This window comes from Virgibacillus sp. NKC19-16 (genome assembly GCF_021560035.1).
Classification (GTDB): Bacteria; Bacillota; Bacilli; order Bacillales; family Amphibacillaceae; genus Virgibacillus_L; species Virgibacillus_L salidurans.
In genome coordinates this window covers 346,029-402,955 of record NZ_CP074373.1, presented here as the reverse complement: position 1 = coordinate 402,955, position 56,927 = coordinate 346,029, and the positions used below count along the sequence as shown (strand labels likewise).

At 38.9% G+C, this 56,927-nt stretch carries 62 protein-coding genes, 1 pseudogene and 1 riboswitch (2 of these 64 cut by a window edge); of the genes and pseudogenes, 29 read left to right on the top strand and 34 right to left on the bottom strand.

Annotated features, from left to right (window positions below; genetic code table 11):
• From KFZ58_RS02210 to KFZ58_RS02190, 5 genes are all read right to left on the bottom strand, one after another.
• On the bottom strand, positions 1-683 hold the 5' portion of the coding sequence (locus KFZ58_RS02210) for a class I SAM-dependent rRNA methyltransferase (RefSeq protein ID WP_235793240.1). It extends 514 nt beyond the left edge of the window; the window shows 683 of its 1,197 coding nt (coding positions 1-683); its start codon is at positions 681-683; its stop codon lies beyond the left edge, outside the window.
• 15 nt (positions 684-698) lie between these two features.
• Positions 699-1,586: a zinc metalloprotease HtpX gene (gene htpX, locus KFZ58_RS02205; RefSeq protein WP_235793239.1), complete on the bottom strand. Its 888-nt coding sequence runs from the start codon at positions 1,584-1,586 to the stop codon at positions 699-701.
• A 12-nt stretch (positions 1,587-1,598) separates the two neighbouring features.
• The gene (locus KFZ58_RS02200) at positions 1,599-2,147 is read right to left on the bottom strand and encodes a LemA family protein (RefSeq protein WP_235793238.1); all 549 of its coding nucleotides are present in this window, start codon (positions 2,145-2,147) and stop codon (positions 1,599-1,601) included.
• 133 nt (positions 2,148-2,280) lie between these two features.
• The gene (locus KFZ58_RS02195; RefSeq protein WP_370642396.1) at positions 2,281-2,805 is read right to left on the bottom strand and encodes a hypothetical protein; all 525 of its coding nucleotides are present in this window, start codon (positions 2,803-2,805) and stop codon (positions 2,281-2,283) included.
• Positions 2,806-2,887: 82 nt separating this feature from the next.
• On the bottom strand, positions 2,888-3,181 hold the full coding sequence (locus KFZ58_RS02190) for a DUF3219 family protein (RefSeq protein ID WP_235793237.1): 294 nt from the start codon (positions 3,179-3,181) through the stop codon (positions 2,888-2,890).
• Between the two features lie 417 nt (positions 3,182-3,598).
• Here KFZ58_RS02190 and KFZ58_RS02185 point away from each other — a divergent pair, with 417 nt between their 5' ends.
• Positions 3,599-4,555, top strand: coding sequence for an alpha/beta fold hydrolase (locus KFZ58_RS02185; protein WP_235793236.1), 957 nt, complete (start codon positions 3,599-3,601; stop codon positions 4,553-4,555).
• A gap of 63 nt (positions 4,556-4,618) precedes the next feature.
• On the opposite strand, the gene KFZ58_RS02180 is transcribed toward KFZ58_RS02185, so the two are convergent.
• Together KFZ58_RS02180 and KFZ58_RS02175 are read right to left on the bottom strand one after the other, a co-directional pair.
• On the bottom strand, positions 4,619-5,869 hold the full coding sequence (locus KFZ58_RS02180) for an MFS transporter (protein WP_235793235.1): 1,251 nt from the start codon (positions 5,867-5,869) through the stop codon (positions 4,619-4,621).
• Positions 5,866-6,336 carry an ArsR/SmtB family transcription factor gene (locus KFZ58_RS02175; protein WP_235793234.1) on the bottom strand — a complete coding sequence of 157 codons (471 nt, stop codon included), beginning with the start codon at positions 6,334-6,336 and terminating at the stop codon, positions 5,866-5,868. Before KFZ58_RS02175 ends, KFZ58_RS02180 begins: the two co-directional genes overlap by 4 nt.
• Positions 6,337-6,565: 229 nt before the next feature.
• Here KFZ58_RS02175 and KFZ58_RS02170 point away from each other — a divergent pair, with 229 nt between their 5' ends.
• A complete protein-coding gene (locus KFZ58_RS02170; protein ID WP_235793233.1) occupies positions 6,566-7,012 on the top strand; it encodes a YaiI/YqxD family protein in 447 nt (148 codons plus the stop codon).
• A gap of 61 nt (positions 7,013-7,073) precedes the next feature.
• On the opposite strand, the gene KFZ58_RS02165 is transcribed toward KFZ58_RS02170, so the two are convergent.
• Entirely contained in the window at positions 7,074-7,238 is a 165-nt protein-coding gene (locus tag KFZ58_RS02165; protein WP_235793232.1) for a hypothetical protein, read from the bottom strand.
• A gap of 132 nt (positions 7,239-7,370) precedes the next feature.
• On the opposite strand from KFZ58_RS02165, the gene KFZ58_RS02160 reads away from it, so the two are divergent.
• Together KFZ58_RS02160 and KFZ58_RS02155 are read left to right on the top strand one after the other, a co-directional pair.
• Positions 7,371-7,943 (top strand): TetR/AcrR family transcriptional regulator, encoded by a 573-nt coding sequence (locus tag KFZ58_RS02160; RefSeq protein WP_235793231.1) that lies wholly within the window; start codon positions 7,371-7,373, stop codon positions 7,941-7,943.
• An 88-nt stretch (positions 7,944-8,031) separates the two neighbouring features.
• Positions 8,032-10,146 carry an MMPL family transporter gene (locus tag KFZ58_RS02155; RefSeq protein ID WP_235793230.1) on the top strand — a complete coding sequence of 705 codons (2,115 nt, stop codon included), beginning with the start codon at positions 8,032-8,034 and terminating at the stop codon, positions 10,144-10,146.
• A 96-nt stretch (positions 10,147-10,242) separates the two neighbouring features.
• Here KFZ58_RS02155 and KFZ58_RS02150 read toward each other — a convergent pair whose 3' ends face one another.
• The 3 genes from KFZ58_RS02150 to KFZ58_RS02140 form a co-directional block, all read right to left on the bottom strand.
• Complete coding sequence (locus tag KFZ58_RS02150) at positions 10,243-11,430, bottom strand: M20 family metallopeptidase (RefSeq protein ID WP_235793229.1); 1,188 nt, start codon at positions 11,428-11,430, stop codon at positions 10,243-10,245.
• A 56-nt stretch (positions 11,431-11,486) separates the two neighbouring features.
• Positions 11,487-11,957 carry an acyl-CoA thioesterase gene (locus KFZ58_RS02145; RefSeq protein ID WP_235793228.1) on the bottom strand — a complete coding sequence of 157 codons (471 nt, stop codon included), beginning with the start codon at positions 11,955-11,957 and terminating at the stop codon, positions 11,487-11,489.
• Positions 11,958-12,078: 121 nt separating this feature from the next.
• Positions 12,079-12,265: riboswitch (cobalamin riboswitch) on the bottom strand.
• An 84-nt stretch (positions 12,266-12,349) separates the two neighbouring features.
• Entirely contained in the window at positions 12,350-13,252 is a 903-nt protein-coding gene (locus KFZ58_RS02140; RefSeq protein WP_235793227.1) for a macrolide 2'-phosphotransferase, read from the bottom strand.
• Positions 13,253-13,444: 192 nt separating this feature from the next.
• Between KFZ58_RS02140 and KFZ58_RS02135 the strand changes: the two genes are divergently transcribed.
• From KFZ58_RS02135 to KFZ58_RS02110, 6 genes are all read left to right on the top strand, one after another.
• On the top strand, positions 13,445-14,044 hold the full coding sequence (locus KFZ58_RS02135; RefSeq protein WP_235793226.1) for a hypothetical protein: 600 nt from the start codon (positions 13,445-13,447) through the stop codon (positions 14,042-14,044).
• 19 nt (positions 14,045-14,063) lie between these two features.
• Complete coding sequence (locus KFZ58_RS02130; protein ID WP_235793225.1) at positions 14,064-14,756, top strand: response regulator transcription factor; 693 nt, start codon at positions 14,064-14,066, stop codon at positions 14,754-14,756.
• 85 nt (positions 14,757-14,841) lie between these two features.
• Positions 14,842-15,759, top strand: a complete 918-nt coding sequence (locus tag KFZ58_RS02125) for an ATP-binding cassette domain-containing protein (protein WP_235793224.1) — start codon at positions 14,842-14,844, stop codon at positions 15,757-15,759.
• Positions 15,752-16,516, top strand: coding sequence for an ABC transporter permease (locus KFZ58_RS02120; RefSeq protein WP_235793223.1), 765 nt, complete (start codon positions 15,752-15,754; stop codon positions 16,514-16,516). The genes KFZ58_RS02125 and KFZ58_RS02120 overlap by 8 nt, the downstream gene beginning before the upstream one ends.
• A gap of 24 nt (positions 16,517-16,540) precedes the next feature.
• Positions 16,541-17,443: a sensor histidine kinase gene (locus tag KFZ58_RS02115; RefSeq protein ID WP_235793222.1), complete on the top strand. Its 903-nt coding sequence runs from the start codon at positions 16,541-16,543 to the stop codon at positions 17,441-17,443.
• Positions 17,444-17,782: 339 nt separating this feature from the next.
• Positions 17,783-19,360 carry a Vga family ABC-F type ribosomal protection protein gene (locus tag KFZ58_RS02110; RefSeq protein ID WP_235793221.1) on the top strand — a complete coding sequence of 526 codons (1,578 nt, stop codon included), beginning with the start codon at positions 17,783-17,785 and terminating at the stop codon, positions 19,358-19,360.
• 98 nt (positions 19,361-19,458) lie between these two features.
• On the opposite strand, the gene KFZ58_RS02105 is transcribed toward KFZ58_RS02110, so the two are convergent.
• The 4 genes from KFZ58_RS02105 to KFZ58_RS02090 form a co-directional block, all read right to left on the bottom strand.
• Positions 19,459-19,836, bottom strand: a complete 378-nt coding sequence (locus KFZ58_RS02105; protein WP_235793220.1) for a DUF1801 domain-containing protein — start codon at positions 19,834-19,836, stop codon at positions 19,459-19,461.
• A 53-nt stretch (positions 19,837-19,889) separates the two neighbouring features.
• On the bottom strand, positions 19,890-20,324 hold the full coding sequence (locus KFZ58_RS02100) for a VOC family protein (RefSeq protein WP_255695015.1): 435 nt from the start codon (positions 20,322-20,324) through the stop codon (positions 19,890-19,892).
• Between the two features lie 229 nt (positions 20,325-20,553).
• Positions 20,554-21,192, bottom strand: coding sequence for an HD domain-containing protein (locus tag KFZ58_RS02095; RefSeq protein WP_235794636.1), 639 nt, complete (start codon positions 21,190-21,192; stop codon positions 20,554-20,556).
• A gap of 103 nt (positions 21,193-21,295) precedes the next feature.
• Positions 21,296-21,940 carry an NAD(P)-dependent oxidoreductase gene (locus KFZ58_RS02090; protein WP_235793219.1) on the bottom strand — a complete coding sequence of 215 codons (645 nt, stop codon included), beginning with the start codon at positions 21,938-21,940 and terminating at the stop codon, positions 21,296-21,298.
• Between the two features lie 161 nt (positions 21,941-22,101).
• Between KFZ58_RS02090 and KFZ58_RS02085 the strand changes: the two genes are divergently transcribed.
• Positions 22,102-23,034 (top strand): aldo/keto reductase, encoded by a 933-nt coding sequence (locus KFZ58_RS02085; RefSeq protein ID WP_235793218.1) that lies wholly within the window; start codon positions 22,102-22,104, stop codon positions 23,032-23,034.
• Between the two features lie 136 nt (positions 23,035-23,170).
• Here the strand turns inward: KFZ58_RS02085 and KFZ58_RS02080 are convergent, their stop codons facing one another.
• On the bottom strand, positions 23,171-23,599 hold the full coding sequence (locus tag KFZ58_RS02080) for a MarR family winged helix-turn-helix transcriptional regulator (protein WP_235793217.1): 429 nt from the start codon (positions 23,597-23,599) through the stop codon (positions 23,171-23,173).
• 166 nt (positions 23,600-23,765) lie between these two features.
• Here KFZ58_RS02080 and KFZ58_RS02075 point away from each other — a divergent pair, with 166 nt between their 5' ends.
• From KFZ58_RS02075 to KFZ58_RS02065, 3 genes are all read left to right on the top strand, one after another.
• Entirely contained in the window at positions 23,766-24,200 is a 435-nt protein-coding gene (locus tag KFZ58_RS02075) for a universal stress protein (protein WP_235793216.1), read from the top strand.
• Positions 24,201-24,636: 436 nt separating this feature from the next.
• Positions 24,637-25,080 carry a MarR family winged helix-turn-helix transcriptional regulator gene (locus tag KFZ58_RS02070; protein ID WP_235793215.1) on the top strand — a complete coding sequence of 148 codons (444 nt, stop codon included), beginning with the start codon at positions 24,637-24,639 and terminating at the stop codon, positions 25,078-25,080.
• Complete coding sequence (locus KFZ58_RS02065; RefSeq protein WP_235794635.1) at positions 25,074-25,679, top strand: alpha/beta hydrolase; 606 nt, start codon at positions 25,074-25,076, stop codon at positions 25,677-25,679. The genes KFZ58_RS02070 and KFZ58_RS02065 overlap by 7 nt, the downstream gene beginning before the upstream one ends.
• Before the next feature lie 109 nt (positions 25,680-25,788).
• Here KFZ58_RS02065 and KFZ58_RS02060 read toward each other — a convergent pair whose 3' ends face one another.
• Complete coding sequence (locus KFZ58_RS02060; RefSeq protein WP_235793214.1) at positions 25,789-26,640, bottom strand: VOC family protein; 852 nt, start codon at positions 26,638-26,640, stop codon at positions 25,789-25,791.
• A gap of 175 nt (positions 26,641-26,815) precedes the next feature.
• Here KFZ58_RS02060 and KFZ58_RS02055 point away from each other — a divergent pair, with 175 nt between their 5' ends.
• Complete coding sequence (locus KFZ58_RS02055) at positions 26,816-27,583, top strand: DUF3891 family protein (protein WP_235793213.1); 768 nt, start codon at positions 26,816-26,818, stop codon at positions 27,581-27,583.
• Positions 27,584-27,629: 46 nt separating this feature from the next.
• Here the strand turns inward: KFZ58_RS02055 and KFZ58_RS02050 are convergent, their stop codons facing one another.
• Positions 27,630-29,042 (bottom strand): glycoside hydrolase family 18 protein, encoded by a 1,413-nt coding sequence (locus KFZ58_RS02050; RefSeq protein WP_235793212.1) that lies wholly within the window; start codon positions 29,040-29,042, stop codon positions 27,630-27,632.
• A 279-nt stretch (positions 29,043-29,321) separates the two neighbouring features.
• Here KFZ58_RS02050 and KFZ58_RS02045 point away from each other — a divergent pair, with 279 nt between their 5' ends.
• The 3 genes from KFZ58_RS02045 to KFZ58_RS02035 all read left to right on the top strand — a co-directional run bounded on the left by KFZ58_RS02045 (position 29,322) and on the right by KFZ58_RS02035 (position 32,325).
• Positions 29,322-30,071 carry a helix-turn-helix domain-containing protein gene (locus KFZ58_RS02045; protein ID WP_235793211.1) on the top strand — a complete coding sequence of 250 codons (750 nt, stop codon included), beginning with the start codon at positions 29,322-29,324 and terminating at the stop codon, positions 30,069-30,071.
• Position 30,072: 1 nt separating this feature from the next.
• Positions 30,073-30,573, top strand: a complete 501-nt coding sequence (locus KFZ58_RS02040; protein WP_235793210.1) for a toxin-antitoxin system TumE family protein — start codon at positions 30,073-30,075, stop codon at positions 30,571-30,573.
• 135 nt (positions 30,574-30,708) lie between these two features.
• Positions 30,709-32,325: a catalase gene (locus tag KFZ58_RS02035; protein WP_235793209.1), complete on the top strand. Its 1,617-nt coding sequence runs from the start codon at positions 30,709-30,711 to the stop codon at positions 32,323-32,325.
• A 44-nt stretch (positions 32,326-32,369) separates the two neighbouring features.
• Here KFZ58_RS02035 and KFZ58_RS02030 read toward each other — a convergent pair whose 3' ends face one another.
• Positions 32,370-32,804, bottom strand: a complete 435-nt coding sequence (locus tag KFZ58_RS02030; protein ID WP_235793208.1) for an SRPBCC family protein — start codon at positions 32,802-32,804, stop codon at positions 32,370-32,372.
• Positions 32,805-32,982: 178 nt separating this feature from the next.
• Here KFZ58_RS02030 and KFZ58_RS02025 point away from each other — a divergent pair, with 178 nt between their 5' ends.
• The 4 genes from KFZ58_RS02025 (at position 32,983) to KFZ58_RS02010 (ending at position 36,000) form a co-directional block, all read left to right on the top strand.
• Positions 32,983-33,351, top strand: coding sequence for a GntR family transcriptional regulator (locus KFZ58_RS02025; RefSeq protein WP_370642486.1), 369 nt, complete (start codon positions 32,983-32,985; stop codon positions 33,349-33,351).
• Complete coding sequence (locus KFZ58_RS02020) at positions 33,348-34,220, top strand: ATP-binding cassette domain-containing protein (RefSeq protein ID WP_235793206.1); 873 nt, start codon at positions 33,348-33,350, stop codon at positions 34,218-34,220. The genes KFZ58_RS02025 and KFZ58_RS02020 overlap by 4 nt, the downstream gene beginning before the upstream one ends.
• A 1-nt stretch (position 34,221) precedes the next feature.
• Entirely contained in the window at positions 34,222-35,019 is a 798-nt protein-coding gene (locus tag KFZ58_RS02015; RefSeq protein WP_235793205.1) for a hypothetical protein, read from the top strand.
• Positions 35,020-35,157: 138 nt separating this feature from the next.
• Positions 35,158-36,000: an aldo/keto reductase gene (locus KFZ58_RS02010; protein ID WP_235793204.1), complete on the top strand. Its 843-nt coding sequence runs from the start codon at positions 35,158-35,160 to the stop codon at positions 35,998-36,000.
• Between the two features lie 62 nt (positions 36,001-36,062).
• On the opposite strand, the gene KFZ58_RS02005 is transcribed toward KFZ58_RS02010, so the two are convergent.
• A complete protein-coding gene (locus KFZ58_RS02005) occupies positions 36,063-36,773 on the bottom strand; it encodes an EcsC family protein (protein ID WP_235793203.1) in 711 nt (236 codons plus the stop codon).
• A 220-nt stretch (positions 36,774-36,993) separates the two neighbouring features.
• Here KFZ58_RS02005 and KFZ58_RS02000 point away from each other — a divergent pair, with 220 nt between their 5' ends.
• A complete protein-coding gene (locus tag KFZ58_RS02000; RefSeq protein WP_235793202.1) occupies positions 36,994-37,980 on the top strand; it encodes an acrylyl-CoA reductase family protein in 987 nt (328 codons plus the stop codon).
• 82 nt (positions 37,981-38,062) lie between these two features.
• Here KFZ58_RS02000 and KFZ58_RS01995 read toward each other — a convergent pair whose 3' ends face one another.
• From KFZ58_RS01995 to KFZ58_RS01970, 6 genes are all read right to left on the bottom strand, one after another.
• Positions 38,063-39,802, bottom strand: coding sequence for an ABC transporter ATP-binding protein (locus tag KFZ58_RS01995; RefSeq protein WP_304956811.1), 1,740 nt, complete (start codon positions 39,800-39,802; stop codon positions 38,063-38,065).
• A gap of 32 nt (positions 39,803-39,834) precedes the next feature.
• Positions 39,835-40,299, bottom strand: a complete 465-nt coding sequence (locus KFZ58_RS01990) for a nucleoside deaminase (RefSeq protein WP_235793200.1) — start codon at positions 40,297-40,299, stop codon at positions 39,835-39,837.
• Between the two features lie 285 nt (positions 40,300-40,584).
• Positions 40,585-42,183, bottom strand: coding sequence for an ABC transporter permease (locus tag KFZ58_RS01985; RefSeq protein ID WP_235793199.1), 1,599 nt, complete (start codon positions 42,181-42,183; stop codon positions 40,585-40,587).
• Positions 42,183-43,097, bottom strand: coding sequence for an ABC transporter ATP-binding protein (locus KFZ58_RS01980; protein WP_235793198.1), 915 nt, complete (start codon positions 43,095-43,097; stop codon positions 42,183-42,185). Before KFZ58_RS01980 ends, KFZ58_RS01985 begins: the two co-directional genes overlap by 1 nt.
• Positions 43,094-43,741: a TetR/AcrR family transcriptional regulator gene (locus tag KFZ58_RS01975; RefSeq protein WP_370642394.1), complete on the bottom strand. Its 648-nt coding sequence runs from the start codon at positions 43,739-43,741 to the stop codon at positions 43,094-43,096. Before KFZ58_RS01975 ends, KFZ58_RS01980 begins: the two co-directional genes overlap by 4 nt.
• A gap of 176 nt (positions 43,742-43,917) precedes the next feature.
• Positions 43,918-44,511 carry a lysophospholipid acyltransferase family protein gene (locus tag KFZ58_RS01970; RefSeq protein ID WP_235793197.1) on the bottom strand — a complete coding sequence of 198 codons (594 nt, stop codon included), beginning with the start codon at positions 44,509-44,511 and terminating at the stop codon, positions 43,918-43,920.
• 329 nt (positions 44,512-44,840) lie between these two features.
• Here KFZ58_RS01970 and KFZ58_RS01965 point away from each other — a divergent pair, with 329 nt between their 5' ends.
• Together KFZ58_RS01965 and KFZ58_RS01960 are read left to right on the top strand one after the other, a co-directional pair.
• Positions 44,841-45,413: an REP-associated tyrosine transposase gene (locus KFZ58_RS01965; RefSeq protein WP_235793196.1), complete on the top strand. Its 573-nt coding sequence runs from the start codon at positions 44,841-44,843 to the stop codon at positions 45,411-45,413.
• A gap of 82 nt (positions 45,414-45,495) precedes the next feature.
• Positions 45,496-46,098 carry a Uma2 family endonuclease gene (locus KFZ58_RS01960; RefSeq protein ID WP_235793195.1) on the top strand — a complete coding sequence of 201 codons (603 nt, stop codon included), beginning with the start codon at positions 45,496-45,498 and terminating at the stop codon, positions 46,096-46,098.
• 32 nt (positions 46,099-46,130) lie between these two features.
• On the opposite strand, the gene KFZ58_RS01955 is transcribed toward KFZ58_RS01960, so the two are convergent.
• Positions 46,131-46,820 carry an RluA family pseudouridine synthase gene (locus tag KFZ58_RS01955; RefSeq protein ID WP_235793194.1) on the bottom strand — a complete coding sequence of 230 codons (690 nt, stop codon included), beginning with the start codon at positions 46,818-46,820 and terminating at the stop codon, positions 46,131-46,133.
• A gap of 173 nt (positions 46,821-46,993) precedes the next feature.
• Between KFZ58_RS01955 and KFZ58_RS19280 the strand changes: the two genes are divergently transcribed.
• Together KFZ58_RS19280 and KFZ58_RS19275 are read left to right on the top strand one after the other, a co-directional pair.
• Positions 46,994-47,269: a GntR family transcriptional regulator gene (locus tag KFZ58_RS19280; protein WP_370642393.1), complete on the top strand. Its 276-nt coding sequence runs from the start codon at positions 46,994-46,996 to the stop codon at positions 47,267-47,269.
• Positions 47,270-47,274: 5 nt separating this feature from the next.
• Complete coding sequence (locus KFZ58_RS19275; RefSeq protein ID WP_370642392.1) at positions 47,275-47,661, top strand: GntR family transcriptional regulator; 387 nt, start codon at positions 47,275-47,277, stop codon at positions 47,659-47,661.
• A gap of 39 nt (positions 47,662-47,700) precedes the next feature.
• On the opposite strand, the gene brnQ is transcribed toward KFZ58_RS19275, so the two are convergent.
• Positions 47,701-49,056, bottom strand: a complete 1,356-nt coding sequence (brnQ, locus tag KFZ58_RS01945; RefSeq protein ID WP_235793193.1) for a branched-chain amino acid transport system II carrier protein — start codon at positions 49,054-49,056, stop codon at positions 47,701-47,703.
• Positions 49,057-49,291: 235 nt separating this feature from the next.
• Between brnQ and KFZ58_RS01940 the strand changes: the two genes are divergently transcribed.
• Both KFZ58_RS01940 and KFZ58_RS01935 read left to right on the top strand, forming a co-directional pair.
• On the top strand, positions 49,292-50,458 hold the full coding sequence (locus KFZ58_RS01940; protein ID WP_235793192.1) for a pyridoxal phosphate-dependent aminotransferase: 1,167 nt from the start codon (positions 49,292-49,294) through the stop codon (positions 50,456-50,458).
• Positions 50,459-50,635: 177 nt separating this feature from the next.
• Positions 50,636-51,271: a LysE family translocator gene (locus KFZ58_RS01935; protein ID WP_235794633.1), complete on the top strand. Its 636-nt coding sequence runs from the start codon at positions 50,636-50,638 to the stop codon at positions 51,269-51,271.
• 152 nt (positions 51,272-51,423) lie between these two features.
• Here KFZ58_RS01935 and KFZ58_RS01930 read toward each other — a convergent pair.
• From KFZ58_RS01930 to cydD, 6 genes and pseudogenes are all read right to left on the bottom strand, one after another.
• Positions 51,424-51,557: pseudogene (locus tag KFZ58_RS01930) on the bottom strand (DUF817 domain-containing protein); the annotation flags it as partial.
• A gap of 25 nt (positions 51,558-51,582) precedes the next feature.
• Positions 51,583-51,801 (bottom strand): helix-turn-helix domain-containing protein, encoded by a 219-nt coding sequence (locus KFZ58_RS01925; protein ID WP_235793191.1) that lies wholly within the window; start codon positions 51,799-51,801, stop codon positions 51,583-51,585.
• A gap of 10 nt (positions 51,802-51,811) precedes the next feature.
• Positions 51,812-52,294 carry a DUF2975 domain-containing protein gene (locus KFZ58_RS01920; RefSeq protein WP_235793190.1) on the bottom strand — a complete coding sequence of 161 codons (483 nt, stop codon included), beginning with the start codon at positions 52,292-52,294 and terminating at the stop codon, positions 51,812-51,814.
• 456 nt (positions 52,295-52,750) lie between these two features.
• The gene (locus KFZ58_RS01915) at positions 52,751-54,142 is read right to left on the bottom strand and encodes a vWA domain-containing protein (RefSeq protein ID WP_235793189.1); all 1,392 of its coding nucleotides are present in this window, start codon (positions 54,140-54,142) and stop codon (positions 52,751-52,753) included.
• A 135-nt stretch (positions 54,143-54,277) separates the two neighbouring features.
• Complete coding sequence (cydC, locus tag KFZ58_RS01910; protein ID WP_235793188.1) at positions 54,278-55,990, bottom strand: thiol reductant ABC exporter subunit CydC; 1,713 nt, start codon at positions 55,988-55,990, stop codon at positions 54,278-54,280.
• Positions 55,987-56,927, bottom strand: the 3' portion of a protein-coding gene (gene cydD, locus KFZ58_RS01905) for a thiol reductant ABC exporter subunit CydD (protein ID WP_235793187.1). The gene runs 793 nt beyond the window's last position; only the last 941 of its 1,734 coding nucleotides appear in the window; the start codon falls outside the window, past its right edge — the gene reads right to left on this strand; the stop codon is at positions 55,987-55,989. Before cydD ends, cydC begins: the two co-directional genes overlap by 4 nt.

The window sequence follows — 56,927 nt, the reverse complement described above, 5'->3', positions numbered from 1 at the left end:
GTGTTAAGGACCTTTTTTCCATCAGCATACTTTATGCTTATTGCTTCTCTCACATCACGCTGGTCAAGGAAAATTCCTACCATCGCACCATCATTTAAGTGAACTGCATAATTCATGCCATTTTCTTTTACAATAACAGGAAATTCACCACGCATGCCTTTTACAAAATCATCATCGTTAATATACTTTCCTTTTGTATCAAAGCGTTTCTTCTCGTAAATGGCCTGGTATTTTATAAGTTCATCTAACACACGAATGACCTGATCCTTGAAAGTATAGATTCCCTCACTGTACCAATTAATCAAATAATATCCAGCAAAGCAATCAATCGTCAGACCACCGATCCCATCGCCTTCTCCATTAAAAACACGGAATGCATTAGTACTTTCATCCTCATAGAAAGCTTGTCTCTTGTTTATTGCTTCTGAGATTTTCGTTTTAAAAAAGGGAAAATCTATTCTTTCGCCTTTTTTATGTGTTAACACCCAGCCGATGCCTTTATTCTGTTTTCCATAATAGCCTTTTGCAACGAACTGGTTATTATCGCCGACTAAATGCACAATGCTTCCTTCACGTTCTAGCACATCCGGATTCAAAATCGCATCTTTGCTGATTAAAGGATATTTATTTTTATATTGTGTTATATATTTCGGCTTCACTTTTAATTCAATTGGTACATTCATATTTTCATCCTTTGGCTACATATTTTGCAATTGTTCGATACGACTTTCCATGGGAGGATGGGTTGACCATAAGGCACTTTTTTTCTTACGTTTCTTTTTAAATGGGTAGGAAATATACATGGATGCGGTGGCTTCTTTTGCATCTTTTACATCATTTGGATCTTGACTGATTTTCCTTAAAGCTTTAATGAGCCCCTTGGGATTACGGGTCAATTCTACTGCGGACGCGTCTGCTAAATATTCACGATTTCTCGAGACAGCGAGCTTTACAAATTGAGCAGCAAGCGGAGCAAGAATGACTAAAAGAATTGCCAGAATCATTATGATCGGGTTGTTCTTATTATTGCCACCTCTCCTGCCACCTCCAAAAAGCATCATACGCGAACCAATATTCGCGACAAGGACAATGACACCAACAAGGGCCACACTAATCGTCATCAGACGAATGTCATAATTACGAATATGTGCGATTTCGTGAGCAGCGACTCCTGACAATTCTTCGCGGTTCAGTCTATCGAGTAGACCAGTCGTGAAAGCAACTGCTCCTTTTTCCGGTTTTATTCCTGTAGCAAAGGCATTCGGGGCCGGGTCATTCACAATATAAACCTTTGGCATTGGTATACGCGCAGCCAAAGATAGCTCTTCAACCACCCCAAAGAGCTGTGGATGATCCTCCCTTTGAATTTCTTTTGACCCGGACATATTCAGGACTTGTGAGCCGGCTGTCTTCAATGTGATCGGTATATAGATCGCAAGCACAATTAGCGTGATAACAATCCCTGATACCCAATCATTATTAAATAAATAGCCGATTGCCCAGCCAACTACTAAAACGAGCACACTGAACAGGACAACAAGCAATATCGTTTTCCGTTTATTATCTCTAATTTGTTGGTACAGCATAATATTCCCCCATTAGAAACTCACGTCTGGTACTTCTCTTTCTTCTTCCGGTATAGATAAGAGATCCTCTTGTTTAAAATTAAACATACTTGCCATTATATTGGTTGGAAATGATTGTAACTTAATGTTATAGTCAGCTACCGTTTTATTGTACAGTTGGCGAGAATAGGCGACCTTGTTTTCTGTTGTCGTTAACTGTTCTTGCAGATTTAGAAAGTTCTCATTCGCTTTTAGATCCGGATACGATTCCGACAAGGCAAAAATAGATTTTAATGCCCCCTCTATTTGGTTATCTGCATCTATTCTTTCCTGTGGCGAACCATTAACCAATTGGCTTCGTGCTTCCACAACCCCCTCTAGGGTTTCTCGTTCATGTTCAGCATAACCTTTAACCGTATTCACCAGATTTGGGATCAAATCGTGACGTCTCTTTAATTGAACATCAATCTGACTCCAGGCTTCTTGTACCCAGTTTCGGTATTTTACCAAGCCATTATAAGATGTCATAAGAAATATTGCTATAATAGCAATAATCGCGATCACAATGATTGTCAGTACCATGCGTTACATCCTCCTTCTTCACAGCGTGTTTTCCGTTTAGTATAACATAAGTATGCTTGCTAAATGCACTAATAGATAAGCCGGATGCGGAACTGAAGTCCGAATCCGGCTTTTATCCCAATACTATAGAGAATTAAAAATATCCCTTATCAGGATCTTCCGTATGATATTGCTGTGGGAAAAGGAATTGCTCCATATATGGCGAGGAAATATCATAAAGCAAAAAGTCCGCCCCCATCTCAATCATGCATACTCTTGCTTCTTCAACCGTTCTTTTTCGTGTCACGATATCATGAAACAGATTTATCGATAACATATTCATCTCTTCTTTATCACAAATGGCAGTGACTTCCCCCTTCGTTCGATCAGGGTAGCAGCTGCCGTCATAATAGGCAATTGCATCAAAAGCATCCAGCGGGGCCCTATAATTAATGGTTTGTTCTAGAAAATCCGGATGTGGTGTCGGAAAGTTATGTGGTACCGCGTCCCGATGGACAATGGTTTTCTTCCAAGGATAATTATCATACCAAATTAATCTGCTTGCGATAGCTTCTTGTGGTAATCCGTATTTATTTATTATTTTCTTAGCACCTTCTCGCTGTTGCTCGGACCAATTTGCTATTATTTTCTCGACAAACATATGAAATTCATGATTCATTCTTATTCCTCCCAAAATACAAATCTTTAGTAGTATATGGGAGTGCCTAGCATCTGGTGCCCAGCTAAAATCCGTTGACAAATTATACTTTCTCGATTAACTCCAGCTTGAAATCTCCAACGGCTCCTTCCTCAGACAGATTCGTAATTGATGTGGAATACTTATAAATGGTTGCGGAGAATTCGGGTATTCTTCCTGGTACCTGAACAGTAAAATCGTTCTTATAAAGTAGCGTGGTTACATCATGAGATTCGTCGCTTCTTACTTTAAAATCAAAACCTATTTTAAGCAGGTCTTTCCCTTCTTTCGTAACCGTTTCTTCATGGTAGTTCTCTGCGTTGATTGTTAAATCATTAATGATTACTTTTTGATTCATATGCTCATCCCCTTTCTTAAGTTATTGTAAAATATAACCCAATCACTAGCATTTCAGCCATAATAACTTACTTTTAAGCATTGGAAAAGAAATAAAGCTTCTCATAATATGATAGCGCATTCCTTTTTATTTAGGCTCTTTTCTAAAAGATTGTTTTTTTTGACACAAAAGATATCAAAGACGACGTCAACTATCTTAATTTCAATTTACGTCCGGAGCGGAATTCAACAAGCACTTACGTCGTCTTTTATATCAACTGCGAAGATTTAAAAACAACAATACTTACGAAAAGAGCCTTTATTTAGGTTCTCCTCACATTTTTAAAATTCTTAAACTATACCCTGAATATATATCGTAATATGTTATAATTGGTAGTGGGAAAATTAAAAATTTAAATTACAAGGAAGATCAACTGCGATGATCAAAATGAAGAAAATATCCATATTAATTGTTTTATCTATCATTGCACTTCTGGTTTTCATAATCATTGGATCATGGATCTATAACAAATTCGCAACTGCTAAAGAGATTAAAAACACGCCTCATCCAGGGCAAATGGTAACAGTTAACGGGCACGACATGCATGTATATACACAAGGAAAAAGTGATACAACCATTGTTTTCATGGCAGGAGGTGGAACAAGTTCGCCCACACTTGATTTCAAACCCCTTTGGTCTGAGCTGCTGCCGAAATACCGAATTGCGGTTGTTGAAAAGGCAGGATATGGATGGAGCGAAATTGCTGACGTCCCAAGGGATATCGATTTTATCCTGGAGGAGACGCGTTCAGCATTAGATCTTGCTGGTGAAAAACCACCATACGTATTGGCGCCTCATTCGATGTCAGGCATCGAGGCTATTCATTGGGCACAAAAATATCCCGAAGAAGTTGAAGCTATTATTGGACTTGATCCGGCTATTCCAGGAAGCTATCAAGCCATGGAAGTCCCTTCTTCCTCTATACAGTCAGTCGCAGGTTTTGCAGCTCGAACCGGATTACTGCGACTATTCCCTAATGTTGCAAATGGGTCAGCGGCCATACAGTCAGAACAATTATCGTCCAAGGATGAAGATATATATCGAAGTATTTTTTACAGAAGAACACTAACTTCAAATATGCAAGAAGAGGTAAAACAGATACAAACGAACGCATCCAAGGTTGGCGATGAAGGTCTTCCTGCCGAAACACCGATGTATTTTTTCATATCTGATGGAACAGATGTCGGAATAGAAAATTGGCGTGAAATGCTTTCTGATTACACAGAGCAAGTTGAGAATGGAAGCTATTTATACATAGATGCAGGTCATTATATTCATGTTTGGGAACCCGAGCTCATTGCAGAAGAAATTGATCATTTTCTAGGTGGAATATAAAAAATAGGGTTGATTAAGAAAACTGTGTATTAATCAACCCCTTCCTATATACTTAATCAAACATCAAGCTTCTTCCACCCGTTTCACAGGAAACAACTCCGCCTCATCGATTTTAGGAAGCTTTCGCAGCACGGAACTGCTTAGCCAGCTAAAGCTAAAGATGAACATTGCTATTCCGCATATAAAGACTGGTACAACTGGAGTAAACATCTCACCAATGACACCTCCAGCAAGCGCACCAAAAGGAGTACCGATTGATGATGCACTTGCTAATACGGTGATTACCCGCCCAATGAACACCGTTTCTACTTGTTGCTGAATGGCAGAAAATACCAATATGTTAATAATTCCAATGGAGATTGTTCCCACGCTAAAAAGTATAAGTGATGGGATCAGTGGAAGAAGAGATGCACCCACCCACAGTAAACCGGTACCACAAAAACTAATAATTATTAGCCGTCCAAATCCAATTTCTTTCACTTTCGGCGTAACAATCGTTCCAATCATTACCCCAAGTGACATGGCCGCCATATAAAAGCCATATGCTGCTTCACTACCATCGCCTTTAATGAGCGAAAAAGCAGGCAAATTTGTTGTCATTACTCCTATTGCAAAGTTTATGAATACAATGGATACGATCATCTTTGGGATAAGCGAATTTCGTATATAGCCAATCCCTGCTTTTAGATCACTTTTGTATACATCCAGTACATTGTCAAATTGTTTATCTTTAGTGGCTTCAGGCTGTTGAAAACTAAATAAGGTATAAGCAAGAGCGGACAATAACATGCAAATAGCCGTAATTAAAATCGCTTGAACAGATCCTATGAATGCAACAAGAATTCCCGCAACAGCAACAAATACAACATCCATTGCCTCACGGACAGTGTGTAAATAAGAATTGGCTTGAATGACATTGTCTTTCCCAACGATGATAGGAAGAATAGTCGATTCAATAGGATAGGTGAATTGAGAAAGGAGGGAAATCGCAAACAATAGCAAAATGACATAATAGACGTTAAGGCCAATGGTCATATAACACAATGGAATCGTAAACAGCAACGCTGCTTTCAAAAAACCGCAGATGACTAACCCATTTTTATACTTGAAATAATTTGCTAAAGGCGCGACAAGAAACCCCATCGAGGTCGCAAGTGAAACAGCAAAAAATGCAAAGCCTGAATAGAGGACGCTTCCGCTTAAATGCAGAACAAGCAGCATCCCGGATACAGCATAAACGCCGCCACCAATACCGTTAATAAATACACCAGACAATAATATCAGGAAATTCCGTTCGAAAAAGAATGCTTTCATTCTCCCCGCTCCTCATCTTCATATTCTTTAATACGGAAATCAACCTCATACGCCTTTTGTTCGGCTGTCTCTTTGTAAGACAAATGCGCGTACTTAAAAAACAGTTCCTGGACTTCTTCGTTTAATTCTTTTAGCAATTTGTCAGATAGATACATATGTGATTGGCTGCCGCCAACATGGTTAGCAGGAGCTTCCTTTTCCGTGTTTTTATACACCATTGCCTTTGCCCGGTAATATTTTTCAACGATCCCTTTTTCTGTTTTCACATGATCAATTTCTAAAATGTCATGCTTATAAAGTTGCTGAATATGATAATAGATCGTTCCAGGGTTCTTCCCTACCTTATCGGCTGTCTGTTTTGGCGTCATTGGCTCTTCATACAAAAGTGCAATAATGCGTGACCGTAGTGGATCAGAAATGACTTTTTGCTGTTTTAAATTAATTTCCATTGTTTCTCGTTTATCCATCTTGATATCACCTCTATTTGGGAATAATTTGCATTTACAATTCAATTTAATTTTCCAAATTAATTATTTAAATTTATTATACAATTTATTTTATTAAATCGCAACATTTTTTAATAATTACCATCCATTGGGTTTCAAATCTATTACATACCTTTTATCGCTTTTGCCGTTTTTATTTGATAAAATCAACTTATACTACCAACTTACATAAGAAAAATAGGTGAATTCAATGAAAATTTACGTTGACGCAGATGCTAGTCCAGTGAAAGATATTGTCGTTTCAATAGCTCAAGATGCAGGGATCCCTGTCGTGCTTGTTAAAAGCTTTGCGCATTTTTCTCACGATGAGGAGGAAGATGGAGTGGAAACGGTGTATGTTGATACTGGAGCCGAGGCTGCGGATTATAAAATTATGAAACTTGCCCAAAAAGACGATATTATCATTACACAGGACTACGGCCTTGCGTCACTTGGATTAGCAAAAGGATGCACCGTACTTCATCATAAAGGCTTCACGTATACAAATGAAAATATCGACCACCTCTTACAAACACGCTACATTAGCTCCATGGCAAGAAAAAGCGGAAAACGAACAAAAGGTCCAAAGCCATTTACAGCAGAGGACCGGGAAAAATTCAGTAAGCTTTTTAGAAATACAATTGATCAAATGAACTAAATTTAATAATTCTATATTCCAATTTCAGTTTATCAGCAAGAAACCTTTTAAACATCCTTATTCACTGGACTTTTTTCATTGCGCGTCTTTCCGCATACGTTACACATTTGAAACAAACAGGAACCTTTTCACCCTCATCATTAATATACGTGCGTGGTTTCACTGCCTTATTATTACAAATATAGCATTTTTCCATACCCAAAATTCTCTTCAACCAGTTAGCCATTTATGGATCCCCCTAACTTTAAAAAACGAACATGTTCATGAACAGCCACAATTTCATTATAATATACCAAGAAGACCAAACAAATTCATGGATCAAAAAGCATTCCTTTATTATAAAACGTGAGGTGAGTATATGGCACGCGAGCGAAAATTTACCAAGGAAGAATTATATCAAACAACAAAAGAAGCCCTGCTTGAGTACAGCTATGCCGGGTTTACCTTTCGTATAGTAGCGGAACGGTTACATATTGCACGAGGTACTTTATATAAATACTATGAGAACAAAGACGAGCTAATTACCGATTATATGGTGGAAGAGATGAATCATTTCCTTAACGAATTACAAAAAATAAATACATATAAAAATTTCGAGGATCAGTTTGATTACCTTTTATATATTATTTTCAAGGACAGGGAAATCCATCAAATTAGGGAGATGGCATATCAGATTCCAACAGAGATTAATGAGAAAGTCAAAGCAAATAAAGCGCGTTTAGATAAACAGCATCAGACGATGTATGCCACCCTACAACATTTTGTTCAGTTAGGGAAGACAGAAAACCTTCTAAACCCAACACTACCGGATAGCCTGATTTTAGGTTTTATTTTCCAAACGGTTGATATTCCAAACCATGCCAGCATACCTTATTCCCAGTGGGTATCCTCCATTAAAACGATGCTAACACATGGGATATTTACAAATTAGTATTTGACACTACCGTCACTTTCAATGATAATATCAAGGTGACAGTTACGTCACTTTGAAAATTTATAAAGATGAAAGGAATTGAAATATGAAAAATGTCTTACAATCAGTCACGGATCGTGTTAGTACGAAAAGAGGCATGTGGATTACGCTGGGCATTTGGGCACTTATTACCGTTCTATTAGCAACGTTTGCCCCTAGTGCGCAGGATTATCAGGTCTCCAGTATTGAAACACTGCCTGAAGATGCACAATCAGTTGTAGCGAGTGAAAAAGTAGATACATACGTTGAAGACAGTAATAATTTACCAGCTCTACTAGTCTTCGAATCAACTGAAAGTGAAATAGAGATATCCGAGCTGACCGATCTGTTTAATGCTATTGACGCAGAAAATATTACTGGAATTGAAGAAGTTATTCCACTGGGAGAATTGCCTCCTCAAGCTACAGAAGGTTTTTTCTCAGAGAATGAGTCAACAGCACTAATACCACTCCATTTAAACAACACGCTAGATACACCAGAGATAAAAGATACGCTAAATCAAATTCAACATTTAACGGATCAACATACAGATTTGAATTTATATGTGACAGGGCCTGCTGGAATTGCTACAGATACCAATGATCTCTTTTCCAGAGCAGACCTTGTTCTAATTATGTCAACAGTAGGAATCATACTTGTTTTATTAGTCGTCATATACCGCTCACCGCTTCTAGCTTTAATACCTTTGGTAGCGGCAGGTGTTGTATATCTAATCGTGGCACAGCTATTGGGGTTATTAGGAAAAGCAGGCCTCTTGATGAGTACCCAGTCCATATCCATTATGACGATCTTGTTGTTTGCGGCCGTTGTTGATTATTCACTATTCGTATTCTCACGTTTTCGGGAAGAATTGAAAACCCATGAAAATAAGCATGATGCGATGAAGATAGCTATGCGCGGAACCGGATTACCGGTCTTCTATTCAAGTGGAACGGTGCTGGCAGCTATGCTTATTTTAATTTTCGCTTCACTGGGCGATTATCAAAATTTTGCTCCCATTTTTGGAACAACACTTGTTGTCATTATGCTGGCATCCGTGACACTTGTTCCTGCCCTATTTACGTTTTTTGGAAGAAAGTCATTTTGGCCATTGATTCCACGTGTTGGGCAAAGCCCTGTAAAAACAAATTCCTTTTGGAGCAAGGTAGGCAGATTTGTTACAAAAAAACCGATCGTATCTGTTTCAATCATTGGCCTCTTCATCCTTGTATCGGCTAGCAACAGTTTAAATCTGGATTATGAATTTAATATTTTAAAATCTTTCCCTGAGAATATGCCCTCCAGAGAAGGATACGAAATAGTGGAAGAAAACTTCGAGGCAGGCAGTCTAGCACCCACCACTGTATTGTTTGAAGGAAAGGAAGCTGTCAGCGAGGACGAACAAGAAGTATTAATGAAAAATCTATCTGAACAGCCACTTGTCAGCAGTGTTCGAGTCGACCAAATGATGGACGATGAGACAGTCATTTCATACAGCATGACATTCGAAGAAAACCCATATGAGGCGCAGACCATGGACGCTTTAGAAACCATTCGAAATGATTCAGATGCCATTGTCGAAGCAAGTAATTTGAATGGTGATCTATTCTTTGCTGGTGAAACAGCTACATCTGTAGATGATCGGTCGCTCAATAACCGCGATTTGATCCTCATCATCGTACTGGAGACAATATTAATCTTTGCAATGCTGATTTTCCTAACCAGATCGTTTAAAATGCCACTGTACATGATGGGTACAATTTTAGTATCTTTTGCTGCTGCATTAGGTTTAGGCATGTTTCTAACAAGTCTTTTCTTTGATATCGATACAATAAGCAACAGGGTTCCGGTCTATGCCTTTATCTTCCTCGTAGCGCTTGGGATTGATTATAATATCATGCTTGTTTCGAGATTTATGGAGGAAAGGGAAAAGTATCCTATTAAAAAGGCGGTGGAAATTGCGGTTGCAAATACAGGTGGGGTTATTTCCTCAGCCGGCATTATTCTAGCAGCAACATTTGCCGTATTGATGACACAGCCTATTCAGCTATTGTTTGTATTCGGATTTATTGTGGCTGTCGGTATTCTAATAGATACCTTCTTAATTCGAGGTGTACTGCTTCCAGGATTGCTAGTCTTGTTTGAAAAAGATAAATCACGCGATTCTGTGAAAAGTGAATAAAGAACTAAAGCGCCCATCCGCAAAAACGGATGGGCGCTTTAGTTCGACAAATTTCGGGGCGTGACAGGCACTGTTCGGGGAACGCAAACTCCTAAATTATTCCAATGTATAATAATCGCACACAACCTGTCCTACTGCTTTTGCAGCAACCAGGAGTGCGTCTTCGTCAATATCAAATTTGGGATGGTGATTAAAGTACGGATCTTCTACCCCTTTTGGTTTACAGCCAATAAAGAAGAACGTGCTTGGAATCTTATCTGCATAGTATGCGAAGTCCTCTGAACCTGAGAATTTTGGATATTCTTTAACTTCCTTAATGTCAGGGTCGTCCATAATTTCCAAACTAGATTTGACAACTTCTGTAGCTTCAGGATCATTATATAAGACTGGATAATCGTCTTTGTATGTGAGCTCGCACTCCACACCAAATTCTTCTTCAATTCCAGCAACAATACGGTGAAGCTCTTTATCAATCCGTTCTTGTGTTTCACTATTCATATATCGGATGTCCCCCTCAAGCTCAATACGATCTTTGATTACGTTGAAGCTTCCTTTTCCGTCAAATGAACCAATCGTAACAACGCCCATTTCAAAAGGATTTAAGCGACGGCTAATGATCGTTTGAGCTGCCGTAACAAAATGGGATCCCGCGACAATCGCATCGTTTGCCATATGCGGGGAAGACCCATGTCCGCCCTTCCCTTGAATCGCCAGTTTAAAATAAGATCTCCCGGCCATTGTATACCCGCTTCTGTATCCGACTGTTCCAGCAGGATCTGTTGGAAATAAATGAACGCCAAAAACATTATCCACATCATCAAGTGCCCCTGAATTCACAATACTTTTTGCTCCGCCTGGTGGCGTTTCCTCTGCGTGTTGATGTATAATTTTAATTGTACCTGAAAGCGAGGATTTCAGTTGAATAAGACAGTCAGCGAGAATCAGTAAGTAAGCTGTATGACCATCGTGGCCGCACGCATGCATAACCCCTTCATTTTTTGATTTAAAAGGAACGACCGCCTCTTCAACGATCGGCAGTGCGTCAAAATCTGCTCTTAGACCAATCGTTTTCCCCGGTTTATCTCCTTTGATTGTGACAATAATACCATAACCATTTCCCACATTTGTTTGAATTTCCACATCTTTATTTTTATAAAAATCAACAATATACTGGGCTGTTTTCTCTTCTTCAAAAGAAAGCTCCGGATTCTCATGCAAATAACGGCGAATGTCGATCATCTCATCTTTTCGATCTTCCAGCATTTTCATTAACTGATCTTTCATGTTTATTGCTCCTTTCGTTATCATTCCCTACATATTAATTATACACCTTCTATCATTTATCTAATAGCAGCCCGCCTTTTTCGGTTTTCTTTTCTTGAAGGCGCGGTTCTATGTAACTGTTTTTCCTCCTCGCTTTCAGGATATACGTTTGGTACTGGAACGGGACTGCCTTGTTCGTTTACAGCAACCATTGTCAGAAAAGATTCTGTTGTTAATCTTTCCTCATTTTTTATTAAATCATGTGCGGTGACTTTTACAAACACTTCCATAGAACTTGTCCCTGTATATGTCACATATGCTTCTAACCTCAGGGAATCTCCTACTTTCGCTGCTGAAAGAAAGTCAACAGAATCAATGGACGCTGTCACTACAGCGCTTTTTGCATGCTTCATTGCTGTTAATGCTGCAATTTCATCGATATAAGCAAGCACTTTACCGCCAAATATTGTATCCAAGTGGTTCGTATCCGGTGGAAGTACTAATCGAGTCTGAACGGTTTTCGATTCTTGAATTGCTATTTTTTCCATAATCTTGCCTCCCGAGAAATTAAAAAACATCCTCTATCTTAGAAGATGTTAAAATGCGAACAAAAAAGCTTCATTTACATGAAATTAATTCTCGCAACACCTTCCTATCTCCCGTAGGATTTAAATGTTCTTCCTTATGGCAGGTCTCCTGGCTAAGAATCATCAAACCCTTCTCCCTTCCCATTTCATTACAGAAACAGTGGACACAAAAAGAGTTCTCCTCATCACAGTGGCGGGACCGCGTTGGAATCGAACCAACTTCCCTTTTCAACTTTTTAATCAAAGTCACCATAAGGCAAAATATTTAGTTATATCTAGTATACCACTATTTATTGTATTGTTCTGTGGTTTTTTCGGAGGTAGTGTTACTTTTGAAGGTTTCAAACTTTAAATTACTTTCCCACTCCAAGTGTCTGTTTAGCCATCTCCCTATATTCCTCCAAACCAGATATCATCGCAAATTCAGCAATGGCAACAGGATTTGCAGCCTGAAGCTCAACAATGTGATCGAACATCGATGACCATACATAACCACCAGCATTTTCATATGCTTGAATTAATTTTTTTAAAGCCTCTTCCCCAAAAACTGCTAAATGTGCTACAAAATCATTTGAAGGATCATCAACACGTGTTTCTGTCCAGTCAATGAAACCAGTAACTCGAGCATTTTTATTAATTAAAATATGTCCAGCATGTAAATCCCCGTGAATGAGTGCTGTCTGTTTTGGCCAAAGCGAATCATTAGCAAGCCATGTTTGCCAGCGATCCCATAGCTCTTCATCCACACCAAATGCAGTTTTTACCTCTTTCATTCTTTCTTTCATAGATATTCTTATTTCCTCAGGGGTTTGCACAGATAATCCCGCTTGTTTTGCGTCTTCATGACTAACTTGATGCAATGCCGCCATTGAACTTCCAAGCGTTTCATGAAATAGCTCAGGAACATTCTTCTCATCGATTTCCCATACGTATGCTTTTGCTTCCGGATCAATTGTGCCGGCCGGTATACCATCTAATAGCCTATATGCAATAAGTTCTTCTGAAAAAACAACCCAGTTTGGTGTCTGCATAGGTATTCGAGGCTCCACGAAATCCAGTATTTCTTTTTCCTTATTAGCTTTAGCAATTACATCTTTGCGTCTTGGAAAACGGAGAACCCAGTGTTCTCCTTCAATATTTATTGCAAACACCACTTGGAAATCAAGCCCAGATTCATTATATTTTAGTGAATCCTGCCTTAATTTCAATCCATGTTTCTTCGCTTTTTCTATAACTTCTTCCTCTGATAGCGTCATGAGTTACACTTCCTTTTTAGCTTCCTTTTAAGGAAATACTATCACATATATTGGTTTATTAAAGGATTTTTTATTAAAACTCCCTCTCATATTTAACCGAATTCTTAAGGTTTTCTTAATGATACCGTTAAGTATTTCTTATGTTTTCGCTTATATAGTAGTAGTATGATGTTATTTTTAGGAGAGATTTTGATGAATGAGCAAAAGGTGTATATACTATTGACAGATACAGGAACATTATTCACAAAAATGATAAAACTATATACAAGGAAACTGTATAATCATGCATCCATATCTATTGATCCCAACTTCTCAGAAGTCTATAGTTTTGGGAGAAAAAGACCTAAAAACCCTTTTATCGGGGGTTTTGTTAAAGAAGATATTCAAGCAGGTCTACTAGAGCAAGCAAGATGCGCCATTTATAGTTGTACTGTTTCTGAAACTCAAATTCAAAAAGCACATGACTACTTACAGAAAATAGATGAACAAAAGCACAACTATCGATATAACTTTTTAGGCTTATTCGCGATCGCATTCAAAAAACAACTGAAAAGGAAGAACGCCTTTTTCTGTTCCCAATTTGTTGCAACGGTTTTAAAGGAATCTGGTATTATTGATTTTGAAAAAGCTTTATCCCTTGTTACGCCTCATGACTTAGAGAATGTAGCCGGATTTGAATTAGTTTACCAAGGAGAACTAAGCAATTTTGACGCAGAGACGAATAACACGGTACATATAGTTACCTCTAAGGACACACTTCCCATTGATATAGGGACAATGACCGTACAATAAAGAGGAGGTTGAAATAAAAATGGAACAGCAAATAAATATATTAGTCGTAGAAGATGACAATGATATTAATCAATTATTATGTCGAATTATTAAAAAAAGCAATTACCTCCCCCAGCCCGCATATTCCGGTACAGAAGCTATGCTTTATCTGGAAAAACAAGAATGGGATTTAATGCTGCTTGATTTAATGCTTCCTGGAATGTCTGGAGAAAAAATCCTTGAAAAAGTCAATGCCTATAGCAATGTCCCGATAATTATTATTTCAGCAAAGGGAGAACAGCAGACAAAAATCAATTCATTACGATCAGGTGCCGATGATTATATTACAAAACCTTTTGATGTTGAAGAGGTGTCTGCACGAATTGATTCCAATTTGAGAAGGTCTAAACGCGCAAATACCATACCCAGAAAAAAAGAATTGACACATAAAGATATCTTGATCGATTTGGAGTCTAAAAATGTCCAAGTAAATAGCATAATGCTTACATTGACCGCCCGAGAATACGCAATATTAGTCCTCTTGCTCACGTCCCCAAAAAAGGTCTTTTCAAAATCCAATTTGTTTGAAAGCGTATGGAATGAAACGTTTCATGGTGATGATAATACGGTTAATGTTCATATGAGCAACCTAAGGAATAAACTCGCACGAGCAAACCCAGATGAAGAATATATAGAAACCATATGGGGAATGGGCTATCGTATTAAATCTTAAGATTTTCTTAAGCATTATCTTAAGCCTTTCTTATGACTTCTATCCTACACTACCTTTATAGCAAATAAAGGAGGCTATTATAGATATGAGTGAATATATTCTCAAAACAAATAATCTCACAAAACAGTATAGAAATGATTTCGCCCTTAAAGATATCAATATGACAATTGGAAAGGGAGAAATTTATGGATTCATTGGTCAAAATGGTGCTGGCAAATCGACAATGCTGCGTATAGCTACAGGACTCGCCTTCCCATCAAGCGGATCGATAGAGCTATTTGGCAATAACCAATCTTTCACACAAGCGCAAAAAAGAATCGGAGCAATAGTAGAAAAGCCTGCACTTTTTCCGAATATGACTGCATACGAAAATCTGGAAGTACATCGGTTGCAAAAAGGCATCCCTGGAAAAGACTGTATCAAGAGAGCATTAGATCTTGTTGGTCTTAATGATACAGGGAAGAAAAAAACAAAAGACTTTTCACTTGGGATGAAACAAAGGCTCGGACTTGCTATTTGTTTACTAAGTAGCCCGGAGTTTTTAATTCTCGATGAGCCAACAAATGGATTAGACCCAATGGGTATTATTGAGCTACGCGAACTACTAAAAAGGCTAAATCGTGAAACAGGGCTAACTGTTTTAATATCGAGCCACATATTAAGTGAATTGCATCAGCTTGCAACAAACTACGGTATTATTCATAAAGGAAGGCTACTTGAACAACTAACAGCAGAAGAGCTGGATGAAAAATGCAAACAGCATTTACGCATAAAAGTTGATAACCCCAATATGGGTGCAACGGTACTGGAGAATGATCTTTCCACTACTGATTATGAGGTTATAGCTGATGGCATGATCAAATTATACGACTATCTTGATGATATTCGCACTGTTTCGAAAGCATTAACAGCCAACGATCTTGTCATTGAACATCTCTCACAAAATGGTGACAGCCTCGAGAGCTATTTTTCAAAGCTTGTTGGAGGTGCAGACCATGAGTAATCTCATCAAGGCAGAATTATTTAAATTACTGCGGAACAAAACATTTTGGGTCTTAATAGTAACCATCACAGGCTTAAGTGCATTGTTACATTATTTAGTAATTATTGAATGGTGGCATATGACGTCCCCATTTTCAGAGGTTGGACTAAAAGAATTTAATGCACTAGGTGTATTTACAATACCTTTATTTTTCAATTTAATTGTCAGCTCACTTGTGGGATTTTTTATCTCTATTGAGTTTTTACCAACAAGAGTCATTAAAAACCAAATCATAAGTGGTAGAAAAAGGAGCCAAATATTTATTGCAAAGTTCCTTGTTTTTTCCCTTGGTTCCATCATTGTTACGATCTTGATTCCATTACTAACAGCTGTTTTTGAAGTCATCTTATTGGGACACGGGGATATATTGAGTCTCCCTGCATTGCAGTATTTAGGAAGAGCGTTAGGCTTATTCACGCTTCAGTTCATAGCCTATACTGCAATTACGATGTTGATTGCAATCATTACAGAGGATAGTGGAAAAACAATCATTTTTTCTATTGCTTTAACAATCATTATGTTTGCAATCGAGAAACTTCCTAAGTCACAATTTATAACCACGGTTTATGTGAATTCCATTTTCAATCAATTTAATGAGGTATTTAAGGTTACAATGACAAACGGCGAGATTATAACGTCCATACTCATTGCATTAATGACATTAATTATTATAGCTGTATGTGGGATTATTATTTTTAACAGAAAAGAAATAAAATAACTTTAAAGAAACGGATGAGGAAAAATGTTCTATATAACAATAATCGTAACAATTATAGCTGTACTTTTTCTCATTCGTATTTTTTCATTAAAAAAAGAAATGAAGAACATAACAGACCAACTGAAAAACTATAACAGACAAACAACAAACAAAAAGATAGATATGATACTACTGGATAAAGATATGGAAAAGCTTGGAACAGAAGTGAATCACCTTATTGATTTATATGTTCAAGAAAATAGTGAAAAAACGCGTTTTGAAAATGAACTAAAACAAGCAGTTGCTAATATGTCCCATGACTTACGGACACCATTAACATCTATTTTAGGATATATCCAGCTGGCTGAATCAGATGATGTTACAGATGACGAAAGAAGGGAATATTTATCCATTGCAACAAAGCGAGCAAAAAGACTAGAAACATTATTAAATGATTTCTTTGAGCTCTCCGTTATTGAGTCCATGGATTATCAATTAAAATCTGAACGAATCAATATAAAGAATTTAACAGTAGACATATTAATGAGTTTTTTTGACCGTTTTAAAGATAATAACATAGAACCGATCATCAACATCTCAGATCATGATATTTTTATAACCTCGGATCAATCGGCTGTGACCAGAGTGATCGAAAATCTAATTATAAATGCGATCACCCATTCAACAGGCAATATAACCATATCCCTTGAGGAAAAAGAATCAACAGCGAGTTTTACTATTCGTAACGCCGCCAATAATTTAACAGAAGATGAAGTGGACCGGTTATTCGATCGATTTTATATGGCGGATCAAACTCGGTCAGGTAAAGGTACCGGATTAGGATTTTCCATCGTAAAAAGTCTAATGCTAAAAATGAATGGTGAGATTAGTGCCGGATTCAAGGATGAGCAATTAATTATACACTGTTCATGGCAGACTTCTATTTAAGGTCACCTCACCTCCTTAGTGGATTTCGTTTATCATGCTCATAACTATAGACAGAATACTCCATCTCATTTATAATAATACTAACTAATAACGTAAAGGGTGATCCAATTACATGAAGTACTAATCCTATTTTTTTGAAAACATACAAGTGAAGGCCTATTTTCAGCAGATCCCTCTGCTTTATTTCGTATGCCGTCAACTTGATTTTTCAGAATAGGATTGGTTTGTGTGATTTCAAAAGAGATAAACCTCTTTTTGTGTGCACCCGTGCCTCCTATTCTGAAAATGGATAGGAGGCACTTTGTTTGTCTCCACAACGCAAGAAATGGAGATGAATTTATGATTATATTAGAAACCAGGGATTTAAAAATTTATGTAAAAGAGCGGCTATTAATGGATGCGGCGAATCTGGCTATTCAACACAATGAGCGTATTGGCCTAGTCGGTACCAACGGAAGTGGAAAAACAACTTTATTAGAAATACTAGCCGGGCAGAAACAATCCAGTGAAGGCACAGTGATTTCGAATTCAACACGCGAGCTGCTTCCACAGCTAAAAAACACAAATACAACAAAAAGTGGCGGTGAAGTAACTCAAGAATATATCAATCAAGCATTAGCCAAAAAAACAGACATCTTACTGGCAGACGAACCGACAACGAATCTTGACACCGAACATATTGAAAAGCTTGAAAATCAGTTATTGCGCCGACAAGCAGCTCTCGTTATTGTTTCCCATGACCGTGCTTTTCTGGATTCTCTATGTACAACAATATGGGAAATAGATGATGGAATACTCAGGGAATACAAAGGTAATTACACGGATTACGCCGCACAAAAAGAATTAGAGCGTAGACAACAGGAAAATGCCTACGAAAACTATGTAAAAAAGAAACAGCAACTTGAAAATGCATTGGAGCTAAAAGAGCAAAAAGCAAGTAGAGCAACGAAAGTACCGAAAAATGTCAGCTCTTCAGAAGCAAAAATCACTGGTGCAAAGCCTTACTATGCAAACAAACAAAAGAAGCTTCGAAAATCGGCAAAAGCCATTGAAACTCGATTGGAGAAATTAGAAACAGTAGAGAAAATAAAGGAATCTCCGCCTATTAAGATGTATCTGCCTAATGAAGAAACATTTCAAGGCCGAATTGTTTTACGATGGGATGATGTCACAGGGATGATAGAGGATCGAACACTTTGGAAAGCAACGAATTTTCACATTAAAGGCGGCGACAAAATAGCTATCCTCGGAAAAAATGGCAGTGGTAAAACGACTTTATTGAAAAAGATAGTGAATGAGGACGAAGGTATTACCATCTCACCTGCTATGAAAATTGGATATTTCAGCCAAAATTTAGATGTGTTGGACCTAAATGAGTCCATTTTAGAAAATGTAAACTCTTCCTCTAATCAAGACGAAACCTTAATTCGAACCGTGCTGGCTCGGCTTCACTTTTTTCGAGAAGATGTATATAAGAAAGTGCAGGTTTTAAGTGGTGGGGAGCGGGTTAAGGTAGCTTTTGCCAAACTATTTGTCAGCGATATAAACACCTTACTATTAGACGAACCAACAAATTTTCTTGATATCGAAGCAGTTGAAGCGTTGGAAGAACTCCTGCTGGATTACGTGGGAACCATACTGCTTGTTACTCATGATCGCCGCTTTATCCAACATATTGCTAACCGCGTTTTAACAATTGAACACCAGGAGATTCATTTATTTGATGGAACCTATGAAGAATATAAAAACCATGTTCCACAGGCTGAAGCTGACCCGCTGGAAGATGAATTACTTCTATTGGAAACGAAAATATCTGACACGCTCAGCAGGCTCAGTATTGAACCATCAGAAGAATTGGATCAGGAATTTAAGGAACTTTTGGCTAGAAAAAAAGCGTTAGAGAACGGCAGAGATTAATCTGCCGTCCTCTAATGCATCTATTAGTAGCCTAGTAACTTTCAAAATAACTTAACGTATTTTAAATTCAAAAAAAAAAGAAGCCATGAAAACAACTCCTAAATCGCTTTATCTTCATTCAATGCCACTGCCTTTTGAATGAGTGAGGTAAAAGCCTCTGTCTGAATATCTTCCGCTTTTTTTATTCTAATATGCCTCATTGTTTTCCCTGTACCTTGTAATAATTTGTTATTGTCCTTATCTTGAAGTTCATTACCTTTATGAAAACCAAGATTAACATGGTTTTTGGAAGTTTGAAGATAACAAACTAATCCATTATACGAATAATTAGGCATCGACCATTTTAATTCTTCTCTAAGTTTTGAGGAAGAATTAAGAATAATTTTCCTTAAAGAAGCTGTGATGTTTTGAATATCATGTGGCAAGTCACCTATAAACTGATCAACTTCTTTAACTGTTCTTCCTTTATCAGCCATCAATTGCCTCCTTTCTGGAAGATGTTATTTAGTCTAATAATCTACATTAATTATTAATCCTCCCTTTTTTCCTCAAAAAGTCGCATACGTTCTTCAAAGCTCACTTCTTTGTATATTTGATGCAGCATCCATTGATAGCCAAAAGGGTCGTTGAATATCGCATTTGACACGCCGAAATCAGGAATTTCAGTCACCGGCTGAAGCTCCGTACAGCCTGTCTTCATTGCATTGGAATAAGTTTCGTTGATGTCAGGGACCATAATGTTAAACCAAATTGTTTGAGGATTATCCGGTTTTGGTGCAATCAACTGAAATTCCGGGTTTTCATCCAGCATGTGAAAACGCACCCCGTATAGGCTAAAAATGACCTCATTTTCACCTTTAGGGAAATCTGTAACCTCCACACGCTCAACATCAAATATTTTTTCGTATAATTCCAATGCCTTAATGCTGTCTGTAACAATCATATCAATTTCTACTCCAGTCATTATGAACACACTCCTTTTATCGATTTATAAATATTCTTTACTTCCTATTTCCTATATATGTATCATTTTACCATTCAACTATTATAACTTAAAGCTGGCTTCCCATTAAGAGCTCCCATGAGATACCAGCTTTTCATCACTCCGCTTCTAAAGCAACCGAATAAAAAGAGCCTATCTCTCATTACGCTAATGTGCTAACGTAGTGAGAGACAGACCTCGTAACTAGTCCTTATTCTTTCCACGGCGAATGTATAATACAACTGCAGAAATTTTTATTTTCATATTCGGGTCTAAAGTGTTTGACGATGTCTTCTTTCATATTGCCAAAGGTGGTCTCTGGCTTATGCCTGAACCCTTCATAAAACGCAGGAATAATTTCCTTTTTGAAATTGTTACGTGGGAAAGCTTTTATAATTTCCTCACGATTCTCCCAAGGAAATTGCTCGAACCCATCTCCCATTACATCTAAACCAACACCAGAAAAAAGTAATGCTACTTCAGATTGTTTATGTTCAGCCACTCCTGGTGTCGTGTGTAGTGCGATCGCATCCCAGACAAGTTGGACTGAGTCGTCTGGAATTTGATAATGCTGTAAAAACTGCCTGGCTACATTTGCACCATCCACTTCGAACCGTAAATCCGGGCTACTATATTTTTTTGTCAAACCTAGATCATGGAATAATGCACTGACATACAGCAATTCTAGATCATAATTCTGTTTCTCTTTTTTTCCATTGGTCGCTCCAAATAAAAACACGCGGTTTGAATGATTCCATATCAGATCATTGCCATCTTCACGTAAAATATCCGCAGCATCTTTCGCCAATTGTGAATCTGGAATTTTAATACCTGCTATTTCTTGAGTCATCAATAAGAATCCCCTTTCCGTTTGATAGTCCTCATCCTCATGAGCTTGTATACCTAGTTCAGCTTCTTTTGCAAAATGTTACTCCTTGCTAGCCCTTATTCTATTACTCGGCTTCTCCAACAACCGCAAATCTTTCATTACTATGCACTGGAGTTTCTATTTCATCAAGAACTGCAATGGCATAATCTGCATAGCTTATATAGCTTTCTCCATTTGCATTTGTGATAAGTATATCATTCCCTTTTTGATAAGAGCCTGTTCTTTTTCCTTCCGGGTCAAAGAATGCGCCAGGACTGATGAAAGTCCAATTGATCCCACTGGACTGCTCTAGTTCCTTCAGATTTTTCCCTTGATTTACGGAGGTTGGATAAGCCTCTTTTGGAAAATCAGGCGTCTCCATTAATTGTGTCGTTTTTGCCTCATCTACAAATAGACTTCCTGCGCCACCCACGACAACTAATCTTGTGTCAGGGGCTCCTTTGACGATATCCAATAAGACCCTGCCTGCTTCCTCGTGTTGGTGTTCTTTCCCTGGCTCACGTACGCCAAATGCATTCACCAGCACATCGAGATCTTTAATATCCTCTGTTTTCAAATCAAAGATATCCTTTTCTATAACAAAATCACTTTTTCCTGTTAATTTTGCTTCATCTCTTACAATTGATGTTACAACATTTCCTCTATCTAAAGCTTCCTTTTTAATGAAACTTCCTGCTTTACCTGATGCTCCGATAATTCCGATTTTCATTGTAAACTCCTCCGTTTCAATCGATCTGTTTGTTCTATTCCCCCTGTAGGATGAGTTAAACGTTGCACAGTTTTTTGGCATTGAATTAAAAATGTACGTTTAATACAATAAAATAATAGGAAAATAAACAATATCAGCTAGAAAAGGAGTTTTTGACACAAATGACAAGAAAAGTACAAATCGGCAAAACAGATTTACATGTAAATCCAATTGGACTTGGCGCTAATGCGATTGGCGGACATAATCTTTATCCAAATTTAGATGAAGATAACAATAAAAACGTCGTCCGTACTGCAGTAGATGCCGGCCTTGATTTTATTGATACGGCATTCAGCTATGGCAAAGGACGTTCAGAGGAACTAGTTGGTGAAGCTGTGAAGCAAACCGGGAAGCGGAATGATATTGTACTTGCTACAAAAGGGGCGCAAAAATTAATTGGTGACGAGCAAATAATTGATAACTCCCCTGCCTTCTTAAAGCAAACCGTAGAAGAAAGCTTAAAACGGTTGCAAACAGATTATATTGATTTGTTTTACATTCATAAACCGGACGAAAACACACCAAAAGCTGAGGCAGTTGGAGCGTTAAAAGAATTGAAAGATGAAGGAAAAATTAGGGCCATTGGTGTTTCGAATTTCTCATTGGATCAGTTAAAAGAAGCAAACCGAGATGGCTATGTTGATGTTTATCAGGGGCATTACAATTTATTAAATCGTGAGGCTGAAAAGGATTATCTTCCATATACCGTGGAAAATAAAATTTCCTATGTCCCATTTTTTCCTTTTGCATCAGGGATCTTAACTGGGAAATATACAAAGAATACAACATTTAACGACTTCCGCTCCAAAATGCCTCACCTGCAGGGCAAAGCATTCGAACAAAATCTGGAAAAAGTGGAACAGCTACGTGAAATAGCCACTGCAAAACAAGCAGAAGTGGCTCATGTCGTCCTAGCTTGGTATCTAACACGTAATTCCATTGATACAGTGATTCCAGGGGCTAAGAATGCAGAACAAGTCTTAAATAATTTAAAAGCATTGGACGTTCAATTAACGGAAAAAGAAGTACAGCACATTGATGATTTATTTTCATAAAAGAGAAAAGACCCTGCTCAAGCATGAATGAGCAGGGGTGATTACTATGCAGACCTTGTCAGGCAGGCCAAGTCTTTAAACACTGGCAAGGGAGGCATGCCATAACCGAGTCTCCATTGCCTTCGTTCACATGAAACTATAATCCCCAATCCGATTTTAAAATTTCTTTAAGAACCCGTAATTGCTCATGACCAATTCTATCAGCAATTTTTTGCTCCATATTTGCCTTCAGCTCTTCATTTTTTTCATAACATACTTCGCCTAATTCGGTTAGCCGTATTAATTTGTCTTTTTTATTGTTTTTTACGTTACTTATTTCAACTAATCCCTTTGACTCGAGATTTTTGATAAACTTATGGGTTGCTTGCCTGGAAATGTCCACATGTCTGGTAACATAAGCGATGGTAGGCTTACTTTTATATATTCTTGCCATAATGAACCACTCTGAATTTGATAGATAAATATCACTCGTTTCATTCCATAATTCCTCCGTTATTTTTCGAAGTTGAAGATGGCGCTCGCTCAACACATCAATTAAATCCAGGTTTTTTAATTCAGAATCCAACTGATTCACTCCTATCGATTTCTTCGGGATTCACTATACAAAGTCTGTCTCTTATTGTCAATCAGTTTGACAATACAATGATATGCTAATCTTATCACAGGCTTAAAAAAATAGATTACGTTAAAATTGAATGGAAGATAGTTTACATGAAAAGGAGTTTAGGAGAATGGCAAATTATTATAAAAATATTCTAGTAGCAGTAGATGGATCAAAAACAGCGCAATACGCATTTCGCAAATCAATTGATGTTGCCAAACGATATGAAGGTTCCATCATAAACATTGTAAACGTAATTGATACTCGTTCAGTTGTGACTAACCGCTCCATTATTGACCAAGCACAGCAGCAAGCAGAGGAACTTTTAAGTGGCTACAAGGAACAAGCCATGGCTGAAGGTATTGAAAATGTAAATACAGTAATCGAACACGGTTCTCCAAGGAGCATTATTACGAATGAAATCTCTAATGAAGTTGAGGCTGATGTCATTATCTGTGGTGCTACCGGCTTAAATACGGTTGAGCGATTCTTAATTGGTTCCGTCTCTGAATCAATCGTACGTTCAGCTACATGTGATGTTTTGATTATCCGAACACCTGAGTAACTATGTAATAAAAACAACCAAAGAAGAGCAACGCGAAATTATATGCGTTGCTCTTTTTGAAATATAGTGTTTTATTCTAAAGATTGATAAAGTTAGAGAAAACAAAATCAAAATTGCACCTGTTACCAAGAAAAGGGCTTTTTCTCATTGATACATTGCTTCATCTCATCGCAGGTTCTTAGTCAGTTTATGTAATTTTTATAGCGCTTGTGCGAAAGCTAGACGAATAAGGAGGTGGGAGTTAAAATCAATGTTAGGTAGTTAAAAAACATCTGAACCAACTGTGAGTATTAAGCGTTAAAGATGATATATGGAATTGCAAGAGATTAGGAGCTGCGGCACAATATTTATATCATTTGACATTCATACATCTATAGGCTAAAATTACATTTAATTAAATATAAATTAATTAAGAACAAATAGCGGAGGTGATGACATGAGCGAGAATTTATCATTAAAGTCATTTGTTGTTTTAATGAAGTCCTCGAAATCCATCCAGGAACAAATTAAAAAAGATATTAGCAAACATGGGATGAAGACATCGGATTTCACTATTTTAGAAGCCTTATATCACAAAGGCCGGCAAACAATCAAGCAAATTTCTGACGCTGTCCTCATTAACACAGGTTCGATCACCTATGTTATCGACAAATTAGAATCTAAAAACTTACTTGAACGAAGTAATTGTAAAGAAGACCGCCGCGTTGTATATATCCAAATTACCGAACAGGGAAAAACAGTCATGGATGACATTTTTCCAAAGCATCAAAAAGTAATTGAAGAAATCTTTTCAGATCTAACAACAGAAGAGAAAGAAACACTAATTGATTTGCTGAAAAGGGCTGGAAAAAAGGAACCAGAAAGGGGAAATGAATCATGAAACATATTTTTCAACAAGGAAAGGACCAATCAAGACCGACATTATTATTATTACACGGCACTGGCGGAACAGAACAAGATCTAATTCCCCTTGCAGAAAGAATTGACCCTGAAGCAAATATTTTAAGTGTACGTGGAAATGTTTCGGAAAACGGCATGCCACGCTTTTTCCGTAGATTAGCTGAAGGCGTATTTGACGAAGAGGATCTTATCTTCCGTACAAAAGAATTATATGAATTTCTTGATGAAGCTGCTAAGGAAAATAATTTTGACCGGAATAATATTGTAGCGATTGGCTATTCCAATGGCGCTAATATCGCTGCCAGCTTGCTTTTCCATTATCAGGATACATTAAAAGCAGCAATCTTGCATCACCCAATGGTGCCAAGAAGAGGAATTGATTTACCAGACCTTTCAGGAAAAAATGTATTTATTGGTGCTGGTACGAACGACCCTATTTGCGCACCCGAAGAATCCAAAGAACTCCAATCATTACTTGAAGGTGCAAATGCGAACGTAGAACTGCACTGGGAGGATAAAGGACATCAGTTAACGATGGGTGAAGTAGAAGCAGCCAGGAAATGGTACGAGAATATATAATTGTTTGAGAAATAGCGCAGTGCATAGCTTGCACTGCGCTATTTTTGCTGTGCGGTTGATATATAAAAGCGAGGGATAAGCTTCTCCCTCGCTTTTACAATCCCGTATATTAGCTAATGTGCATGTGTATGACATTACCAGACGGATCTTCCACTATATAATAATCCTCTTCCCTTTTCACTTGGGCACCAATTTGTTCGATGCGCTCCGCAGCGGCCCTTCTTGCGTCCGCATCCGGAAAAACGAGTGTATACCAGTTCAGGCCAACACTATTTTTCGCCGGAGCTTTAGCACCTTCCCCATTCCACACATTTAATCCGATATGGTGATGGTAGTCAGCGGTGGACGTAAATAGTGCACCAGCATAAGTCGTAACGACGGTAAACCCAAGACCACCAATGTAAAATTCCTCCGTATTCGAAAGATGAGAAACATGTAAATGAATATGGCCAATTATTGTCCCGCTCGGCATTCCATTCCATTCTTTTGTACTTTCTGCAATCAGACTGTCTCCATCCAACTGTTCTGTTCCCATGGACACCTGGCCATCCGTCCATTTCCATTCAGAAGCCGGACGGTCGTGATATACTTCAATCCCATTTCCATCCGGGTCCGAAAGATACAATGCTTCACTTACATAATGATCAGACGCCCCTAACTGAACTCTTTGCTTAATGATATGCGTCAAAAAGCTGGAGAGGTCCGCGCGTGTCGGTACAAGAATTGCAAAATGAAACAAACCAGTCGTCCTACCTTGTTTTGGCTGCACATTTCCAGGCTGTTCCAGTGTCAGCAAAGCTGTTTTCCCATCTGCTGTTAATACTGCTTTACGTGCTGATTGTTCCAGCACACTGAATCCAAGTACATTTTTATAAAAAGATATTGATTTTTCCAAGTCAGTTACATTAATACTGAGTTCACCCACATATGTTGCAGGTTTTTCAAAAAACTGCTTTTCCATATTTACCATCCTTTTTATTTATATAAATGATTATTTATTGACACTAAGTTACTTTATGTAATTTATTATATTTAGTATCACTGCTTTTGTCAATGAACACATTATATTTTGTCCCTTCTATCTTTTTCTCTTATACTCATTATACAGAGGAAGAAAACGGAAAGGATGACCTTTAATGATTGTCAGAGAACGTGAAAATGAATTTGTATTGATCAAACAACACGACCATGCTCAAGTTTCCGGAGAAATCATAACCAACTGGCGAGGTGCTTTATTTAAGGATACTAAGCTTCGGAAGTCTGTTGAATATGCAATTTACAATCATGATGTTGGATGGAAACCAGTTGACAAGCAGCCTTTCTGGAATGACCAAAAACAGGAACCTTACACATTTATTGATTTCCCCACACCTCCAAAGGCTGTATTTTACAAGCATGGCATTGAGGAAGTAGTGGGACGTGACGCGTATGCAGGACTATTATGCAGCAGGTATTATATGAACTTTCTCCTGCAAGAAACCTCAGACGAAGCTAAAGCCTTTGTCGAACAAGAGAAAGAGCGCCAACAACAAATAATTGAATCATTTTCCGAATTTGATAAAGCTGCATTTGACTTTCATTACGCCCTGCTCCAGATCTGTGATAGTCTATCCTTATTTTTGTGCTTAAATGAACCCGAAGTTGCGATGGAAGACGGCCATCCCTTTTTCCGAGAAGGAATTCCGATTTCTAGTGCACTCCATGGATTTAATGAAAATAAAATGGGACTTACCTGGAAAGGTCATGATACGATCGCCATCCATGAGTTTCCTTTTGAAAATCCACTAGCGATTACATTAAAGCAGAAAGTAGTTACAAAAGAGACGATTTCTACGAAGGGATTAATTCCAAGTTATGAAGAAGCCCCTCTGCAAAAGATTGATCTGCTTCTAGTGGAAGATTAATCAAAAAACGCTGATACGAATAGGCACTTCGATCAGCGTTTTCCAGCTAAAATTTTCTAATCCTAAAATTACGCTGAAGGACAGCCCAATTTTGCGGGAATGGATTACCCAACACCCAGTAACTAACCCCCCTTAGGCCATAATTCTTGAGCGTGTCGTATTTTGCCTGAACACTACCGGCATCTTCAAACCACACTTCATGCGCTTGGCCATTTTCGTCCACATAGCGGAAAAATGGGGATTGATACGTTTCATCATACTCAATGGCAGCACCATATTGGGCTGCCAGCTGCACTGCTTCTTTCGGGCTAATCGTTTGTGCTGTTGTTCCTTCCACCCAAGGGATTTCCCAATCACGCCCATATAACGGTATGCCAATGGAGATTTTATTACGGGGGATCACCGACACTGCGTAATCCAGCACTTGCCGGACTTCATTAATGGGAGCAATCGCCCACGGTCTTCCTCCAGCCCATCCCCATTCATAGGTCATAACCACAACAAAGTCGACAATTTCTCCATGTGCCTGATAATCATGTGCTTCATAAAGCAACCCCTGTTGATCAGCTGAAACTTTAGGGGCAACTGCCGTGGAAACGATAAATCCTTGTGGGTGCATTCGCGCAACTGTAAGCCTTAAAAAATCATTATAATTTTCGCGATCCTCTGGATAAATATATTCTAAATCAAAGTTTATACCGGCATATCCCTTCACACGCATCTCATTGATCAGATTAGTTATCAATGTCTCCTGAAGATCCGGATTACGTAGTATTGCAGCTGCTAGATCTGAGTCAAAGCCACCATTTGTAAAATTTGTCAGCACTAAAAGCGGGGCAGTATTTGTTGCATCAGCCGCTTCCAGGACTAGCTGATCCTGTAATTCTGTAATCGTACCATCCGAATTTATGTTATAGGAAAACGGGGAGAGATACGTAAAATTTCTTCCTAACATCAACACTTCTTGCCTTCCTTGTTCATTCAATTGCGTTGTAAAAGCATTTGTTTCCGTTACTGGCCTATCAGCAGCCGGGATTCCTAGTGTCTGCCCGATATGAATGAGGTCGAGGTTTGTAATGTTATTTGCCTGAATAATTTGATTTACGCTGACTCCATACCCCTGAGCGATAGCCCAAAGCGATTCACCAGGCTGTACGATATGAGGGAAATAGGGAATAATGAGCATTTGACCAATATAAATAAGTGAGGGATTTGTAATATTATTGAACTCCGCAAGCTCCTGTACAGGTACACCATATATTTGTGCAATGGACCACAGGTTATCCCCTGCTTGCACAACATATTCCCGGTTAGGATCTGGAATAACTAATGCCTGCCCCACAACAAGCACATCTGGATTATCTAATTGATTGACTAATACAATCTGATTCATATCGGCACTATATCGCTGTGCTATCCCCCATAAGGACTCAACACGCTGCACCACATGTATCTGCATAATCTTCCCTCCTTCATTTGCAGTTTCTGTTTATTATGGTATTCATGTGATGGTTGCCCGGTGATTAAACAATTTTAAAAGTTCTACAGACTATTTAACTCCAATATAATTGTATCAAAAGTATATAAAAGCCATGCTTAACTACCAGGTTTCGCTAATCTTTAAGACATATTTCATATAGTCATGAGCATACTATTTACAATATACCATTTTTGTCTATTAACAAAATTGACATATAGTAAATACCACTTATAATGGAGGTGAGGAGGAATGGGCCCAATGAGTAATGCAATTTACGAACTAACCAATAAAAATATCAACCAAGGCTATCGCAATCATGAACTTTCTATAATTGAAAAAGAAACAGATTATATTATGGGGAAAATTGTAACCGTCTTGTTAAGTATGTTTCCTGATAAGGTCGTTGGAATAGCGTTAGACAAATACGGAATTAAATTTAACAATGATTATCTACTTTCCGAAAAACATCAAAAGAATTTAAAAAAGTGGTTACAACGTTTAGCGTATACGGAATTACCTTCTTCAGATATGGACTTTGGAAAATTAAAAATCGATTTTGAACACTGGTATTATCAAATGGGAGGCGATGAAATTCAATTTAGTTATCCCTCATCCTATTTATTAACACCGAAAGAAGCATCAGATCATTTAGGTGTGTCCAGAGTTACCTTGAACAAATATATACAACAGGGATTAGAAGTCGTAAATACCAACTCCCATCGTAAAATCCCTAAATATACAGTTGAGCTCTGGGAAGATCCTATATATGCAATTCGTATGCAAATGAATGCACAAGAAAAAAAACTTCGAGATCAATCACCTGCAGAGCGATTAGAAGAATTAAACTATGAAATTACCCAACTGGAAATTAAATATAAATCAGGTTCGGTAAAAGAGGCGTTTGCAGCGTATGATGGTGATTCAATGGATGATCCTAGTGACTATTATCTGTGGCGAGATTTAGAAAATGAGAAAAAGGAAATAATGAAGCTGCTGGGAGGGAGCTGATTTGGCATATGATAAAGATGAACTACTCCTCCCTGCAGATATTGACGATATACTTGTAACATATGGATATTTACTAAAATCTTATAAGCATTTATATAACAGGAACTCTATTTTTGCCAACTTTAGAAGAACGAATAAAAGGCTCGAGGTATTATTCCCTCTTATAGAACATCCTGTGCTTGGAATCACTGGTTTACATGCAGTTGAAAACTATAATGAAAAGGGATATATCCGATTATATCAATATAACTGGAAAATAATTATCCCGAAGAAAAGTATTCAACTTAGTCATATTTCAGGTTGGGGAAATGACCCACATAATGCAGAATGGACTCCGGATGAATTTAAAATTGAGACCGAACCTCATCACCATCATTATGATCCGCACGATAGAACGAAAAGAAGAGCAAATTACGATGTGCGATCTTTAGAGCAAGCCTTCAACTTCATCAAGAAGTATATAGAAACAGGAAAAGAATATAACCCCCATGATATATACTAACTAAAAACAAGGATAATATTGGTCATTTTTGGCAACGTTATAGGTACATGCATAAACCAAAGCACAGCCTCATTTCACCTGAGACTTGCTTTAGAAATATGCTATGCAAATCTATAATAAATCGGAGGTAAAAGTATGGCCAAAGATCATTCAAACGAAACCAATCACCAAACACATATCGAAAATGAAGACACACTTACAACGAGACAAGGGCATCCAGTTACAAACAACCAAAACATACGAACAGTAGGCAATCGCGGCCCGGCGACACTTGAAAACTATGATTACATTGAAAAAATCAGCCACTTTGACAGAGAAAAGATACCAGAGCGCATTGTTCATGCCCGTGGTACAGGTGCTCATGGGTATTTTGAAACATATGGAACTGTTGGCGGAGAACCTGTTTCAAAGTATACACGGGCGAAAGTTTTTCAGGAAAAAGGGAAGCAGACGCCGCTCTTCATTCGTTTTTCAACGGTGGTGCATGGCACGCATTCCCCGGAGACACTTCGGGACCCTCGTGGATTTGCCGTAAAAATGTACACAGAAGATGGAAACTGGGATTTAGTTGGAAACAATATAAAAATCTTTTTTATTCGCGATGCCATGAAATTTCCTGACATGATTCATGCATTTAGACCCGATCCCATAACAAATATTCAGGATAATGAACGTTTCTTTGATTTTTGTGCAAATTCACCCGAATCCTTTCATATGGTTACATTTATTTATTCGCCATGGGGAATCCCGGCAAACTACCGGATGATGCAAGGGTCGGGAGTTAATACGTATCGGTGGGTGAACAGTGAAGGCGCGGCCGTACTTGTTAAATACCACTGGGAACCAAAACAAGGCATTAAAAATTTAACACAACAAGAAGCGAATGATATTCAAGCAACAAACTTTAATCACGCCACACAGGATTTATATGACGCAATTGAGCGCGGGGATTATCCAGAATGGGAACTTTTTGTGCAAATTATGAGTGACGAAGCGCATCCTGAACTGGATTTCGATCCACTTGATGATACAAAGATTTGGCCACAGGACCAGTTCCCTTGGCTGCCAGTCGGAAAAATGGTCCTAAATAAAAATCCGGAGAATTATTTTACAGAAGTAGAACAGGCCGCATTCGGCACGGGAGTACTTGTTGACGGACTTGATTTTTCCGATGATAAAATGCTGCAGGGCAGAACGTTTTCCTATTCCGATACACAGCGCTATCGTGTGGGGGCCAATTATTTGCAAGTACCGGTTAATGCTGCCCAAAAAAGAGTAGCAACCAATCATGAAGGCGGGCCAATGCGGCAATCAAACGATAAAGCACCTGGCCAAAACCCGCATGTTAACTATGAGCCATCTATCTTAGGTGGTTTAAAGGAAGCAGAACAAACCGGAAAAGAACATACACCAAAAGTCGAGGGAAAACTTGTACGGGAATCCATCGAACGAAATGACAATACGAGGCAAGCAGGTGAAACCTTCCGCTGGTTTGAAGACTGGGAAAAGGATGATTTGATCACCAACCTCGTAAATGATATTTCCGAGTGTGACCAACGAATTCAAGATAAAATGATTGCACTTGCAGAGGAAGCGGATGAAGAATATGGACGCCGCCTGCGAGAGGGATTGGATGAAGCTAAGAAAACAAAGGATAAAAATAGTTCCAGTAAAAATCCACTTGGAAACAAAGATGCTGAAAAATCGCCAGAACAGGCGATTGAAAAAGGCCATGATTCTGAGCCGTATTAAATACTAGACAGAGTGCCCCTTTCTATAAATCCAAAGGGGGCACTCTACCTATTTTCCGCTAATTGTTTTATCTTCCTTTTTGCTATAGCTGAAAATTTAGCCGATGCCTCTTGGTAATCTTCTCCATTAGACAACAAAGAAAAATCGCCATGTCTTAATCTCAGTCTTGTACCGTCACCATGCATCAGTATTTCAAAACTATAAATGATCTCCCCAAGCTTTGGTGTTACTTCCCAATTGGATACATACAGAGCTATTTGCATTTCTTTTCCCTCTTCTGCTTTAACTACGGTATTTTTTGAAAAGCTACCATCAGGAAAATCCCAAATTATTTCACTTCCTACATCGAGCACTTCTTCCGGAAAGTCATCCGGCAAATCGTCCCATTCCCTAATATATTTCGACTTTATAAGTACATCCCAAACTTTTGAAAGAGGAGCGTGAATAATAATTTCATCGGTTACGATTAAGGTAGCCATTCCCTGTGATTCCTCCTGTTATCTATCTTAAGTCCTTTCTTGATTAGTTTATAACCGGAATCCTAATCGTATCCATATTTCTCTTGACAAAAGTAAACTTAACAAATATGGTTATATGGATAACCATATAACCATAGCAGAATATAACTAAAAACAAAGTGGTGATTACCAGTTGAGTATGGCATTTGATACGAACAAACCTATTTTCATGCAAGTACGAGAGCGAATTGAAGATCAAATTGTAAATGACCAACTGAAAGAAGGAGATCAGGCGCCTTCCACGAATCAGCTAGTTCATTTTTACAAAATCAATCATGCTACCGTGTCAAAAGGAGTAACACAGCTGGTTGATGAGGGAATTATTTATAAAAAACGAGGTGTTGGTATGTTTGTAGCGGAAGGCGTCAAAGATAAACTTATTCAAAAACGAAAAGAAGCATTTGTCAGTGACTATGTCATGCATCTAGTACAAGAAGCGGATAAATTAGACATATCTGAGGATGAAATATTTGCTTTAATTAAAAAGGTAAAAGGCGGTGACATATGATGTTTGATATAGAATTGAAAAATGTATTCCTAAAATATAAGGATTTCGAGGCACTAAAAGATATTTCATTGCAGCTTGAAGCAGGAAAAATCTACGGACTTCTTGGTAGAAATGGTGCTGGAAAGACCTCTCTCCTTTCTCTACTGTCCTCTCTTCAGGTAGCAACAGAGGGCACAATAAAGGTCGGTGGTGAAACGGCTTTCGAAAATGCAAATATTATGCAGCATGTAGCTTTTCTCTATGAGTCAGACTTAAGCGATGAACATGACAAGAGTAAGTCCATGCTTGACATTGTTGAAAGGTACCGACCTTATTTTGATGCGGAATATGCGATGCACCTAGCTGATCGTTTTAAGCTTCCACTGGATAAACCGGTCAATAAACTGTCAAAAGGGATGCAATCTACACTTGGTGCAACAATGGGATTAGCTTGCCGTGCACCAATAACCATTTTTGATGAGGTATATCTCGGCATGGACGCACCCACGAGAGAGATTTTTTATCAAGAATTACTGGAAGACCAAAACAATCATCCGCGCACCATTATTTTATCAACACATCTTGTTTCTGAAATGGATTATTTATTTGATGAGGTGATTATTATTGATAAAGGTGAACTTGTTCTGCATGAAGAATATGAAAAACTGGTGTCCAAAGGGGCTTCTATTACTGGCTCTTCAGGGGAAGTAGACGAATTTGTCAGTAGTATGCCCCAATTGCGTGAACAACAATTAGGAGATACAAAATCCGTTATGGTATATGGCCGTCTAAATGAAGAATACAGGCTAAATGCACGGCAAAAAGGGCTTGAATTAAGACCTATTTCCCTTCAGGACTTATTCATTTATTTAACAAGTGAGGAGGTTTAGTATGAACCAACAATCTTTCTTCACTAAAGTTGCTCAGGATATGTTTTTAGCACAATTGAAATGGTCTTTATGGTTCCTTTCATTTATCTTGTTAGCCCATATTGTGATGATTATAATGGAAGTATCCATAGGTATTGATGGCGGGATCGGAGACTTTTTATACTTTTCTCATGGTTCCAGCAAAATTTATATGCTTGTAATCGGCATTCTCTCAGCCTATGCATTCCTGACTTTTTATCTCAATCATGGCGTGACCCGAAAAGATTACTTCACAGGGTCAGCGTTGGCTGCAGCTGGAATTGCTATTGCCATTGCTGTCATTGCGAGCGTGTTAACTGGTCTAGAATATGTCGTCATGGAAATGACCAATTTACCTGTTACATTTGATCGGTCCATGGCAGGTAACGTTATCGAGACCTCTGATAATAGTATTAGTATTTTTCTGCCAAAGGCAATTCTTGGTTCGTCAATCCTGATTCACAGTAGTAGCTGGCTAGTATCACTGCTGATGTATACCTTAAATATACTCATCTATTATATCATTGGCTGGTTTATCGGTGCAGGATACTATCGATTTGGATGGCTCATTGGTTTGGGATTTATCACAAGTGCCCTTGTGTTTATGGTCATTGCCGATTTGCTTTGGGGGACCGAACTAGGAGAACCTCTGTCAAACTGGCTCCCATTCGACTCCATTAATTTGCCGGTATATGGAGCTACAGCAGGAACCATCCTTTTAATCGCTATTATATTATGGTTGATCCGATTACTAACAAAAAATATAACGATTAAGATGTGAGATCTGATTACTTTTTGGAAAACATCTAATGCTTTAGCATATTGGCATTAGGTGTTTTCTCTTTTTTCAGTTCATAAATTTGAACTTCTACTTAAATGAGTGGTAATCTTGAAATAATAATGAAAGGAGTGATTGGCTATGAGTAACTCAATTCCTAAGATTACACTCAATGATGGCTTGACTGTGCCGGTCATAGGTTTTGGAACATTTAACCTTAATGGAAATGAAGGCGCTAACGCTATAACTAATGCAATGGATGTAGGCTATCGACTCATTGATACTGCTTATAATTATGAAAACGAAGGTACTGTAGGTGAAGCGCTGAGGCGCAGTTCTATTCCGAGAGAAGACTTAAGAATTACATCCAAATTACCAGGGCGTTATCAAACATATGATAAAGCGGTTACTACCATTCAGGAATCTTTATACCGCGCGAATTTGGACTATTATGATTTATATCTCATTCATTGGCCCAACCCAATACAAGATACATATGTGGAAGCTTGGCAGGCGCTAATTGATGCTAAAAAATGGGGATTAATTCGTTCTATCGGTGTGTGTAACTTCTTGCCTGAACATATCGATCGTTTAGATAAGGAAACAGGTGTTAAGCCAAGCATTAATCAAATAGAATTACATCCATTTTTCAACCAGGAAGACCAAAGAAAATGGCATGAAGAAAATAATGTTCAGACACAATCCTGGAGTCCTTTGGGTCGGGCAAATGCAGTCTTACAAAATGAACAGATTCAAAGGATTGCCGACCAGCACAACAAAACAATTTCACAAGTTATTTTACGCTGGCATTATCAACTAGGGGCAATTCCAATACCTAAATCTGCAACTTACGTGCGACAGTTAGAAAATATATCGATTTTCGATTTTTCGCTTGATGATACAGAAATGAGTACGATCGCAACATTAACTCGCCCTGATGGCAGAAATAAAGATCAAGATCCAGCTACTTATGAAGAATTTTAATGATTTAATGGGGCCTGTCCCTCCCGTGCTAAAGTGATAAAGCGGGGAGGGACAGGCCTCTTTTACAGTTGCAAAAACCGCAATCGGTAAGCATTCATCGCTGTTTCCCCCAGTGTATCAAGGAGATTATGATTGGCATACGCTCCTACAATTGCGCCAAATCCCGGAATTAATTGCAGCATTTTAATTAGATCAATATAATCTCGGTACTCCTGTTGAAAGACACGCCAATCCATATCCAATAGCTTTCCCTTTTCAGATTCCCAATTCGCTATGATACGAAAGGTTTTCCTCCGCCTTTCGTCACTTGAAAATGCAAGCTGGAACACATGTAAAATGAACAGACGCTCCTCATATTCCTTTGTATCATATCCATAGACGGCCGCTGCTTCGAACAAAAATTTCATCTTTATCGATAAAAGCAACGGAAAATCAGCAAGTCCGAGGAAGATACCTCCTGCACCTGTGCCCGCCCCTTCAATAACTGCTGTTTTCCGGTAAGATGTCAGCTTTTCCTTCATGAGCTCATCCCTGTCATACAAATTTACGCCAGCTGGTTGTTGCTTTGCCTTTGTAATATTCGATCCGACCAAGGTCGCCTTTACCATACTTTTTATACTCTCTGTAATAATTTTATGGGCTCTCTCGGGAATCAGGCCATTCACTTTTGTTTGTGCTTTCTTCGATAACTGATTGAATAGACTGGACCGCTTCAGAACTTTTTTCCTCCACACCTTTATATCCTCATGTACTCTCAGTTCATATTCTGTCATTCAAATCATCCTCTTTTTCCCCGTACAGTATACGTTATTCTATGGAAAAAGATGCCGTTTTGCTTTTTTGAGTGGAATATGATGTTCCGGCTTGTGATAGGAATATATGCTACATATTACGGCATAAGCTAAAAAAGAATACCAGTATGTTTTGCTCCGATATAAAAAGGATATATGATAAGGTATAGCTATTCTAATAGAAAAGGACGGGATCAATAAAATGGACACTTTTCAAGCACTTGTGTTAGATAAAGAAAATGAACAAAGCCGTTTAGAAGTTAAAAGTTTAACGATGGAGGATTTACCCGAAGGAGAAGTAACCATACAGGTTGCCTATTCCAGCATTAATTATAAAGATGGGATGGTTGGTATTAAAAATCAAATGGTTGAATCTTACCCTCACGTCCCAGGGATTGACTTAGCCGGAACTGTAATCGATTCTGCAGATGGAAGTTTTAAAAAGGGAGAGGAAGTCATTGTAACAAGTTATGCTCTTGGAACAGAGCATTCTGGCGGGTTTAGCGAGGTTGCAAGAGTACCCAAGGATTGGGTCGTACCGCTACCAGAAGGCTTATCCCTCAAAGAATCAATGGCCCTTGGCACAGCTGGATTAACGGCTGGGTTATCGATCCAAAGACTTGAGGACAATGGCCTAAACCCAAGTAAAGGCTCCGTACTCGTTGCAGGAGCTACAGGTGGTGTCGGCAGCCTCTCTGTAGATATGCTAGCTAAAAAAGGATACGACGTTACAGCGAGCACTGGAAAGTCCAGTGAAGCAGAATACCTGAAAAAATTAGGCGCAAAAGAAATCATAGATCGGGAGGAAGTGGCCGATACAGACGGAACGCCAACAAGAAAGAAAAAGTGGGCAGCAGCCGTTGATCCAGTCGGCGGGCAAACCCTACAATATATGCTGAGCAGCCTGAAATACGATGGATCTGTTGCTACCAGCGGGCTAGTGGGCGGCGTCGAAGTCTCTACAACCGTCCTTCCATTTATCTCCAGAGGGGTGAACTGGCTCGGCATTGATTCTGTTCAATGTCCGATGGAGTTACGCACGAAAGTCTGGAACCGTTTAGCTGACGACTTAAAGCCTACATTTCTTACAGGAGACGTTGTCAACGAAGTATCGTTGGAGGAAGTTCCAAACATGCTAGAGGAAATTTTAGAAGGAAAAGTCCGTGGACGGACGATTGTTAAGCTGTAGAGTTTATGAAGGGGCCTGCCCCTCGCTACGCTAATGTGCTAAAGTAGTGAGGGACAGACCCTTTGCGTTAGGCATCTTCGCATCACGATAGCTGCTGCTTGGCAAACTCGCGATACAGTGCATGGGTTTGCGTCAATTCCTCATGCGTCCCGCTCCCAGTCACCTTCCCTTTTTCTATAAAAATTATTTTATCAGCATCTGTAATGGTTGATAATCGATGTGCAATAACAAAGGTTGTACGCCCCTCCATCAACCGAGTCAACGCCTGCTGGACGATCTTTTCCGATTGGCTATCCAGGCTTGCGGTTGCCTCATCCATCATGAGAATTTCAGGGTCCCTTAGAAAGGCTCGTGCAATGTTAATCCGCTGTTTCTGTCCTCCTGAAAGCTTCACACCACGCTCCCCGACTTTGGTATCGAGGCCTTCTGAAAATGTCTTAATAAATTGATCCGCATAAGCCATTTCAGCAACTCTCCATAACCGTTCATTTGGTATGCTTTCGGATTCCGCTAATCCATATGTTAAATTTTCACGGATAGTTCCTGCCATCATCGCACTTTCCTGCGAAACATACCCAATTTGATCGCGCCAGGATTTTATCGACAGTTCTGTTATAGATGTGCCACCGACCCGTATATCTCCTGCAGTTGGCTCATAAAATCGCTCGATCAGCCCAAATAATGTTGTTTTACCGCCACCACTTGGTCCTGCAAAAGCGATCTTTTCACCAGGTTGCGCTTCAAAGGAAACATTTTCTAGTACAGGTTCATCCGCATTATAGGCAAAAGATACATTTGAAACATAAATTGCTTCATTCGATATATCCTTCTCCATACCGGATTGGCCCACCTCTTGCGGTAAATCCATGATATCAATAATTCGTTCTGTCGCTCCTTTTGCTTTCTGTAATTGGGTAAAAAACATGGCAAAAGTCGTAATCGGCATAATGATTTGGAAAAGATAAAGTAAAAATGCAACAAGGGAGCCTGTCGACATCGACCCTTCAGCAACTCGTATACCGCCATATCCAATGATAACGACGACAACTATCATGATAATCAGATACATAAGGGGACCGATCAGGGCAAAGATACGTGCTTCCTTTAATCCAAATGTAAGCAATTTTCCAATGTCTTTTATTCCATTTTTCTCTTCAACAGATTCAGCAGTTGAAGACTTCATAAGGCGAATCTCAGCAAGTGTTTGTTGAATATTCCCTGTAAAAGTTGCTGTTTCGTCCTGCAGACCACGTGAGATTTTCGCCATTTTGCTGCCAAGCGGAATCATCAGAACAATTGTAAACGGAACGGAAATCAACATAATTAATGTCATTTTCCAGTCCATAATCAGTAGGATCGTCACTGCCCCAATAATGGAGATGATGCCCGTGATGAATTGCGGGAAGTGCGTTGAAATTAAATCTCTCACAATCCCTGTATCATTAACAACACGACTCACCGATTCACCGCTTGTCTTTTTATCAAAATAACTTACTGGCAGTCGAATCAGTTTCAACCACATAAACTCCCTTAGTCGTGCAACGATTTGTTGTCCAACTGAAGCTAGTAGATAGGTAGAAAAGCCATCAATAACTGCTTGTAAGATAAATGCTGCCCCAATAGCAATGATGATCGTGGCGCTTATTGATTCCACCGAAAAGCCATCCACTATTTCTCTTGTCAGCAATGGGATGGTGAGTCCTACAAGTGTTGTGATAACACTTCCGATTAGACCTAATGTTAGAGCTAACTTTGGGATATTAGTTGATAGCAAGAGGGAAATGAAGGCTTTTAGACCTTTGTTATTTTGTTTATCTTTCATCACATAGCTCCTAACTTGATTGGTGTCTTTCCCTACTCAACAAACTTCTTTCGCTCTTCCCATAAATTCATTGGATTTTCTTGCCCTTCATTCAAAGGCATCTGTATCATTGAAAGTTCGCGTTCTGATTTCGGCTTTTGCAAGTCTTCATATATTTCTTTTGCCTTCCCTAATCCCACTTCAACCGCCTCCTCAAGCGATGAAGAGTAAAGAACCTTTTCAATCCCTGCTAAGTACATTGCCGTTAAACACATCGGGCAAGGCTCCCCGCTTGCATACATTATGTAACCTGATAGATCATTCGTTTGCAATTCGTTCTGAGCTCGCCGAATAGCCAGCAGTTCTGCATGTCCACTAACGTCATATGTTTCATGTAGTTCGTTAACACCTTCAGCTATAGCATTATTATCTTTTACAAGTACTGCACCAAACGGTTGGCCACCATCTTTTACATTTTCTACAGCAAGTTCTACTGCTCTTTCCATGAATTTATCCATTTTTCATTACCCTCCATTCATTGTGAAAAAATTACATCGCATATTGAACCAGACGAGCTTATTGTTATACGTATTTTACTACAGAGTGATCTATATGGGCAAATGGCGGCAGTTCAGGAATAAAGTAATAAAATCATAATTTATATGGTGGAATCGATCGAATTCGCAAAAACTTCGCCCGAACCTACCGGAACATCGCTCTCATTACATTATTGCGTTAACAGGAGGCAGGACAGACCCCAGTTAATCAAACGTTTGATTAACACGGAGCCTTCCTCACGTCTCTTACCCTTCAATATCCCGCTTCCTATACCCAATAAATCCAACAATCATCAGCACAATTGCAATAACTGTCAGCATAATAACCGGCGCCCATTCCATATCTTCAACTGGAAGCTGAGGAATATAGCCATACGGCGAGAGCTGTCCAACCCAATCTGGGAATTGGAATAATCCTCCTAAATAAAGAACAATGAAGGAGTAAAATACATAGAGCCAAATGATACTAGTCAGCCTTGGAAGAAAACCAATAATCAATACAGCTAATCCAATCATAACAAGCATTGCCGGGTAGTATACTAGGGCCGACCCATATATCGTTCCAAAATCAAACCCATCTTCCATAACAGCGGCTCCCGCAGCCCATAGACCAATGGCAGCAAGAGAAATCATAATAAATCCATTAACAACAGAAATTGCAACATAACTCCCCATCAGCTTAGTACGGGAAACAGCTCTTCCAAGCAAATGTTCAATCCGATTCTTTTTCTCTTCCCCATATAGTTTATTCATTGCCATGATGGGAGGTACTGTTGAGAGCAATGCCATTACAATCATCAACATCGGAATAAATTGCTCTGTTAGTGTGTATCCTTCCTCTTCCATTAGCATTTGTTCCATGACCTCGTTGCCTTCAAAAAAGGATTCCAAATCACCCATAACGGATCCATAAGAAATACCCATCACAAACATACCAATCGCCCAAGCAATCATTCCAGTCCGCTGAAGTCTTAACGCAAGACCTGTAGGGCCTTGTAAAAATGAGGAAGCATGTTTTCTACCTGGTCTAGCCGGGAAAAATCCTGCTTCCAAATCACGAACAGCATTCAAATAATTGGCAAGGATAAATAGAATGATAGATACACCGAGCATCAATACAATCGGCCACCAATTATTCGTGGCATAAGCCTCTGTCTGTGTCACCCAGCCTAGAGGGGAGATCCATGATAACGTTTCGTTACCTACATCTCCAACTGCACGAACAAGATAGGCAATAATGAGTACCGCTATGGAAAAACCAGTCGTACCGCGGGAGCTCTCTGAAAGCTGTGCAAATAGGGCAGTCACTCCAGCAAAGAAGATACCAGTTGCACCTAATACTACGCCATATAGAAGAGATCCTTCCAGATCCATACTTTTTATTCCTAATGCATATAATCCAAAACCAGTGATTAGCGCTAAAATCACATTCGTTATCACTAAAACAAATAAGGTTGCATTTAGGTTAGACAACCGTCCTACCGGTAAGGAACGAACCATCTCGATACGTCCATCTTCTTCATCTGCCCGTGTATGTCGAGTCACAAGCAGAATACTCATTATCCCGACAACAACTGCTGTAAGAAGCAACATTTGATGTGCTGTCATGGCGCCAATGGTATAATTACTTAAATCACCCGGACCCACCATTGCTGTCATCGCCGGATTTTCCATTGTTTCAGCAATACCTTCTCTGTCTTGTTCTGATGGATATAAATCTGCAAAAGCAATCGGCACAATTAATGTAAAAAAGGTAATCCCGATTAACCATAATGGAATACGAATGCGATCCCGCCTTATAATAAAACGAGACAGCGCACCAGTTTTTTTCATATTATCTGCCATTAGGATGCACCTCCTGCCCCTGTCTCTGCTTGCTCCCCGCCTTCATAATGACGCATAAATAAATCTTCCAATGTCGGTGGTGCGCTTTCTAATTTCACAATACCAAATTGACTTATATGCTTAATAACTGTGTCCATTTCTTCTGAATCTACCTGAAACGCAAGGCCTTGTTGCTGTTCTTCAATGGCATGAACACCATTTAACTCATGTAAAGCCGTAATGGGTTGTTTTGTTTCAACTAGCAGATTGTTGCGCGTTAAATGACGTAGCTCATCTAAAGAGCCGCTTTCAATAATTTCTCCTTCACGAATAATAGCGACTCGATCACATAACTTTTCAACTTCTGATAAAATATGGCTAGAAAGCAGAACACTTTTCCCTTTCCTTTTTTCTTCCATGACACAATCCTGAAAAACTTGTTCCATCAATGGATCTAATCCTGAAGTCGGTTCATCTAATATATAAAGGTCCGCATCAGACGAAAAAGCCGCAATTAAAGCGACCTTTTGCCGGTTCCCTTTGGAATAGGTCCTACATTTTTTTGTTGGATCTAATTTGAATTTCTCAATGAGTTCCTCGCGCCGATTATTATTATTCCCACCACGCAGTTTCACAAATAAATCAATAACTTCTCCACCTGTTAAGTTTGGCCATAGATTTACATCACCTGGAACATAGGCAATATGCTTATGAATCTCAACCGCATCTGCCCAAACATCCTTACCAAAAATCTTTGCTCCCCCTGCTGTTGCCTTTAAAATACCGAGCAGCACCCGAATGGTCGTTGATTTCCCTGCACCATTCGGGCCAATGAAACCATAAATCTCCCCTTCGTTTACTTCAATGTTCACTCCATCTAATGCTGTAAATTTCCCGAATTTCTTTGTCAGGTTATTTATTTGCAGTACGCTCATTTGAACTCCCCCTCTTGTTTATAGAAACTTGTTTTTAAAATTTCCAGATATTCGTCGAATTCTTCCCAATAGGGTTCTAAGTCGATAAATGATATATTCTGACCTTTAAAGAAGTCCATTAATTCACTTTGGTATCCCTCTATCGACCAGCGGATAAGCTTATATACTTTTTCTACATTGACATCTCCCCTGAATAAACTTGTATCTACATTATCATATAAAAGAGAATATCCTTTTATTTGTAAGTCATGCAATCTCTTTTCCAACCCTTCTGGTAGTTGCGCTTGATCATCCAAGTAGATATTCCCAATAAAATTACTGACATCCGGATGATTATAGTAATAGTTCGATTTAACTTGAGCAATCTGCTTCAACCGCTCTACAAAGTCAGATTCCTTTGTATCAATAAGACTGAAATATTCATCAATCATCACGTTAATCGCATAATCGATTAGATAATGATAAAGCTCTTTTTTGTTATTAAAATAGTAAAAAAGCATTCCCTTGCCTATTCCAGCATTTTTCACAATCCGGTTTGTTGAAGCTTGCTCATAACCGTTCTCTGCAAATTCCTTAAGTGCTGCATTTAAAATACGCTGTTGTTTATTTTCATCGAGGTTATTAAATGTCTTTGTAATAGCCACTCACTCCCCCTTTATAGGTTTATATTCAGTGTGATTTATAAATAGACCATATCGGTCGATTTGAGTGTAACATTTTAGACCACGTTGGTCAATAGAGGAGAACATCTTCAAAAGGGGACTATCCCTCACCGCGTTAATGCTTTAACGTGATGAGAGACAGTCCCCTTTAAGTATAACTACTTATTATTTAACTCTTTCTGTAGATTTTTTAGTTCTCTGTTAAGCTCATCCATCATTACTTCTAGTCCTTCTTTTCTTGATAAATGATTAGGTAAATAAATTGGTTCGCCATAGATTATTCGTGGTTTAATTCGCTTGAATAAATCTTTGAAATTGTTCGGCCCAGCATAAGCCACAGGAACAATGGGAACCTTGGAATGGCCAGCGATCGTAACCGCACCTCTCTTTAATGGAGTCTCTTCACTTGTCCTTGTACCACTTGGAAATATACCTACTACTTTATTTTCTGCCAGTAATCTTCGCGGAGTTTTGATCGTACTAGGACCAGGATTCTCACGATCGACAGGAAATGCATTTAATTTTTGCATTAACCATTTTAGAAAACGTGTCTCGAATAGTTCTTTTTTGGCCATATAATGTATTTTGGTAGGCAGAACTGAAACCCCAAGCCACAATATATCAACCCATCCTGTATGTGTACACGCAATAACAAATCCACCTGATTGTGGCATGTTTTCCTTTTGATAGACACGTAACCTACCGAATAATCCTAATATGACCCTTAAAAAATTAGCTGCAAAAGTATACATTTGATTGATCTCCTTTATGTAACTCAATTCTTAGTACATTCATTTTATCACAAAGTAATAATACCTGGTACTAATTTTGAATTTTGGGGTCTGTCCCCCACTACGCTAAAGCTTTAATTCGGTGAAGGACAGACCCCCTTTCAGACCCCCTTTTAAAAAAATTGTAAATTTATGATTTACACTATAATTCGATAGTAGTTTTTCAATTTTCATAAGGAGAAAATTACATTTTAGGTAGGTAAAAGCATGCCAAAATCGGCTTTTGTATAGTTGATTTGTTCATCTAAGCAGGGTAGAGTCATATTATTACTGGAAAAGGAGAATCATTAATGAGCCGAAAACCTCGAATATGGTTTCCAGGAGCTACTTACCATATTACCGCTCGCGGAAATCGACGTGATAGCATATTTTATGATTTAGATGATTATCAGTACTACATGGATCTTATCAGTTCTTGCAAGGAAGACTTCCCTTTTGTCCTCCATGCATATGGTCTTATGCCGAATCATATTCATCTGCTTCTAGAAACAAAAGAAGATCCGCCCGGAGCGATCATCAAATTCATCCATTCCCGGTACGCTATATATTTTAATAAGCGTTATGAATTATCAGGCCATGTGTTCCAAGGTCGTTTTTATGCAAAATTAATTGATACGAGCGATTACTTTCTTAAAGCAAGCAGATATATCCACTTGAATCCGGTTGAAGCGGAGATCGTAAACAAACCTGAAAATTATGTCTGGAGTAGCTATCCTAGCTATATGACTGAGGGCAAAGATGACGCATTACTCGAAACCAAACGCGTATTATCTTATTTTCAAGAACCACAAAGGAAAAAATACTGTTCCTATGTAGAAAGTACAGGAAATGAGACAGTCCACAATAGCACTGTAACGCATTAAATCGGCGGGAGACAGGCCTTTCATAGCGACGTACATTGCTCTATGGTATACTATTATAAACAAATAGATTGGAGGTATGATGATGAGCGATGAATATAATGGTAACAGTAAGAACCGCGGTACTGATCTAATAAAAGAAAGCAACCTTACCTATGATGACTATGCTTCAATTGATGATGGAAACCGCTATGAACTAGTTAATGGCCAATTAGAATTAATGAGCCCAGCGCCCACCGTGACCCATCAGATGATAAGTTTTCAGATGCAAAAAGATATTGCTAAAAGCTGTGAATCAGATTATATTATTTTAAATGCCCCTATTGATGTCATATTGGCTAATAATGAAGTAAGGCAGCCTGATCTTGTACTCATCCACAGGGAACGAATGAATATTATAAGTAACCGCGGTATAACAGGGCCGCCAGACCTTGTTGTAGAGATCCTTTCCCCGTCTACATTAAAACGGGATAAAATCGATAAACTGAATACGTATGCAAATTTCCACATTCCCGAATATTGGATAGTAGAACCTAAGACAGGCATCTTAGAGCAATATTCTCTACATGCGGAACAATATGACCTTGTGAATATATTCCAAAAAGACGAACAAGTAACTTCTCCCCACACCCCTTGTATATCTTTCACCATGACTGAAATAATGAGCAATATTCCTAGATTAAAATAAAACAGGGACCTGTCCCCCATTACTTTAACGCGTTAATGTGGCGAGGGACAGGCCCCAAAAAGATTCCACGGATGTTCTCTTGGTGGATGCGAATCTACTGTAATTATTTCCTTTTTCGTTGGATGTTCAAAGGATAAAGAATGAGCCCATAAGGCAATTTGCTGTCCAGGCTTATTTACATGACTTCCATATTTCTGATCCCCATAGATTGGGATTCCTATTTCTGCTAGCTGAACACGTATTTGATGAGGTCTTCCTGTTTGAAGTTGAACCGATAACAGACTTAATGCTTGCGTTTGGGCTATCGTCTTGTATTCAAGCAACGCTTTCTTGGCTTTTTTATGATGATCCGGAACTGCATACACTTTGTTTTCCTGATGAATTTTGCTCAGGTAATGCTCTAATTTTCCTTGCCTTTTATCAGGAACCCCTCTTACAACAGCTAAATAACTTCTTTCCATTGCTTGTCTACGGATCACATCAGACATGCGGGATGCTGCTTTGGACGTTTTAGCAAAAACAATCACACCTCCGACGGGGCGATCTAATCTGTGAACAAGTCCTAAGAAAACATTGCCCGGTTTCCGGTAGCGAACTTTAATGTCCTGCTTAAGGTATGTAAGTAAATCTTTATCCCCTGTGTTATCTGCTTGTACAGGTATATTTATCGGCTTTTCAACAATAAGCAAATGATTATCTTCATATAAAATAGGAATTTCCACGTGTACCAATACTCCCTTTAAAAAATAATTGCCACGGACTCAGGTCAGCCCGCTCCTTACATTGTACGTTGTTTTCCAAATGAAGCAAACATCCCACGCAATATATTATATATCAATGTATGTCATTTTCATGTATACTATATAAAAGGAATTCTATACAAGGGGGAACAATAATGCCAATACCAAATGATCATTTAAAACCAATTCGTCAGTCTGCGAAGGAAAGTGCATTCAACCAAATTCAGCAATGGATCATCGATGGGACATTGTTGCCCGGTGAGAAGTTGCAGGATATGGAACTTGCCAACGCATTAAATGTAAGCAGAACCCCAGTCCGGGAATCACTTCAGCTGCTTGAAGTACATGGATTTGTAAAAATGTATCCAGGGAAAGCAACACAAGTAACAGAAGTTGAAAAAGAATCCATTAATGAACTCCTCCCCCTCTAGCGGCATTGCAGGCATTATCCGCCGAACTTTCGATTGACCATCTAACGGATGATATCATTGATTTACTTACACATACAAACATGCGGTTTGCAGAGGCGATCCGTTCGGAAAATTTTTATGCTGCTTTGAAAATTGATGAAGAATTTCACCAAATTATTGTGGATACCGCGAAAAATAAATATATCTCTGGTCTAATAAGCTCCTTGCAGGCACATGTTAGAAGACTGTTTTACCATAACTCGATTGTTCTAACAGAAAAATCAATAGAAGAGCATAAAACAATCATCGAATTAATACAACAACACAACAAGGAGGAAGCCTCATCCGTTATGAAGGAAAACTGGCTCCGTTCAATTGAGGAATATTATGCACGTAATTTGGAACAAAAGTAAAAGCCGGCTTCCTCTTCAAATGAGGAAACCGACTTTATATTATGCGTTGGCTGTGGCTACATTTTGAATACGAGCAATGACCCCCGTTACCACAATAACGATGACGGCAGGTAACAGCCATCCAAGACCCTCATTATATAAAGGAAGGATCTGTTCGTAAAAGGAGATAAATGGTTGCATCCATGCAAAGTAATCGATCCCCAGTGACTCACATAAGGATTTCAACCCATCAAAGATACTGATCAAAAATGTAACCGCAATTGCTGAAACATACACCATCCGCGCGTGATTAAACAGTGGTGATAGGAATGCCAACAGCATTAACACAATTGCCAGTGGATACACGAACATTAAAACCGGGAGTGAGTAGGTAATAATATTCGCCAATCCGAAATTCGCAATCACAAATGTTATCGTCGCAAAGAATATAACAAACGCTCTATAACTGATTTTCGGAATCAATTTATGGAAGTACTCAGCATTGGCCGTTGTCAAACCGATACTCGTTGTTAAACAAGCAAGGATAATAACAATCCCCAGCATTATGGATCCCAATGCTCCAAAATAATAGGACGCACCGCTACTAAGGACCGGTCCACCTGTTTCAAATATTCCAAAAGTTGAAGTGCTTGTTGCCCCCAAATAAGCAATACCCATATAGATAACTGCAAGTAATACTGTTGAAATACTGCCCGCTTTAGCAGTTGTCTTTAGTATTCCACTTTTTGAAGTTACACCCATGGAACGAATTGCATTAATAACGATAATCCCGAACACAAGTGAAGCTATTGCATCCATCGTATTATACCCTTCTAAGAAACCTTGTATAAATGCCCCACTACTATAAGCTTCTTGTGGCGCCTGAATGGATCCCATTGGCTGGACGACGACCGCGACTAATAAGATACCCAGAAGAACAACAATACCTGGTGCTAATATTTTCCCCACATTATCCACAAGCTTTGCAGGTTTTAGGGAAAATAAAAGTGTGGCTGCGAAAAACAATAATGTAAAAACAAGCAATACTAACTGTGAGTTTTCTTCACTTACAAACGGCATGATACCAACCTCATACGCAACCGTACCTGTACGTGGTGCTGCGAAAAATGGCCCAATCGTCAGATAGACAAGTGAGGTGAACAGTATGCCGTAAATGGGATGAACCCTGCTTGAAAGCTCCTGTAAATCATTACTTCCGGAATAACTTAACGCTAAAATTCCTACTAAAGGCAATCCAACCCCGGTAATCAGAAACCCTATAACAGCCGGCAAAAGATTCGTTCCGGCATTTTGACCAAGTTCTGCCGGAAAAATCAGATTTCCAGCTCCAAAAAATAGTGCAAACAACATGACTCCTATTGCGACAGCAGACGAAAATGGTAGTTTTTCCTTCATAAATGCTCCCCCTACGATGTTGATTATGCTAAAAGATCATAATACTTTTGAACTATATGCAATATATTGATAAAAACTATCATACTATTATCCTGCGAAAAATGCAATATATTACGCGTAAGTTTTTCGATGATTTTAACTAATAATGTTTTTCATGAAAAGCCATTGTAGTTCACCCACGAAAAGATTATACTTCACTAAAAGCATAAAACTTATTTAAAAAGGGGTTGCTACAATGGATTTTTCAAATCGCCTAAAAAATTTACCTAACCAGTTCTTTGCAGCACTTGCCCAGAAAGTGTCTGATGCCACTCGGCAAGGGCGAGATATTATTAACCTTGGCCAGGGAAATCCTGATCAGCCGACACCGCCCCACATTGTAAAAGCACTACAAGAGGCTGCTGAGGACCCGAAAACACATAAATATTCCCCTTTCAAAGCGACTCCTGAATTAAAACAGGCTGCTGCCGATTTCTATAAACGGGAATACGACGTCGATATTGATCCCCACACGGAAGTAGCGATTTTATTTGGAGCAAAGATAGGATTGGTTGAGCTTCCTCTTGCGTTGATGAACGAAGGAGATGTGATGTTGCTTCCAGATCCGGGTTATCCGGACTATTTATCCGGCGTGAGTCTTGCAGATGTAACCTATGAAACCATGCCTTTATCGGAAGAAAACCTATTTTTACCTGAATATGGCCTGCTCACTGATGAGCAAAAGACCCGAGCAAAACTAATGTATTTAAATTATCCCAATAACCCGACAGGCGCAACTGCGTCCATTGAATTTTTCAAAGAAACGGTGAGTCTTGCTAAAACATCGAATATAGGAATTGTTCATGACTTTGCCTATGGAGCCATTGGTTTTGATGATGAAAAACCGGTAAGCTTTTTGCAAGCAGACGGTGCTAAAGAAGTCGGAATAGAGTTGTATACATTGTCGAAAACATACAACATGGCAGGCTGGCGGGTCGGATTTGCTGTCGGAAACGCAAAAATGATTGAAGCTATCAATCTCTTGCAAGATCACTTATTTGTTAGTATATTCCCTGCCGTGCAAGAAGCTGCCGTCACAGCACTAACGAGTAGCCAGTCCTGTGTAGATAAACAAGTAGCACTTTATGAATCCCGCCGAAATGTACTCGTTACCGAATGCGAGCGCATTGGTTGGAATATTAAAGCTCCAACAGGGTCATTTTTCGCATGGCTGCCGGTTCCTGAAGGATATACCAGTGAGGGTTTCTCTGATCTTCTGTTTGAAAAGGCAGATGTAGCAGTTGCAGCAGGCAATGGCTTCGGGGAACACGGAGAGGGCTATATACGCGTTGGGCTTTTAGTAGATGAAGAACGATTGAGAGTGGCTGTTAGACGGATAGAATCGTTGGGTATATTTTCTTGAAAATCAATACGCTGACGACTATTTCAGCTAAAATTCGGCGGAAAGCTCATTTATCAGCGGTTGCCCAATTTATCAGCACTAACCGTCTATTTAACAGCGATCCACACAGTTAATTGAAATTGAAACACTTTTACTATAAAATATACGAATTACTTCAACTTAAGAATGGAGCATCTCATCATGACTGCACTACTCTCCTATATTTTATTAGGTCTGGCACTATCCATGGCACCTGGAGCAATGACCGTACAGATGGTTAAGCAGGCTTTGCGGAATGGATTTTTAAGTGGTTGGTTCGTAGGTTTAGGTGGAATGACGATCGATTTAACATTAATTACATTGATTTATTTTGGGCTATCGCCTCTATTAACACATCCGATGGTAGAAATCTTCATGTGGTTGCTAGGATTTATATTCTTGTTAGTCATTGGTGCCGATAGTTTAAAAGAATCACGAACACCTGTCGATTTCAGTGGTTCTGCGCCAAGGAAGTCATTAGCAAAGGCTTATACTTCTGGCTTTTTAATGGCTATTTCTCCAGCAAATATTGTGTTTTGGATTGGTATTTTCGGGCCGTTACTAGCGTCTTCTCTTACTGGTGAGAGTCAAGTGCATTTTATTATCGTTGCAGCCGGAATTTTAATTGGCATATTAATCCACGATTTAGGTTTAATGAGTATTATTCATTACACAAGAAAGTTATTAAATCAAGCTATTTTAAAATGGGTTTCTATCATTGCCGCATTGATTTTGTTTGGATTTAGTGTCTACTTTGGGTATGAATTTATAAATCAGTTATGGGCGTATATTTAGATGATATGAGGTGCGTCCGGATAAATTAAAAATGTAAGTAAGAACCCTACGCATTCTTACTAAGAAGTTCACTTACCGTTAAAATATAATATGATTATAAATAGCAACGTTTCTTAGACCATTATTGACAGGTTCATTAATAGCGGGCCATGAACCCAGTCATACCCTGGAAGGAAGGGAAGTGGGATAATTTGTGTAAAAGTCAAAGAGGAAATATAGCAATAGGAATCAAACAAGCTAGGGCATCCTCCCAACCAAAAACAAACAAGCTGTTTAGTGCCCTCATATTTGTTGCTTCCAAAGGCTTATTATTAATCATGGGTATCGTCGCTTTGGTATTCTAAGATATCTCCAGGCTGACATTCTAAAGCCTTACAGATCGAATCTAAAGTTGATAATCGAATCGCTTTTGCCTTTCCATTTTTCAATATAGAAAGATTAGCCATTGTGATTCCAACCCTTCCCGAAAGTTCTGTTACACTCATTTTTCTTTTCGCCAACATCACATCAATATTGATTACAATTGCCATTGTTTTCACCTCAGACCGTTAAATCGTTTTCTGATTTCATATTAATCGCTTCTTGTAAAAGCCTTTGGAGAACAGCTGCAAAGACTGCAATCACTAACGGGGAAAAAACAAACATCATCCCGACAATTACAACACCTGGGGCGTCGTCTAGCTCAGCAAAGATATAGAAAAGCGGCAATCCGAGCACATATAAACTGCTTATTGTGATTGCACATTTTTTTATTTTCCTTAAAGATCCTACAGACAATTTCGAGAACGCATTATTTGTATCTATATAGTCTAAAAGTTTAAATGCCTGATACAACGCAAAGTAAAATGGAATTGCCGATAGATACATAATGGTTAAAATGCCAAGCATCACATAATCCCATCCCGAAAGTCCTTCTACTACATTCTTAGTTATAGTAGGCACCATAAATATGCAAAAAGCAAGAACTGGAGCCCCAATAACAAAAATAGCTAACTTTAAAAATAACGTTGAACCTCGTTTCATAAAAAGCACCTCTCTTATTTATTTTATATTTATATTAACACGTTATTTATTGATTAACAATATATTTTTATTGATAATGACAACTTATTTATTGTTATGGACTTTATATTTCAGATAAAAATATAAAAAAGCATTTCTTATTTCAAAGAAATGCCTTAACTTTAAACTATTCGATGTATAACTTGTTCAACTTGCTGTTGCATTAGTTTAACTACAATATCTGGCTAATACTTTTCAAAAATACATTTTCCTAATATAGGCTAACATAGCATTTAAATTAAAAGGTGTTTTAGAAAATCAATTATTAACTATCAACAATGCCTTTAAGACAATGTTAAAATATAAGATTTTCATTAAAACGTTGCCATACCAATAAATAATAGTGTACTAAATGTTATATGAATTTATATTTTCTCCACGGTAAATAAACTACACAGCATTCCTACTTTCATTTAGCTAAAACAAATCCCCTCTTTCATCCTTTTGCTTCCTCATTTCTTCCGTCCATTCATCTACTTCTTCACGTATTTCATCTGCAATTGCTTCGACTTCATCTTTCTTTTCAGTACTGAAATCGCTTATTAGATCCTGCATTTTACTGGATCTTTCCTGCATAAGCTCCCGAACTTCTTCACTTACTTCAGGTTCTACTAGATCCCTATCATTTAAGATCTGAAGAGCTTCTGAATACCTGGAAGCTTCACTGTCAATAACGGCTTTTATTGGGTTTACATCTTCATCAAAACGGTCATACTCTGCGAGAATCTCCCATGAATCAGGTGCCTTTGTGAAAGCCCATGCCAAATCGATTCTGGATGGGAGCCACTTTTGTTCAATGGTTGTTTTCAATTCATCTGCATTATCTGCTGAAAAATACTCCCCTTCGCCGGCATCCGAAACTGCTTTGAGCTGCTCTTCCGCATCCTGATCCACATTGAAACCAATGATATTTACCGATTTGTCTTCACTATCCTCTACAAAAATTTCAGCTTCTTCGACAGGGTCCCCATCACATGTTTCAACGCCATCGCTAACGACATACACAGTGGTCGGCTCCGTGAAGTCGCTGCTCATATCTGCCGCTTTTTGGATGGCCCCTGCCAATGGAGTGTACCCTTTACTCTCAAAACTAGATAATGCATCGGCAAATTCCGCTTCATCATAGGAACTCATTGGATAAATCTCCTCAATTCCATTACATGACAATTCCTTATCCGCTTCTGATTCAGAGCCTTTATGGCCATATACAACTAATGAAACATCATTGTCCTGCCCGATAGTTTCCCCGAAGCGCTCTACAGCATCCTTCGCTATATCCATTTTCACTTCATTATCCACACTTAATAACATACTTGAACTTGCATCAAGTAAAATAATTGCTTTTCCATTAGCAGGTTCATTCTCGATTTCTTCTTCAGACTTGCCTGGATCCGGAAGAAACGGATCTTCAAAATCAGGCTCAAACTCCTCTGCTTTTTCAATCAATTCTTGATAATGAGGTGTTCCAAGCAAATGAATAAATGCTTTATTAATTTCATCCGGGTCTTGCGTGGCCTGTGCGATCTTTTCCGATTCTTCTTCTAAATTTGTAACAACTGACGGGGCTAGCTCTTTATCGGTTGGGTCTTCCAGCTCTTGCTCCAATGTAATATCCGATACCAATGTTCCCGCTTGTTGTGCTTTCATATCTTCTCTGGACTCGATTTCCGTTACGGACTCAAGCTCATCTAAAATGCTTTCCTCTTCAGCTTCCTCTACCGCTTCGTTCTGTTCATCATTCGTGGTTTGCTCATCACCGGACGCAGCATCTTGTTCATCATTGCAAGCAACCAAAAATAATACCAACATAATTAAACTAATGCGTAAACCCCTTTTAAACATTGCCCTGCTCCCATCTTCATATAGTCTCTTTAAGCATAGAGACAATGAGGGAAAATTTCAATATCTCTAAATAAAAAAATGGGAATAACTGAACGCTATCCCCTACAACAAACTCTTCTCAATCTCCTTCATTTCATAAAAATAACCCTTCGCATCCATCAATTCCTCAAACGTACCGGATTCAATAATTGCGCCCTGCTCCATCACAATAATCTGATCCATTTTTTCAAGACCCCTTAAGCGGTGACTGACTAACATGAGCGTGTCATTCGCTGCTTTTTCGTGAAGATGCCCATAAATGGAGTGCTCCGTCAGTGCATCGACTGAAGATGTTGGCTCATCCAATAACCAAAGACGACCTCCCTTTAGCATCGCCCGAGCAGTCGCAATCCGTTGTTTTTCTCCACCGGAAAGGTTCTCTCCTTTTTCAAAGACAGGGTCTGCTAGGTCAAAATGTTCCAGCTGTACGTTTGCTAACGCCGTATTCAATTCCTCATCAGTCAACTCATCACCGGCCAAAAGCAGATTTTCCCTTACTGTTCCATAGAAAAAATGATTTTCCTGCAGAACGACATTCGCTTCTTTCCAAATGCTTTCTTCATTTAATCGATCAATAGAAACGCCATTAAAACGAATGTCACCTTGATCTGCTGGACTAATTTTCAATAACAGCTGCAGTAACGTTGATTTCCCAGAACCACTTGGTCCAACAATTGCCGTCTTAGAACCCGCAGGAAGCTTCACGTCAACATTTTTCACAGCTGTCCGCCATTCATCTGGAAAGGCAAACGTAACATGCTCCATTTCGATAGATGGTGCCATATTTGACTGAATCTCTTCCAAAGCTCCTTCTTCCGCTTCATCTTCCTCACGAACAACAGAGAAAAGGCGTGTTGCCGCTCGACTGCTGTCCTGCATATGGATTGGGAAAACAGCCATAGGACCAGCATCTTCAAACACCGTTAAGGAAATCATCAAAAGCATTGCCAGGAAAATTCCTTCTAATTGACCATTTACGATTAAATATGCCCCGAGCGCCAATACAAACCAGGATACAACAAGCGTTACAAAGGAATTCACGGATTGATTATACAATGTATTAACGCCTTCTCTTTCCTGCTCATTAATATACGTATCAGATGACTTGAGTAATTGTTGCTCTTTTCCATCAAGCTTCTGGTATATTTTTAAATCCCTGAACCCATGGAGGAATTCAGTAACCTCTGTCGAAAGTACCCCTCTTCCTTCTCTTACATCACTATCTATTTTTGCTTGTCTAATAGCAAATAATGCCGGAACGACAAAAGCTGTGAGAATCAGACCAACAAGCAACACAACAGCTATAGAAAAGGAAAAGAATGCTGTGAATAAAATAGTGCTTAAGAACACCATAACTAATACAATCGGTGGATAAAACACGCGCAAGAAGAAATTCTGCAGACTTTCAACATCCCCAACAATTCTCGAAAGGAGATCCCCGCTTCGATATTTTTGAAAAATGCCGGGAGCTAATGGTTCTAACCTTTCGAAAAAGGAAACGCGCAGGTTACTTAAAATCGTAAATGTCGCCCGATGGGAAAAATATCTTTCTGCATAACGAGCTATTGCTTTTGTTAAACCGAGCAGCTTTACTGATGACGTTAGTATGATCAGTGTATATAACGGCGGGGCAAAAGCAGCTTTTGAAATTAAGTACCCACTCGCGGAAAAGAGGCCAACAGCGGCAATACCGGCAATAAAGCCAAAGATAATCGAATAAAGAATATCCTTCTTCTCTACCATCATTAACTTGATGACAATCGCTAAATCTTTCATTCTGCCAAGCCTCCTTGCTGAACAGTTACCATAGCTCGATATTCAGCTACCGAATTGATAAGCGCAACGTGAGTTCCTGTTGCAATCAGCTCTCCGTTTTCCAGGAATAGAATTTGATCCGCATTCTTAATCGTATGAAGGCGATGTGCGACAGTAATGACTGTGGCGTTCTCGGACAATTCATTGATCGATGTCTGCAGGATACGCTCTGTTTGCAAATCAAGCCCGGTTGTCGGCTCATCAAAAAGAATCACCGATGGATTTTTCAGAAACGCCCTTGCGATAGCAAGTCGTTGTTGTTCTCCACCTGAAAGGCCTCTGCCTGCTTCACCGACTGGAGTGTCATAGCCGTCTTCCAGGGATTGAATCATAGCAGCAATTCCCGCCTTCTCAGCAGCCTGCTCCACGTCGCTCCTGGAGACATCAGCATTTCCACCGATTGCGATGTTTTCAGCAATGGTCCCGGAGAAAATATACGGGTGCTGCGAAATATAACTTAATTGATCAAACCATTCTCTTTCTTTATAATCTGCTCGCGACCTGCCATTAATAACGATATCGCCTGCTGAAGGTCCGATTAAGCCTGCAATCAAATGCAGCAGTGTTGTTTTCCCTGATCCGGTCCTGCCTACAATGGCAATCGCATCGTATGGTCGAATTTGTGCATCAATATTTGTTAATGCAAACTGATCCTCCCCGTAACTATAGCCAGTCTCACGTAAATCAATGCTCGGCGGAGTTGCTTCTTTGTTTAAGCTCTCACTCCCCCAACTAACTGCCTGACTAGTCGCTTCTAATTCATCTGCCACCTTTTTGGCTGCACCCATACTGCTTCTGCCATTATGGAAGGTGCTGCCAAGTTCTTTCAATGACGTATAAAATTCAGGTACCAGTACGAGCACAAAGAAAGCAGTGAAGAAGGAAATACTTTCATAAA

Excerpts from the sequence above, each read along its gene's own strand:
- KFZ58_RS02105 (WP_235793220.1), bottom strand. The coding sequence starts at position 19,836 with ATGGCTGATAAAGGAAGAACAGTTAAAGAAGTTGATCAGTTTATAGGT.
- cydC (WP_235793188.1), bottom strand. The coding sequence starts at position 55,990 with ATGAAAGATTTAGCGATTGTCATCAAGTTAATGATGGTAGAGAAGAAG.
- KFZ58_RS02170 (WP_235793233.1), top strand. The coding sequence starts at position 6,566 with ATGAAAATTTACGTTGACGCAGATGCTAGTCCAGTGAAAGATATTGTC.
- KFZ58_RS01960 (WP_235793195.1), top strand. The coding sequence starts at position 45,496 with ATGAGCGATGAATATAATGGTAACAGTAAGAACCGCGGTACTGATCTA.
- KFZ58_RS02175 (WP_235793234.1), bottom strand. The coding sequence starts at position 6,336 with ATGGATAAACGAGAAACAATGGAAATTAATTTAAAACAGCAAAAAGTC.
- KFZ58_RS02125 (WP_235793224.1), top strand. The coding sequence starts at position 14,842 with ATGAGTGAATATATTCTCAAAACAAATAATCTCACAAAACAGTATAGA.
- KFZ58_RS01985 (WP_235793199.1), bottom strand. The coding sequence starts at position 42,183 with ATGGCAGATAATATGAAAAAAACTGGTGCGCTGTCTCGTTTTATTATA.
- KFZ58_RS01915 (WP_235793189.1), bottom strand. The coding sequence starts at position 54,142 with ATGTTGGTATTATTTTTGGTTGCTTGCAATGATGAACAAGATGCTGCG.
- KFZ58_RS02000 (WP_235793202.1), top strand. The coding sequence starts at position 36,994 with ATGGACACTTTTCAAGCACTTGTGTTAGATAAAGAAAATGAACAAAGC.
- KFZ58_RS01965 (WP_235793196.1), top strand. The coding sequence starts at position 44,841 with ATGAGCCGAAAACCTCGAATATGGTTTCCAGGAGCTACTTACCATATT.
- KFZ58_RS19280 (WP_370642393.1), top strand. The coding sequence starts at position 46,994 with ATGCCAATACCAAATGATCATTTAAAACCAATTCGTCAGTCTGCGAAG.
- KFZ58_RS02140 (WP_235793227.1), bottom strand. The coding sequence starts at position 13,252 with ATGACGCTATCAGAGGAAGAAGTTATAGAAAAAGCGAAGAAACATGGA.
- KFZ58_RS01940 (WP_235793192.1), top strand. The coding sequence starts at position 49,292 with ATGGATTTTTCAAATCGCCTAAAAAATTTACCTAACCAGTTCTTTGCA.
- KFZ58_RS02030 (WP_235793208.1), bottom strand. The coding sequence starts at position 32,804 with ATGGCTACCTTAATCGTAACCGATGAAATTATTATTCACGCTCCTCTT.
- KFZ58_RS02020 (WP_235793206.1), top strand. The coding sequence starts at position 33,348 with ATGATGTTTGATATAGAATTGAAAAATGTATTCCTAAAATATAAGGAT.
- htpX (WP_235793239.1), bottom strand. The coding sequence starts at position 1,586 with ATGCTGTACCAACAAATTAGAGATAATAAACGGAAAACGATATTGCTT.
- KFZ58_RS02075 (WP_235793216.1), top strand. The coding sequence starts at position 23,766 with ATGGCAAATTATTATAAAAATATTCTAGTAGCAGTAGATGGATCAAAA.
- KFZ58_RS01920 (WP_235793190.1), bottom strand. The coding sequence starts at position 52,294 with ATGAAACGAGGTTCAACGTTATTTTTAAAGTTAGCTATTTTTGTTATT.
- KFZ58_RS02155 (WP_235793230.1), top strand. The coding sequence starts at position 8,032 with ATGAAAAATGTCTTACAATCAGTCACGGATCGTGTTAGTACGAAAAGA.
- KFZ58_RS01980 (WP_235793198.1), bottom strand. The coding sequence starts at position 43,097 with ATGAGCGTACTGCAAATAAATAACCTGACAAAGAAATTCGGGAAATTT.
- KFZ58_RS02095 (WP_235794636.1), bottom strand. The coding sequence starts at position 21,192 with ATGACTCAAGAAATAGCAGGTATTAAAATTCCAGATTCACAATTGGCG.
- KFZ58_RS02150 (WP_235793229.1), bottom strand. The coding sequence starts at position 11,430 with ATGAAAGATCAGTTAATGAAAATGCTGGAAGATCGAAAAGATGAGATG.
- KFZ58_RS02015 (WP_235793205.1), top strand. The coding sequence starts at position 34,222 with ATGAACCAACAATCTTTCTTCACTAAAGTTGCTCAGGATATGTTTTTA.
- KFZ58_RS02005 (WP_235793203.1), bottom strand. The coding sequence starts at position 36,773 with ATGACAGAATATGAACTGAGAGTACATGAGGATATAAAGGTGTGGAGG.
- KFZ58_RS02090 (WP_235793219.1), bottom strand. The coding sequence starts at position 21,940 with ATGAAAATCGGAATTATCGGAGCATCAGGTAAAGCAGGAAGTTTCATT.
- KFZ58_RS02045 (WP_235793211.1), top strand. The coding sequence starts at position 29,322 with ATGAGTAATGCAATTTACGAACTAACCAATAAAAATATCAACCAAGGC.
- KFZ58_RS02055 (WP_235793213.1), top strand. The coding sequence starts at position 26,816 with ATGATTGTCAGAGAACGTGAAAATGAATTTGTATTGATCAAACAACAC.
- KFZ58_RS02165 (WP_235793232.1), bottom strand. The coding sequence starts at position 7,238 with ATGGCTAACTGGTTGAAGAGAATTTTGGGTATGGAAAAATGCTATATT.
- KFZ58_RS02145 (WP_235793228.1), bottom strand. The coding sequence starts at position 11,957 with ATGGAAAAAATAGCAATTCAAGAATCGAAAACCGTTCAGACTCGATTA.
- KFZ58_RS01995 (WP_304956811.1), bottom strand. The coding sequence starts at position 39,802 with ATGAAAGATAAACAAAATAACAAAGGTCTAAAAGCCTTCATTTCCCTC.
- brnQ (WP_235793193.1), bottom strand. The coding sequence starts at position 49,056 with ATGAAGGAAAAACTACCATTTTCGTCTGCTGTCGCAATAGGAGTCATG.
- KFZ58_RS02010 (WP_235793204.1), top strand. The coding sequence starts at position 35,158 with ATGAGTAACTCAATTCCTAAGATTACACTCAATGATGGCTTGACTGTG.
- KFZ58_RS02160 (WP_235793231.1), top strand. The coding sequence starts at position 7,371 with ATGGCACGCGAGCGAAAATTTACCAAGGAAGAATTATATCAAACAACA.
- KFZ58_RS02110 (WP_235793221.1), top strand. The coding sequence starts at position 17,783 with ATGATTATATTAGAAACCAGGGATTTAAAAATTTATGTAAAAGAGCGG.
- KFZ58_RS02190 (WP_235793237.1), bottom strand. The coding sequence starts at position 3,181 with ATGAATCAAAAAGTAATCATTAATGATTTAACAATCAACGCAGAGAAC.
- KFZ58_RS02070 (WP_235793215.1), top strand. The coding sequence starts at position 24,637 with ATGAGCGAGAATTTATCATTAAAGTCATTTGTTGTTTTAATGAAGTCC.
- KFZ58_RS01925 (WP_235793191.1), bottom strand. The coding sequence starts at position 51,801 with ATGGCAATTGTAATCAATATTGATGTGATGTTGGCGAAAAGAAAAATG.
- KFZ58_RS02050 (WP_235793212.1), bottom strand. The coding sequence starts at position 29,042 with ATGCAGATACATGTGGTGCAGCGTGTTGAGTCCTTATGGGGGATAGCA.
- KFZ58_RS02180 (WP_235793235.1), bottom strand. The coding sequence starts at position 5,869 with ATGAAAGCATTCTTTTTCGAACGGAATTTCCTGATATTATTGTCTGGT.
- KFZ58_RS02115 (WP_235793222.1), top strand. The coding sequence starts at position 16,541 with ATGTTCTATATAACAATAATCGTAACAATTATAGCTGTACTTTTTCTC.
- KFZ58_RS02200 (WP_235793238.1), bottom strand. The coding sequence starts at position 2,147 with ATGGTACTGACAATCATTGTGATCGCGATTATTGCTATTATAGCAATA.
- KFZ58_RS02035 (WP_235793209.1), top strand. The coding sequence starts at position 30,709 with ATGGCCAAAGATCATTCAAACGAAACCAATCACCAAACACATATCGAA.
- KFZ58_RS02130 (WP_235793225.1), top strand. The coding sequence starts at position 14,064 with ATGGAACAGCAAATAAATATATTAGTCGTAGAAGATGACAATGATATT.
- KFZ58_RS01990 (WP_235793200.1), bottom strand. The coding sequence starts at position 40,299 with ATGGATAAATTCATGGAAAGAGCAGTAGAACTTGCTGTAGAAAATGTA.
- KFZ58_RS02185 (WP_235793236.1), top strand. The coding sequence starts at position 3,599 with ATGATCAAAATGAAGAAAATATCCATATTAATTGTTTTATCTATCATT.
- KFZ58_RS02100 (WP_255695015.1), bottom strand. The coding sequence starts at position 20,324 with ATGACTGGAGTAGAAATTGATATGATTGTTACAGACAGCATTAAGGCA.
- KFZ58_RS02025 (WP_370642486.1), top strand. The coding sequence starts at position 32,983 with ATGGCATTTGATACGAACAAACCTATTTTCATGCAAGTACGAGAGCGA.
- KFZ58_RS01970 (WP_235793197.1), bottom strand. The coding sequence starts at position 44,511 with ATGTATACTTTTGCAGCTAATTTTTTAAGGGTCATATTAGGATTATTC.
- KFZ58_RS02195 (WP_370642396.1), bottom strand. The coding sequence starts at position 2,805 with ATGAATCATGAATTTCATATGTTTGTCGAGAAAATAATAGCAAATTGG.
- KFZ58_RS02085 (WP_235793218.1), top strand. The coding sequence starts at position 22,102 with ATGACAAGAAAAGTACAAATCGGCAAAACAGATTTACATGTAAATCCA.
- KFZ58_RS02120 (WP_235793223.1), top strand. The coding sequence starts at position 15,752 with ATGAGTAATCTCATCAAGGCAGAATTATTTAAATTACTGCGGAACAAA.
- KFZ58_RS02135 (WP_235793226.1), top strand. The coding sequence starts at position 13,445 with ATGAATGAGCAAAAGGTGTATATACTATTGACAGATACAGGAACATTA.
- KFZ58_RS02060 (WP_235793214.1), bottom strand. The coding sequence starts at position 26,640 with ATGGAAAAGCAGTTTTTTGAAAAACCTGCAACATATGTGGGTGAACTC.